The sequence below is a fragment of the Winslowiella sp. 2C04 genome, from assembly GCF_050037805.1.
Lineage (GTDB): Bacteria > Pseudomonadota > Gammaproteobacteria > Enterobacterales > Enterobacteriaceae > Erwinia > Erwinia toletana_A.
In genome coordinates, this window is sequence record NZ_CP188300.1 from 2,473,788 (window position 1) to 2,530,837 (window position 57,050).

The window sequence follows — 57,050 nt, forward strand, 5'->3', positions numbered from 1 at the left end:
TTTCATGTTTGGCGCCGACGTCAATGCCGCGCGTCGGTTCATCGAGCAGAATGACTTTCATCTCTTCCGACAGCCAGCGCCCCAGAATTGCCTTCTGCTGATTGCCGCCGGAGAGATTCATAATCAACTGATCGGCGGACGGCGTTTTGATATTCAGCGAGCGGATATGCTGCTCAGCGTTTTTTGTCTCCCATGCGCGGTCAATCAGACAACCGGCGGTGAGATTATGGCGACGTGCGCTGATATTGATATTATCGCGCACCGAATGAACCGGAATGATGCCGTCGGCTTTACGATCTTCCGGGCATAACATCATGCCAGCACGGATCGCGTCAGACGGTTCACTGATTCTCAGCGTTTCACCATCAAGACTGACCTCGCCCGATATCAGCCGGGTGGCACCAAACAGCCCTTTCATCAGCTCACTGCGCCCGGCGCCGACCAGACCAAATAAGCCGACAATTTCCCCGGCGCGCACGCTGAGTGAAATTGGCGTACGGACGCCTTTGGCATGCACCTGATTCAGTTGCAGACGCACTGCTCCGGTAGCCCGCGCCCGGTAGCCATAGATATCACCGATTTCGCGACCGACCATCGCCTGCACCAGCTGATCGTGATTGGTATTTGCCACATCAGTAAAGGTGCGCACATAGCGGCCATCTTTAAATACCGTAATTGCATCGCTGAGCGCGAAAATCTCCTCCATGCGGTGCGAAACATACAGCACCACCCGCCCCTGTTCGCGCAGATTGCGGATAACGAGAAACAGCTGTTCAATCTCGCGCGCCGACAGCGAACTGGTCGGCTCATCAAACGCAATAATTTTGGCGTTACGCGCCAGCGCTTTGGCAATTTCCACCATTTGCCACTGCCCCAGCGACAGATATTTCAGCGGCGTATCCGGGTCAATGTCCATACCCAGATTTTTCAGCTGTTGCCCGGCCTCATAGCGCAGCAACTTACGATTCACCCAGCCTGCACGCTGCGGCAGCTGACCGAGGTAGATATTTTCAGCAATGCTCATCTCCGGCACCAGATGCAGTTCCTGATAGATAATCGCGACCCCGGCATCAAGCGCTTCGGTGGTATGGCTGAAATTCACCGGCTGGCCTTTGATGCGAATTTCTCCGCTGTCAGGTTGATAACTGCCGCTGAGAATTTTCAGTAATGTCGATTTACCGGCGCCGTTTTCCCCCATTAGCGCGTGGACCTGCCCGGCATGACACTCGAAACCGATCTCCTGCAACGCTTTTACGCCGGGAAAGGTTTTGCTGATGCCATGAAACGACAGAAATGCGGGTTCAGTGTTCATGGGGTTCCCCCTGTAAAGAAAGCGGATAACAAAGGGCCTGACGGTCAGGCCCTGATGACAACAGTGGGATTACATCAGCCCTTTTTTCGCCAGTTCGGTTTTAAAGTTGTCACGGGTAATCAGCACCACATCGGTCACCTCAGTGAATTTCGCCGGCTCCACGCCTTTAGTGACCCACTCATACAGCATCTGGCTGCTCTTGTAGCCGTGCACATCCGGGCTTGGCAGCAGTGAACCGTAGAAGCCGGTCGCCGAACCTTTCGACAGCTCGCTGACCGCATCCACGCCGTTGATACCAATACCAATCACATTCGGCGCTTTAAAGCCCTGACCTTCGGTCGCACGCACCCCACCCAGCACGGTGTTATCGTTCATGCCAACGATTAACCAGTTTTTTACTTCCGGATGCTGCACCAGCAGCGAGTTACCGGCATCAAACGCGCCGGGAATATCATTGGATTTGGTTGGCACCTGATAAATCTGTTTTTCCGGGAAACCGGCCGCTTTCAGCGCCGCCATTGAACCGCCGGTGCGGCGACGGGCGGTATCCAGTTCATCAGCGGTAATGGCCATCACGCCGGTCTCTTTCACATCCCAGCCGCGTTTCTGCATCTCTTTGTACAGCTCGTCGCCCTGACGCTCGCCGATTTTGGTCGCCGCCATCATCACCAGCGGCACACTGTCCATCGGTTTGCCCTTTGCGGTAACAAACTGATCGTCCACCGCAATCACTTTCAGGTCATAACTGCGCGCCTTGGCAACGATTGCCGCGCCCAGTTTTGGATCCGGCGTACAGATAACAAACCCTTTCGCGCCACTGGCCGCCAGGCTGTCGATGGCATTAAGGGTTTTCTCGCCGTCCGGCACGGCAATTTTGATCACTTCAAAACCCAGGTCTTTACCGGCTTTATCGGCAAATTTCCATTCGGTCTGGAACCAGGGTTCCTCAGGCTGCTTTACCAGAAAGCCCAGTTTCATGGTCTCGGCGATAGCTGATTGTGACATAACGGCTGCCAGCCCAACGACGGCTAACGCTTTAGTGAATTTATGCATGATGCTCTCCGGCTCGATAATGTTTTTTGCATGAGGTAAGCGAAGCGGTGTAAACGCTACCAGTCACCTAATAAGTTCAGTCAGTAGCGTTAAATCAGCTAATTAGAACCGTAATTGACTGATAGCTGTACAACCGCAGGGCTAGTTGTAGCGGTAAAGCGAGCAATATTTGTAGAGCGCTATCACATCGTGAAATTACAGCAGAAATGTCCATACATTCAGCCAATTTAACCGTCTGTTAACTTTTGAGGTCAGTCACAGAAAGCCCCACGATGACAGGAAAGTGCATATATGCAGCCGCAGATGACTAACCGCTTTTGCGCCAGCTTCTTAGGGTAAACAGCAGCGATCGGCGATTAACAGGAGAGCCTTATGCGTGCTGGTGCCATTACAATTGGCTTGGATTTTGGAAGTGATTCGGTTCGCGCGCTGGCGGTAGATTGTCACAGCGGTGCCGAATTACAGAAACAGGTAGTCGCCTACGCGCGCTGGCAGGAGGGAAAATATTGCGATCCCAGCGCCAGCCGCTTTCGTCATCACCCGCAGGATTATATTGATGCGCTGGAGCAGGCGATTAGCGCAGTGGTCTCGCGCTTAAGCGAACAGCAGCGTGCCAGCGTGGTTGGCATTGGCGTTGACTCTACCGGCTCGACACCGGCACCGATTGACCGTCAGGGCCGGATACTGGCGCTGCGCCCGGAGTTTGCCGATAACCCGAACGCGATGTTTGTATTATGGAAAGATCATACGGCAATTGAAGAGGCCGAAGCCATCACTCAGCTATGCCGCAGCGGTGACTTCCCGGACTACTCGCGCTTTATCGGCGGCGTTTACTCCTCAGAGTGGTTCTGGGCGAAAATTTTACACGTCTCGCGCGAAGATGCGGCGGTACGCGAAGCCGCCGTCTCCTGGATAGAGCTGTGCGACTGGGTACCGGCGCTACTGAGTGGCACCACTGCCCCGCACGAAATTCGCCGTGGCCGTTGCGCGGCGGGCCATAAATCTCTGTGGCATCCACAGTGGCAAGGTTTACCCGCTGCCGATTTCCTCAATGCGCTCGATCCCCTGCTGACACGCGATCTCGACTTCCCGCTGTTTACTGAAACCTGGACTGCGGATGTCCCGGTCGGCACCCTGACCGCAGAATGGGCGGAGCGGTTTGGTTTATCCACCAGCGTCACGCTGTCCGGCGGCGCATTTGACTGCCATATGGGCGCGGTCGGTGCCGGTGCGCAGCCTTATACGCTGGTCAAAGTGATTGGTACTTCAACCTGCGACATCTTAATCGCTGATGCCGAACGCGTCGGCCAGCGCGATATCAAGGGAATTTGCGGCCAGGTTGATGGCAGCGTGATGCCGGGCATGATCGGTCTTGAGGCCGGTCAGTCGGCGTTTGGTGATATGTATGCCTGGTTCAGCCGCCTGCTGAGCTGGCCGCTGATTCAGGTCTCTGCTCAGCATCCACAGCTGAAAGCACAGATTGCCGGGATCCAGCAGGATCTGCTGCGTCAGCTGACCGATGCCTGGGTCGCCAATCCGCAGCTGGATCATCTGCCGGTGGTGCTGGACTGGTTTAATGGCCGTCGAACCCCGTTCGCCAACCAGCGGCTGAAAGGCGTGATTACCGATGTAAATTTGGGTACCGATGCACCGACGCTGTTTGGTGGATTTATCGCCGCTACCGCATTTGGCGCACGCGCAATTATGGAGTGCTTCGAACAGCAACAGATTCCGGTTGAACATATTCTGGCACTTGGCGGTATCGCCCGTAAATCACCGGCGATTATGCAGGTGTGCTGCGACGTAATGAATCGTCCACTGGATATCGTCGCCTCCGACGAATGCTGCGCGCTGGGCGCGGCGATTTTCGCCGCGGTCGCCGCCGGCGTTTACCGCGATATCCCGCAAGCGCAACAGCAGATGGCCAGCCCGGTAGCCGAAACCCTGCAACCGGATGCCGCGCGCGTGGCACGTTTTCAGCAACTTTATCAACGCTATCAACACTGGTGTGAGGCTGCTGAACCGCAGTATGCCCCGCGCACTTTATCCGTTAAGTAAGGAGTGGTTTTATGGAACAGCTAAACGCGCTCAGCGTGTGGTTTGTGATTGGCACGCAGCATCTCTACGGTGCCGAGACATTGCGCCAGGTTGAGCAGCATGCGCAGCAGGTGGTTGACGGGTTAAATCGCCAAGCCAGCTTACCGTTTACATTACAGCTGAAGCCACTGGTGAAAAGCCCTGATGAAGCGCTGGCACTGTGCCGTCAGGCCAATTATGACCAGAGTTGCCTTGGGATTATTACCTGGCTGCATACTTTTTCTCCGGCCAAAATGTGGATTGGCGGCCTGTCGATTCTGAATAAACCACTGATGCAGTTTCATACCCAGTTCAACGCGGAGATCCCGTGGAACAGCATGGACATGGACTTTATGAACCTGAATCAGACCGCGCACGGCGGTCGTGAGTTCGGCTTTATTGGCGCGCGGATGAATCTGCAACACAGTGTGATCGCCGGTCACTGGCAGGATCCGGTCAGCCAGCAGCGTATCGGTAAATGGATGCGCGGCGCGGCGGCAAAACAGGCCAGCCAGCAGCTTAAAGTGGCTCGTTTTGGTGACAACATGCGCGAAGTGGCGGTAACCGAAGGGGATAAAGTCGGTGCACAAATCCAGTTTGGCTATGCGGTTAATGGCTGGGGTGTCGGCGATCTGGTGGAAGTGATTAACCAGGTCAGCGAGGGCGATCTGAATGCACTGATTGACGAATATGAAAGCCAGTATGAATTTACCGCTGCCGCCGCGGTGAACGGTGAGAAGCGACAGAATGTGCTGGACGCCGCACGCATTGAACTGGGCTTAAAACGCTTTCTTGAAGCCGAGGGGTGCAAAGCGTTCACCACCAATTTCCAGACGCTGCACGGTATGACCCAGTTACCTGGGCTTGCGGTACAGCGTCTGATGGCACAAGGCTATGGTTTTGCCGGTGAAGGCGACTGGAAAACCGCCGCGCTGCTGCATATTTTCAAAGTAATGGCGCAAGGCCAGCCGGGCGGCACCTCGTTTATGGAAGACTATACCTACCACTTCTCGCCGGATAACGACCTGGTGCTCGGCTCGCATATGCTGGAAGTCTGCCCGTCGATTGCGCGTGAAGAGAAACCACTGGTCGATGTGCAGTTCCTTGGTATTGGTGACAAAGCCGATCCGGCACGCCTGATTTTCTCTGCCCCGGCCGGACGCGCAGTTAACGCCAGCGTGATTGATATCGGCGATCGATTCCGTCTGCTGGTTAACGTGGTGGAGGCTATTGAGCAACCGCAACCGTTGCCAAAATTACCGGTGGCACGCGCGATCTGGCGCGCCCAGCCATCACTGGCGACTGCCGCTGAAGCGTGGATCCTCGGTGGCGGTGCGCACCATACGGTATTCAGCCAGGCGCTTGATGTTGACGATATGCGCCTGTATGCCGAAATGCACGGTATTGAAATCGTGGTAATCGATAACGACACCACTCTTCCCTCATTTCGCGATGCGCTGCGCTGGAATGAGGCCTATTACCGCCTGAATCTGCGCTAACTTGCAAACAGGCTATCGGGGCGATTTTATCGCCCTTTTTTTACGCCAAATCCTCACTCATTGCCTTTCAGATTTGTTGAACAAGGTTAGATTCGGTAAAAGCCAGAAAGCGCGGTGGAAATCTAATTGATAGCATATAAATAATTTAAAATTTAATTATATTGAAAATAAGAAATTAAACTATTTTAACAACAACAGAATAATGCTATTTATTTTATCTCAGTTTATGCAGCACGCACTTTAAGAGCCGAATGGCCCCATTGGAGAAAGATGATCCCCAGACACGTTCTGGATTCAGCAAGGAATAGATTATGCAAACCGCCATGGTTATTAAATGGGCGCACCGAAGTTTCACCGCGATTCTTGTTATTATCATTACTGCAGTGGCAGTAAACTTCTGCCTCACCCACCAACCCTATAACGATCGGATATACCATAAGCAGCAGCTTACCAGCAGCCTTTGGCTGTATATCACGCAATATCAACATGCCGCTGCGACCGATACCGAGGTATATCGTTATTATCTTAACCACAATATTACTGGCGATCCGCTGGAAACGTTAACCAAAACGGCTCCATTTATGACAGCCGATCGGCCCGATGCCACGGTTAATGCTCTCGCTAATAAAGTAACCGTCAGAATAACCGGAAAGATTTACTCATTCAGTAACTCGGTATTTTTTTATGATGACAAGGTCGCGGTTATGCCGGTAGTCGACCTTTATGCCAGCGGCATCAATAACTGGCGTTAATCTGCCGTTTCCACCCAGGGCGAGGTTATCGCCCTGCTGATATTGCTGCGCGCAGCAACGATCAAGGCTCCTGACGAAGCCCTTTCGTTACCCGCCTCAGGACAATCTTTTTACCGGTGCATTCTGCTGACGATTCCACATCACCGTCAGCAGCCGTTGCAGCGCAATAAATCCAAACAGCAAAATCCCAATCGCGATTTTGGTCCACCATGAACTCAGGGTGCCGTCGAAGTTAATCCAGGTCTGAATCAGCCCCTGGATCAGGACGCCAAACAGCGTACCCAGCACCGTTCCCACGCCGCCGGACAACAGCGTACCGCCAATCACCACCGACGCAATGGCATCCAGTTCCACGCCCATTCCCGCCAGCGCATAGCCTGCCGAGGTATACAGCGAGAAGACAATCCCGGCCAGCGTTGCCAGCCCGGAAGACAACATATAGATCTTCACGGTAGTGGCGCGGGTGGAAATGCCCATCAGCTGGGCCGAGGTCACATTACCGCCGATAGCATACACCTGATTACCAAAACGCGTGCGGTGCGCCAGGATAATTCCCAGTACCACCACCAGCAGCATGATCAGCGCCAGCAGGCTTAACCGACCGCCGCCGGGTATCTTCCACGCCATACTGGATAAGGTACTATAAAGCGGATGATCGATGGGAATCGAACTTTCCGCCACCAGATAGCTACAGCCGCGCAGGAAAAACATGCCGGCGAGAGTGATAATAAACGCCGGGATTTTTAACGCATCAATCAGCCAGCCCATCATGGCGCCAAACGCCGAACCGGCCACCATAATAATCGCAAAGGCCAGCCAGGGTGACAAATTCAGATCGCCAATCGCGCGCGCCAGGAACACGCCGGTAAAGGCGATCACCGCACCGACCGACAGATCGATGCCGCCGGAAAGAATCACAAAAGTCATCCCGACGGCAATAATGCCGAGAAAGGCGTTGTCAGTGAGAATATTGCAAATCACCCGCGTGGAGGCAAAGCCGGGAAACTGGCTCAGACAGAACAGATAACCCGCGACAAACACCAGCAGCGTAATCATTAATGGCAAATGACGTTTAACCACGACCGCCTCCTCGTTTAAACAGCTGAATAAAGCGCGGCGACTGCAACAGCAGTACGCACATCACCACCACCGCTTTAACTACCTGATTCAGTTCCGGTGCAAAACCGGACAGCAAAATGCCGGTGTTCATCGCCTGGATAATCAGTGCGCCAATCAGTGACAGCACCAGGTTAAAACGTCCGCCCATCAGCGACGCACCGCCAATCACCACCGCCAGGATCGCGTCCAGTTCCAGCCATAATCCGGCGTTATTGGCATCCGCACCGCGAATATCCGCCGCAACAATCAGACCGGCCACCGCGGCACACAGTCCGCTGATGGCATAGGTCGACATCACCACCAGCCAGCCGTTAACGCCTGCGTTACGCGCCGCACGCAGGTTAATCCCCACCGCTTCAATAAATAATCCCAGCGCGGTTTTGCGGGTTAACAGCCAGATCAGCGCCGCGACCAGCAGCGTGATCCATACCGGCACCGGAAACAGCCAGAGCGTGCCGCTGCCGATACGCGCCAGCGCATCACTGTCAAAGGTCACAATCTGGCCTTCGGTAATTAACTGTGCGATACCGCGCCCGGCCACCATCAGTATCAGCGTGGCAACAAACGGCTGGATTTTCAGCAGTGCCACCAGCACGCCATTCCACAGGCCACACAGCAATCCGGCACCCAGCGTTGCCATAATTACCAGCCACAAGCTGTAACCGGCGACCGTCATGGTCGCCGCCGTGGCACCGGCAATCGCCATCACCGCTCCGACCGACAGATCAATTCCGCCGGTAGCGATGACCAGCGTCATACCAATAGCCAGCAGCGCGACCGGCGCCGCGCGGTTAAGAATATCAATCGGGCTACCGAACAGGCGGCCATCCTGTAAATGAATGGCGAAAAAGTTATTGGCCACCAGGCTGTCCACCAGCAAAACCAGCACTAATGCGGCTATCTGCGGCATTCCCGGCGGGAATTTACCTTTCAACATGCGCTTTTTCTCCGGAGATACCTGTGACTCAAGCATGCTGCGATCCTCCGTCAGCAATCGCCTTCACAATCGCCGCAACGGAAAGCTGCTCCAGTGGAATTTCCGCTACCTGCTGACGATCGCGCAGGATCAGAACCCGATCGGCATAACCCACCAGTTCTTCCAGCTCCGATGAAATCACCAGCAGCGCGAGGCCATCGGCGCAGAGTGATTCAATCAGGCGGATAATCTCGGCGTGGGCACCCACATCAATTCCGCGCGTCGGCTCGTCGAGAATCAGAAACTGCGGACGGGTGACCAGCCAGCGCGACAGCAGCACTTTCTGCTGGTTACCACCGGATAACAGCTCGACCGGCTGCTCTGCATGCGGCGTGCGGATACCGAGGCTTTTAATAAAACGCTCGGCAATCTGCTGCTGCTCGCGGCGCTTAATCGGCCGCAACCAGCCACGCTGGGCCTGTAACGCCAGAATGATATTCTCACGCACCGAGGCGGCACCGATAATACCGTCTGTTTTACGATCTTCCGGACAGAATCCCATCCCCAGCCGCGACGCCTGCGCCGGAGTGCGGATAGTGCGTTTTTTACCTTTAATCAGCGCCGTACCGCTGTCGGCACGGCGGATGCCAAACAGCAGTTCGGCGGTTTCAGTCCGCCCGGAACCCAGCAGCCCGGCCAGCCCGACCGCTTCCCCCGGCCTGACCCGCAGGCTGAACGGCTCAATGGTGCCCTTCTTACCATAATCTTTAAACTCCACCACCGGCTGGTTGCTGCGCAAAGTACTGCCGGCGCGCTGTAGTGCAGTTTCCAGCAGCTCGCGCCCCAGCATCAGTTTAATTAGCTCAATCTGCGGCAGGCTGTGGGTATCGCGAGTGGCGATAAACTGTCCGTTACGCAGCACGGTAATCCGATCGCTGACGCGGTATACCTGGTCAAGAAAGTGGGTAACAAAGATTAAGCTCATGCCCTGCGCTTTCAGCTGATTCATCAGCGTGAACAGCATCTCTACCTCGCTGGCGTCAAGGCTGGCGGTAGGTTCATCGAGGATCAGTACCTGCGCGGAGAGATCCACCGCGCGGCAAATGGCAATAATCTGCTGCATCGCCACCGAATACTGGCCGAGCGAGCGGGTAACATCCAGCTCAAAGCCGTACTCCCGCATCAGCCGGGTGGCGTTTCGCACCATCGTTTTACGATCGATCAGGCCGAAGCGTTTAGGCTCGCGACCGATAAATAAGTTGTCGGCCACCGACATATTGGGCAGCAGGTTAACTTCCTGATACACCGTACCAATGCCAATTTCCTGTGCCTGAGCGGTATTGCGGGGATTGATCGGCTGGCCATTCAGCGTCACGCTACCGGCATCACGCTGATAAACCCCGGTCAGCACTTTAATCATCGTCGACTTACCGGCCCCGTTCTCCCCCAGCAGCGCCATAATCTCACCGCGCCTGATGCTAAAAGAGACATTATCCAACGCCTTCACACCGGGGAAAAATTTGCTGACGCCGTGAATCGTTAACAGCGCTTCCTCTGTCTGCGTGGTCATAAACTTCGCCTCTCAGGATAAAAAAAACCGCCGGATCGCAAAGCCTGTCCCGCACTATTGCGGGGTGACTGTGGATCAAGCGGTGCTGTGCTTAGTAACCCATGCCTTTTTTCTTATCTAATTCGGTTTGTGCATCAGCGGGCAGGAACAGACGTGATTCGGTTTTGATAATTTTTGGTGGTTGAGTGCCATCTTTTTTGAATTTCTCCAGCGCATCAAACGCCGGGCCAGCCATATTTGGCGTCAGCTCGACGTTGGCATTGGCCTCGCCCGCCAGCATTGCCTTATAAATATCCGGCACGCCATCAATCGATCCGGTCAAAATATCTTTACCGGGTTTCAGTCCTGCCTCTTTAATCGCCTGAATGGCGCCGATGGCCATATCATCATTGTGCGCGTAGACCATGCAGATATTTTTGCCGTTATTTTCCGCCTTGATAAAGCTTTCCATCACCTCTTTACCCTTACTGCGGGTAAAGTCGCCGGACTGCGATCGGATTACTTTAATATTTGGTGAGCCGGCAATGGCTTCAGCAAAGCCTTTTTTACGATCGATGGCCACGCTGGCCCCGACGGTGCCCTGCAGCTCTACCACGTTGCAAGGTTTACCCGCGACCTCTTTGACCAGCCAGTCGCCTATCAGCTTTCCTTCCAGCACGTTATCGGCGGTGACCACTGCCATATACAGCGATTTGTCTTTAACCACGATGGCGCGATCCAGCAGGAATACCGGAATTTCTGCGTCTTTAGCTTCTTCCAGCACCGGCTCCCAGCCGGTCTGTACTACTGGCGCGATAAAAATTGCATCCACGCCCTGCGCAATAAACGAACGCACCGCTTTAATCTGATTCTCTTGTTTTTGCTGACCATCGGCGATTTTCAGCGTGATACCGCGTTTAGCGGCTTCGCTTTTCGCCACGCTGGTCTCAGCCGCGCGCCAGCCCGATTCTGAGCCAACCTGAGAAAATCCGACTGTCATATCGGCCGCCAGCGCTGAACCGGAGAGTGCGGCACTCACCATGGTGGTTAAGAGTAAACGCTTCCACATAATCTTTTTTCCTCTGATGGGAGATTGCTGTATGAGTACAAGGCCTCTAAAGCCTGGACTAATCAGGTGGAAACATTTTCGACATAGTTCACAAAATGCTACGAATTAAATGGGTTACGTAAATATCACCCGCTAACAACCGCCGATGATATGGAGTTTTTTCCTGCGGTTAATATCAGGCCAGTTAAATAACTGTAATAAAGATAACAGGTTATCTGCGCAGGGTTTGGAAGCGATTACAGCACCACGTAAAGTTCTGCCATTTTGTCGATGAGCGCCAGCATTTAAATAATTATCTGAACTGTGATTGTCCGCACACTGGCAGGATTACGCCAACTTTAACCGGTAACAGTAGAGTTAAATGGTTGAAGGTCAGAAACGAGCCTTTTACACGGCAGCATTTTCTTAAAATAGATAAAACCAGAATCCCCAGTAATAGCGGTAGCAGGACGCCACAGATAATAATGCTGTAAACGTTTCAGCGAGTAATAATTGCATTTAAAATTTATTTTTCATTTTAAAAAAAGCTAAGGGTAACAACATCTCCTACAGACAAATCTTAAAAGAAACCATTTTGTCAGCTGTAATTACGTATTAATCTGATTTTCTCTTTTTTTTAATGCTGGGGGTATAGACAGCGCTTCCCGTCTCCCTATACTTGATAACTCACTATCACCCTACCTGACCTGACGGCCACCATGACAGCACAAGACTACCTGCTGAAGTTTCGTAAAGTGAGTAATTTAGAGACGCTGGAAAAACTTTTCGATCACCTCAACTATTCGCTGAGCGATGATAAAGAACTACTGAATATGTACCGCGCTGCCGATCATCGCCGCGCTGAATTGGTATCAGGCGGACGCCTGTTTGATTTAGGCTGCGTGCCAAAATCTGTCTGGCGCTATGTGATATAAGCACCTGACTCACTGCACCGCGCATTTTTCTGTATAATCCCCCTCCAGTTTAATGATGACAGCCTTGCCTTTTGCCAGTGCTGTCATTGCTGTTTACTCTCTGTCAGGAAACCTATCATGACTGTGCAATCTTCTGCGCCACGTATCGGCGGCTGGCTTTTCGTGCCGCTGGCGTGGCTGATTATGACGCTGCTGACCAGCACGCTGGTGGTGGCTATGTATCTCAGCGCGTTTCTAAGCCCGGATATGCGCCAGGCGTTACTCAGTCAGGAACACGCTTTTACCCTGCAATGGACGCTGTCACTGGCCACCTCGCTGGTGGTGTGGGTCTACAGCGCCTGGGTCACCTGGATATTCTGCAAGCGTTCGCGACGTCTGCCGCGCCACTACATCATCTGGCTGCTGGTGACGGTACTGCTGGCGATTAAGACCTTTGCCTTCTCGCCGGTCACAGACGGTGCGGCAATTAAGACTTTGCTGATCGCGCTGTTAGCCGCCTCGCTGCTGGTGCCCTACTTCAAACGTTCTCAACGGGTTAAGACGACATTTATTGAGCCATAACCGCTGCTATAAACGTCAATAATTTAATCCTGAGTGCTATCAGATAATAACCCCAGGGTTGGTATGTTGTGATACCGCCGCTAATGCCCGATAATAAGCGGCTTTTATTTTTTTTCCCAGGCGTAACAATGACCGAATACCTGCTTCTTTTCGTTGGCACAGTGCTGGTGAACAACTTCGTATTAGTGAAGTTTCTCGGCCTCTGTCCCTTTATGGGCGTTTCCAAAAAACTGGAGACGGCAATTGGCATGGGACTCGCCACCACCTTTGTTATCACCCTCGCCTCAATTTGCGCGTGGGTGGTTAACCATCTGATTCTGGTTCCGCTGGATCTGGTTTACCTGCGCACGCTGGCCTACATCCTGGTGATTGCGGTCACCGTGCAGTTCACCGAAATGGTGGTGCGGAAAACCAGCCCGGCGCTCTATCGCCTGCTGGGCATCTTTTTGCCCCTGATCACCACCAACTGTGCGGTGCTGGCGGTGCCATTGCTGAGCGTCAACCTGAATCACACCTTTTTACAAGCGGCAATGTATGGCTTCAGTGCGTCAGTCGGCTTCTCGCTGGTGATGGTGCTGTTTGCTGCAATGCGTGAACGCCTGGTACTGGCCGATGTGCCGTTACCGTTTAAGGGCTCGTCAATTGCGCTGGTCACTGCTGGCCTGATGTCTCTGGCCTTTATGGGCTTCTCCGGTCTGGTGAAATTCTAATGTCAGCAATCTGGATAGCAATTATTGCGTTAAGCGCCCTCAGTCTGGTGTTCGGTGGCCTGCTGGGTTACGCCTCACGTCGTTTTAAAGTAGAAGCCGACCCGATTGTCGAGCAAATCGATGAAATCCTGCCGCAGAGTCAGTGCGGCCAGTGCGGTTATCCCGGCTGTCGCCCCTATGCGGAGGCGGTCGGTAACAACGGTGAAGCGATCAATAAATGCGCCCCGGGCGGCGAACAAACCATGCTTAAGCTGGCCGGTTTGCTTAACGTCGATCCGCAGCCGATTGACGGCGACATCGCGGCCAAAGAGCCGGTGCGCACCGTGGCATGGATTGACGAAGCTAACTGTATCGGCTGCACCAAATGTATCCAGGCCTGCCCGGTTGATGCCATCGTCGGCGCAACTCGTGCAATGCACACCGTACTGAGCGACGTGTGTACCGGCTGCGATCTCTGTGTTGCTCCCTGCCCGACCGACTGCATTGAAATGCGTCCGGTTGCGACCACCACTGCCAACTGGAAGTGGGATCTCAACACGATTCCTGTCAGGGTTATTCCCGTGGAAAGTCATGCGTAATCTGTTTAATTTCTTCAAGAAAGACAAAATTTGGGATTTCGACGGCGGCATTCATCCTCCGGAGATGAAAACCCAGTCGAACGGCACGCCGCTGCGTCAGATTCCGCTGCCAGAGCGGTTTATTATTCCGCTGAAACAGCATATTGGTCATGAAGGCGAAATCTGCGTCGCGCCAGGTGACGTGGTACTGCGCGGCCAGCCGCTGACCTTTGGTCGTGGCCGGATGCTGCCGGTACATGCACCAACCTCAGGTACGGTGGAAGCGATTGCACCGCATATGACCGCGCACCCTTCAGCACTGTCCGAAATGTGCATTTTTATCACTCCCGATGGTGAAGATCGCTGGATTGAACGGCAAACCGTCAGCGACTATCGCCAGCTGGAGCGTGCCGAACTGGTCAGCCGCATTCATCAGGCTGGCGTCGCGGGCCTTGGCGGCGCAGGATTCCCGACCGGAACCAAACTGCGCGGCGGGTTAAGCGGGGTTAATACCCTGATCATTAACGCCGCCGAATGCGAACCCTATATCACCGCCGATGACCGTCTGATGCAGGACTGTGCCGACGAGATCCTTGAAGGTAGCCGCATTCTGGCGTGGATTCTACAGGCAGAAAAAGTGCTGATCGGGGTGGAAGATAATAAACCCGAAGCGATTGCCGCGCTGAAACGCGCACTGGGCGACAGCACTGATTTACAGCTGCGGGTGATTCCGACCAAATACCCTTCTGGCGGTGCCAAACAGCTGACCAAAATACTTACCGGCCGCGAAGTGCCGCACGGTGGACGCTCATCGGATATCGGCGTGCTGATGCAAAACGTCGGGACGGCTTATGCGGTTAAACGCGCGATTATTGATGGCGAACCCCTGACCGAGCGCGTAGTAACCCTGACCGGTGAGTCAGTCGCACAGCCCTGTAATCTGTGGGGGCGTCTCGGCACGCCGGTCAGCCATCTGCTGCGCCAGGTTGGTTTTGCGCCAGCCGCCGGACAAATGGTGATTATGGGTGGCCCCTTAATGGGCTTTACCCTGCCCGCGCTTGACGTGCCGATGGTGAAAATCACCAACTGCATTCTGGCCCCTTCGGCCAGCGAGATGGGTAATAACGAAGCGGAGCAGTCCTGCATTCGCTGTAGCGCCTGTGCCGACGCCTGCCCGGCGAATTTGCTGCCACAGCAGCTTTACTGGTTTAGCCAGGGTGCCGATCACGAAAAAGCGCGCTCACATCATATTGATGACTGCATCGAATGCGGCGCCTGTGCCTATGTCTGCCCCAGTAATATTCCCCTGGTGCAGTATTATCGCCAGGAAAAAGCCGAGCTGCGCGCTATCGACCTCGAAGCGCAGCGTACTGCTCAGGCTAAAGCGCGTTTCGAGGCGCGTCAGGAACGTCTGGAGCGAGAGAAGCAAGCGCGTGAAGCCCGCCACGAGCAGGCGAAGCGTAAAGTCAGCGCCAGCGATCAGGGCGAAATCGCCGCCGCGCGGGATCGCCTGAAGGCGAAAAACAGCAGCGATAGTGAGACTACTGACATACCGCAAGCGCAACAGCCTGATAACACCATGGTGAACGCACAGCGTGAAGCGCGCATCGCGCAGGCGCGGGCGCATCAGGCAGAGAAGCAGTCAGAAACCGAGCCGTTGACCCGCCAGTCTGGCGATCCGCGTAAAGCGGCGGTAGAAGCAGCCATTGCCCGCGCTAAGGCGAAAAAGGCCGAAAAAGCCGCACAGTCAGAACCGATGGCTGAAGAGACAGAATCAGACGATCCCCGCAAAGCGGCAGTGGCGGCGGCCATCGCTCGCGTAAAAGCGCGCAAAAGCGCGCAGCAGCATGTTACGCAAGAGGACTAAATGGCTTTTCGTATTGCAAGTTCGCCTTATACTCATAACCGACGCAGCACCGGTACTATTATGCTACTGGTGTTGCTGGCAGCCATTCCGGGCATGTTCGCCCAGTGGTATTACTTTGGCTATGGCAACCTGATTCAGGTCGCGCTGGCTGCGATTACCGCCTGGTCAACTGAGGGAATTATCCTCAGGTTGCGCCAGCAGCCAATCGTCGCCAATCTCGCTGATCATTCCGCACTGTTGACCGCGTTGCTGCTCGGCATCAGTATTCCACCGCTTGCCCCGTGGTGGATGATTGTGCTGGGTACTGCCTTTGCGGTGGTGATTGCCAAACAACTGTATGGCGGCCTCGGTCAAAACCCGTTTAATCCGGCGATGATTGGATATGTGGTACTGCTGATCTCTTTCCCGGTGCAGATGACCAGCTGGCTACCGCCGGAGTCATTGCAGTCGGTCACGCCTGGCCTGATGGATTCGCTGAGTATGATTTTCAGCAACCATACTCTGGCGGGAGAAACCATGCAGCATCTGCAGGTGGGTGTCGACGGTATCAGTCAGGCGACGCCGCTGGATAACTTTAAAACCGGTTTACGCGCCGGCCACAGTGCCGAACAGCTGATGGCCCAGCCGATCTACACCGGCGTGCTGGCGGGCATTGGCTGGCAGTGGGTCAACATTGGCTTCTTGCTGGGGGGGCTGTTCCTGCTATGGACCAACAGCATTCGTTGGCAAATTCCGGTCAGTTTTCTGCTGTCGCTGGCCTTCTGTTCCACTCTCGGCTGGCTGATTTCGCCGGAAAGCCTGGCGTCACCGATGATCCACCTGTTTTCCGGTGCCACCATGCTGGGGGCGTTCTTTATTGCCACCGATCCGGTCACCGCCTCCACGACAAATAAAGGCCGGTTGCTGTTTGGTGCTTTAATTGGTCTGCTGGTGTGGCTGATCCGCAGCTTTGGCGGCTATCCTGATGGCGTGGCATTTGCGGTACTGCTGGCAAACATTACCGTGCCGCTTATTGATTACTATACTAAGCCGCGCGTTTACGGACATCGTAAAGAATGAGTATGCTCGATTCGATCAGAAAAAATGGTGTCACGCTGGCGCTGTTTGCCGCGGTCACCACAGGCGTCACCGCAGTAATTAACGCGGTGACCAAACCAACGATTGAACATCAGACTGCGGTACAGCAGAAACTGCTGTTGGATCAGGTGGTTCCGCCCGAGGTTTATGACAATGCCATTCAGCAGGAATGTTACGTTGTCACGGATAAAGCGCTGGGTAATAGCAAACCGCACCATCTTTACCTTGCGCGAATGAACGATAAACCGGTTGCGGTGGCGATTGAGAGCACCGCGCTGGACGGCTATTCCGGTGAGATTCAGCTGCTGGTCGGTGCCGATTTTTCTGGCAAAGTCTACGGTACCCGGGTCGTTGAGCATCATGAGACGCCGGGCCTTGGCGATAAAATCGAACTGCGCATCTCCGACTGGATTAACAGTTTTAATGGCAAGCAGATTTCTGGCCCCGACGATCGCCATTTTGCAGTGAAGAAAGATGGCGGTGATTTCGATCAGTTTACCGGCGCAACCATCACGCCACGAGCGGTGGTCAATGCGGTCAAACGCACCACCCTGTATGTAGAAACGCTGCCAGCGCAACTTTCATCGCTGCCCGCGTGTGGAGACAACAATGAGTGAAGCGAAAACTTTACTGGTAAACGGCCTGTGGAAGAATAACTCCGCGCTGGTCCAGCTGCTGGGCCTCTGCCCTCTGCTGGCGGTGACCTCTACCGCCACCAATGCGCTGGGTCTCGGTCTGGCAACCACCCTGGTGCTGACCTGCACCAATAGCGCGATCTCCGCTTCGCGGCGCTGGGTAAAACCGGAAATTCGTATTCCGATTTACGTCATGATCATTGCTGCGGTCGTGAGCTGTGTGCAGATGTTGATCAACGCCTACGCTTACGGCTTGTATCAGTCGCTGGGGATCTTTATCCCGCTGATCGTCACCAACTGTATTGTGGTGGGTCGTGCTGAAGCCGTAGCGTCAAAAAGCAGCGTACCGCTGTCAGCGCTCGACGGCTTTGCCACCGGGATGGGCGCAACCAGCGCGATGTTTGTGCTTGGTTCAATCCGTGAAATTATTGGTAATGGCACCATCTTTAATGGTGCTGACCAGCTGCTTGGCCCTTGGGCAAAAGCACTGCGTGTTGAAGTCGTCCACTTTGATTCACCGATGCTGCTGGCGATGCTGCCACCCGGCGCGTTTATTGGTCTTGGCATGATGCTGGCCGGTAAATATATGATCGACAAAAAGATGAAAGAGCGTGCTGCGGCACGTGCTGCTGAAAACCAGGCCGCACCTGAGGGCCATACCGGGAAAGCGATGTGAACAAGGAAAAACGTCATCAGATTCTGAGCCGTTTGCGTGATAACAATCCTCACCCTACTACCGAACTGGCATTCAGCTCCTCTTTTGAGTTGCTGATTGCCGTGCTGTTCTCTGCCCAGGCAACAGACGTCAGCGTCAATAAAGCCACGGCAAAACTCTATCCGGTGGCCAATACCCCGGCCGCCATGCTGGCGCTGGGCGTTGACGGCATCAAAGAGTATATAAAGACCATCGGTCTGTTTAACAGCAAAGCAGAGAATGTGATTAAGACCTGCCGCATTCTGCTGGAGCAGCATCAGGGCGAGGTGCCGGAAGATCGCGCCGCGCTGGAAGCGCTGCCGGGCGTCGGGCGCAAAACCGCCAACGTGGTGTTGAATACCGCTTTTGGCTGGCCAACCATTGCCGTGGATACCCATATTTTTCGCGTCAGTAATCGCACGCGATTTGCGCCAGGTAAGAATGTCGAGCAGGTGGAAGAGAAGCTGTTAAAAGTCGTGCCGGCAGAGTTTAAAGTGGATTGCCATCACTGGCTGATTCTGCACGGGCGTTATACCTGCGTGGCACGTAAACCGCGCTGCGGATCCTGCCTGATTGAAGATTTATGCGAGTATAATGAGAAGGTTGAGATTTAAGTTAGTTTCAGGCGATCAGTAAGGGCGGTGAGAACACCGCCCTTGATCACAATTTAGCGCTGTAACTGATAATAGTCTGCCGTTGAACGCGCTAATGGCGCTTTACCGCGAATCGCATCGGCAATTTTTTCCGCCAGCATCACGGTAGGCGCATTCAGGTTACCGGTGACAATCTGCGGCATAATTGACGCATCGACCACACGCAGCTGCTGCATCCCATGCACGCGCCCTTGTGCGTCGACCACCGCCATTTCATCGCTGCCCATCGCGCAGCTACCACAAGGGTGATAGGCGGTCTCAGCATGCTCGCGGATAAAGGCGTCGATCTGCTCGTCGCTCTGTACCTCGATACCCGGCTGAATTTCGTCGCCGCAATACTCAGCCAGCGCAGGCTGGCGCATAATTTCACGCGTCAGGCGAACCGCTGAACGGAACTCCTGCCAGTCACGCTCTTCCGACATATAGTTGAAGAAGATCGACGGCGCGTCATACGGATCTTTCGATTTCAGTTTGATCCGTCCACGGCTCATTGAGCGCATCGGACCAACGTGAGCCTGGAAGCCATGCTCTTTAACCGGGCTGCTGCCGTTATAGTTAATCGCCACCGGCAGAAAGTGGTATTGCAGATCTGGCCAGTCTGGCTGGTCGTCACTGCGAATAAAGCCACCAGCTTCAAACTGATTACTGGCGCCGATACCGGTGCCCTTAAACAGCCACTCGGCACCAATTGCCGGTTGATTCCACCATTTCAGCGACGGATAAAGGCTGACCGGCTGTTTGCAACGGAACTGCATATACACTTCCAGGTGGTCCTGCAAATTGCGGCCCACGCCCGGCAGCGGATGTACCACATCAATATCCAGCTCACGCAGCCACTCTTCCGGCCCAACGCCGGAACGTTGCAGGATCTGCGGAGACGCAATCGCACCAGCACACAGCAGCACCTCACGGGTGGCCTGCGCCTGATGTGACTGACCTTTCACCAGCCATTTCACGCCGCTGGCGGTTTTGCCGTCGAACAGGATGCGATCGGTCTGCGCATGAGTGACAATGGTCAGATTCGGACGCTGACGCGCCACGTCCAGATAACCGCGCGCGGTGCTGGAACGGCGACCATGTGGCGTAACGGTACGGTCCATCGGGCCAAAACCATCCTGACGATAGCCATTCAGATCGTCGGTTTCATAATGACCAGCCTCGGTTGCCGCATCGATAAACGCACGGTACAGCGGATTATTGCCGCTTTTCGGCGTAGTCACGCTCAGATAGCCTTCGCCACCGTGATAATCGTTTTCACCGATATCGCGTTTCTCCGCTTTGCGGAAATAAGGCAGGCAGTTGAGATATGACCAGTCATCAAAACCGGTCTTTTTCGCCCAGTTATCGTAATCCATCGCGTTGCCACGGATGTAACACATCCCGTTAATCAGCGATGAGCCGCCCAGACCTTTACCCCGACCACACTCCATACGACGATTGTCCATATGAGGTTCCGGATCGGTTTCAAATGCCCAGTTATAACGCTTGCCCTGCAAAGGATACGCCAAAGCGGCTGGCATTTGGGTACGGAAATCCAGGCGATGATCGCGGCCGCCTGCCTCCAGTAAAAGTACCGATACGTCAGCATCCTCAGTTAATCGGGTCGCCAGTACATTGCCTGCGGAACCCGCGCCAATAATGATATAGTCAAATTTCTGCATTAAACCTCCAGCTTAACCCGCCATACTGCAGTCAGTCGCGCTGCATAAAACAGGGCGGGTATCAAATCCAGTGCCGACAACATCCGCTGTCGGCCAGAAAAACAGTATTAAAACAGGATTAAAACGCCGATGGGTACTCACCCATCTCAATCAGAATCGATTTGGTCCGCGTATAGTGTTGCAGCGTCTCCAGACCGTTTTCACGTCCCAGACCAGACTGCTTGTAGCCGCCGACCGGCATTGGAGCCGGTGATTCACCCCAGGTGTTAACCCAGCAGATACCCGCTTCCAGCTGATGAATCACCCGATGCGCACGATCAAGTGAACGGGTAAACAGTCCTGCTGCCAGCCCCAGCTCGGTATGATTCGCGCGTTCAATCACTTCCTGCTCGTCATCAAACACCAGAATGCTCATTACCGGGCCAAAAATCTCTTCACGCACGATACGCATCTCATCGTGACAATCGGTAAATACCGTTGGCTCGACGTAGTAACCTTTTGCCAGTGGGCCATGCGTTACACGGTGACCACCGGTCAGCAAGCGTGCGCCCTCTTCTTTGCCCAACTTGAGATAAGAGACCACTTTCTCGCAGTGCTCTTCACTGACCAACGGACCGAAGTTAACCTCAGGGTCGCGCGGGTCACCGCTTTTGATGTTCTCAATTTTTTGCAGCAGGCGACGTTCAAACGCATTCAGCAGCGAACGATGCACAAATACCCGCGTGCCGTTAGTACAAACCTGGCCGCTGCTGTAGAAGTTCGCCATCATTGCGCCATCTACTGCACGCTCAAGATCGGCATCGTCAAAAACGATCAGCGGTGACTTGCCGCCCAACTCCATCGTGACCTCTTTGAGGTTAGAGAGTGCCGCATCCGCCACCACGCGTTTACCGGTTTCTACCTGACCAGTGAAGGATACTTTAGCGATATCCGGATGCTGGCTCAGCGCTTTACCCACTTCGCCCGCGCCCTGCACCACGTTAAATACGCCATCCGGCAGACCCGCTTCGCTGAAGATTTTTGCCAGTTCCAGCGCGCTGAGTGGCGTCACTTCGCTCGGTTTAAAGATCATCGCATTGCCGGCAGCCAGCGCCGGAGCGCTTTTCCACAGCGCGATTTGGATCGGATAGTTCCAGGCCCCGATACCCGCACAAACACCCAGCGGCTCACGACGAGTATAGACCAGCGCACTGTCGCGCAGCGGAATCTGTTCGCCCTGTATCGCGGGTGCCAGACCGGCGTAGTACTCCAGTACATCAGCCCCGGTGACAATATCTACCGCTGCGGTTTCGCTAATCGGTTTACCGGTATCGGCGGTTTCCAGCTCTGCCAGCTGCTGATTGCGCTCACGTAACAGCGCTACGGCTTTCAGCAGGACGCGGCTGCGTTCAACCGGAGTATAGCTGCGCCAGATGCGCTGGCCTGCCAGTGATGAGGCAACGGCACGATCGACGTCCTGACGAGTGGCGGCAGTGATTTCTGCGATAACTTCACCATTAGCCGGATTGACGCTGGTGAATACCTCACCCTGGCCTGCTTCTTCACGACCATTGATATATAAACCACGACGGTTGAGTTCTGCCATAACTCCTCCTTTACTGAGGGATTTAGCGAGCTGGCCTGTTCAGCCAGAGCGCAAGATTCTGGTAACACAGTTCACGGGCCTCTTCCAGACCGTGGGCCATCGGTTGTGGTGCCAGCGTCATACGCAGCCAGAGACCATCAACTAACGCTGCCAGGCTACTACCGGCCTGACGTGCCTGTTCGCGCGGTAACACGCGAGCAAACTGTGCGGTGATATTGGAGTGCAGCCGGCGATCGTTGACGCGCTGCAAACGCTGTAAATTTTTCTGATGCAGACTGTTGGTCCAGAACACCAGCCAGGTTTTCAGCACCGGTGCCGCTACCTGCGTTAAATCGAAGTTGCCGTCGATAATCGCCCGGATCTGCGCCTGCGGCGTATCCTCAGCCTGAAAACGATGACGCTCTACCGCAAGGTAAAGATCGGTCAGAATCTGCCGCATGCAGGCATCCAGCAGGCCGTTCTTGTCGCCAAAGTAATGGCTGACAATGCCGGTCGATACGCCGGCCTCTTTCGCGATAACCGCAATGCTGGCTTCTGCCAGTCCGACGCGGTCAATAACCGTCAATGTTGCGTTAATCAGCTGTGCCTGACGGATGGCTTTCATTCCAACTTTTGGCATCGTTTCATCGGTTCCGACTATTGAATAAGGTTAATACTAGCCTTTTTATATTGAACGTTCAATCAATAAAAACCAGTTTTAATAACAATCGGGCAACAAAGCCATGTTACTTATAGGGATAAATAGCCTGAAAACCGCCTGTTAATGCCAATACTATTAGCTTGTTTCGCTGGCTAAAATATTGTTTTAATTCGTGATCTACATCACATATAAAGACGCCAGTCTCAATTCTTCAGCTAAAAATGCAGCAACTCGAATAAAAAATCAGCAAATCAGGCATTAACAGTTTTTTAATCCATAAAAATTAACTATAACCGCCGTAAATTTTGCACTGGCGTCTTACCGAGCTTTATATCACTTTTGCACAAAATCACCCGACACTCCAGAGTAATATTTCTGCCTAATTACCACTACCGACATTTAACACCGTTTAACAGCCATTATTACCTTAATTAACACTACAATCATCAGGTGTACCAGAAGATGAAAAAAGGCTTGCCTGATGCCGCAGGATCAGCGAAATTAACCGCCGTTTTTCACTTCTTATAACAACGCACCGAATACACTGCCGGTATTACGCGTGCTTAATTCCCGATGCGAAATTGGCATCTATCCAGAGGTACAAGTGTCAACTGCAAACAAACACACTGATGAGGTTAGCCTCAATGCGTTCAAACAGCCAAAATCGTTCTATCTGATTTTTTCGATCGAATTATGGGAACGTTTTGGTTACTACGGCCTGCAAGCCATCATGGCGGTTTACCTGGTCAAAATGCTGGGGATGTCCGAAGCCGACTCCATTACCCTGTTCTCTTCGTTCAGTGCACTGGTGTATGGTCTGGTTGCGGTCGGCGGCTGGCTGGGTGATAAAGTGCTGGGTACTAAGCGCGTTATCGTGCTGGGTATTCTGGTGCTGGCGACCGGTTATGGTCTGGTTGCCTGGTCAGGACACGATCAAAGTATGGTCTATATCGGCATGGCGACCATCGCCGTCGGTAACGGTCTGTTTAAAGCTAACCCTTCTTCGCTGCTGTCAACCTGCTACGCCAAAGATGATCCGCGCCTCGACGGTGCTTTCACCATGTATTACATGGCGATTAATATCGGTTCGTTGTTCTCCATTATGGCAACGCCATGGCTGGCAGCGAATTACGGCTGGAGCGTGGCCTTCTCGCTGTCATTTGTCGGTATGCTGATTACGCTGGTTAACTTCCTGTTCTGCCGTCGCTGGGTAAAAGATCACGGCTCTAAGCCAGATTTCGCGCCGGTCAATATCAGTAAACTGCTGATGACCCTTGTCGGTATTCTGGTCGTGGTTACCATTGCGACCTGGCTGCTGCACAATCAGGAGATTGCACGTATTACTTTAGGCTGTATTGTGCTGGGTATCGTGCTGCTGTTTGGTAAAGAAGCTTTCGCGATGAAGGGCGCGGCACGCCGTAAGATGATCGTTGCTTTCCTGCTGATGCTGGAAGCGGTAGTGTTCTTTGTGCTTTATAGCCAGATGCCAACCTCACTCAACTTCTTTGCTATCCGTAACGTTGAGCACAGCCTGATGGGCATTACTTTCCAGCCTGAGCAGTATCAGGCGCTGAACCCGTTCTGGATTATGGTCGGCAGCCCGATTCTGGCGGCTATTTACAATAAGATGGGTGATCGTCTGCCAATGCCGCACAAGTTTGCCTTTGGTATGGTGCTCTGCTCTGCTGCGTTTCTGGTTCTGCCGCTCGGCACCAAATTCGCCAGCGATCTCGGTATTGTTTCAGTAAGCTGGCTGATTCTCAGCTACGCGCTGCAAAGTATTGGTGAGCTGATGATCTCTGGTCTGGGACTGGCAATGGTCGCTCAGCTGGTGCCACAGCGTCTGATGGGCTTTATTATGGGCGCATGGTTCCTCACCACCGCTGGCGCGGCAATTATTGCCGGTAAGATCGCCAACCTGATGGCGGTGCCGGAGAACGTTACCGACCCGCTGCAGTCGCTGCACGTCTATGGTGATGTATTCCTGCAAATTGGTATTGCGACCGGCGTCATTGCGGTGCTGATGCTGCTGACCGCCCCGCTGCTTAACCGTATGACTCAGGGTGACGCGTAGCCCTGAGCTGCGTTTCATCACCAACCGCCTGCATGCAGGCGGTTTTTTTTTGCCTTTTCACCGTCGCTGTCACGTTGTGATAGCGCACCCGCAATGATATTTCTGAGGTTGTTTCACTGCTGACTTCACCCGCGCTGATGATATGACTGAGCTTCTTTAGTCAGCCAGAGTGTATTTATGAACAGCTTTATTTTGGGATTTAACGGGGAACGTCAGGACCCGGTCAGTGAAAATTATCATCCGGGAAAGGGATACCGTGCGTACAACCCCGCGTTGCTGCGGTTTAACTGTCCCGACAGTTACAGTCCGTTTGGTGCAGGGGGGATTAATCCGTATGGCTGGTGTGCAGGCGATCCGATCAATCGTGCCGATCCAGACGGTCACAGCAGCTGGCAAAGCTGGCTGGGTATTGGAATGGGCATCGCCGGACTGGCGCTGGCGCTGTTTACCGGCGGTAGTTCGATAATCGCCGCAGGCAGCGTGATATCCGCCATTGAATCGTCTTCTGCCGGCGCATTGCTGGTCGGGGGAGCCGGTATGCTGTCAGATGTGACCGCCATCGCCAGCGGCGTGCTGGAGACAAAAAATCCTCTGACTTCACAGATCCTGAGCTGGGTTTCGTTAGCGGCTGGCGTAATCGGTCTGGCACACGGCCTCAGCTCCACTGCGCAGAGCAGCGCCCGGTTGACCAGAACAACCACCCTCGGCTGGGAGACCATCCAACACATCAACGTCTTCGGATACGCTAATCTGGAGTTTGCCGAGGAGCAGGATAACTTTATGAATTATCTGTTTGAGGATATCCACCGTGGTCGTCTGAAGCCCAGACTGACTGTCGTTGCGCATGGTCATTTTGAACGCGGGACCGCGCGTATTCTGCTGGATAATGTCGCAGACATGGTTTACGACGGTACCGATTTCGCCAATCAACTGCGCGCAAGTGGCTATGATTTTAATCATTACTCTTCGATAAGAGCCGTAATGTGTCATTCCGCAGAAGGCGGATGGAACAGCTTTGCCGCACAGATAGCCTATGTCAGCGGACTCCCTGTCACCGGCTATCTCGGTGAGGTCTCGGTTGAGACCGAAGGTATCGATGATATTATGCAGAACGCCTATCTTGATACATTTCAGAGGACAGGCGATGTGATTGCATCATTACAGGCAGCCGATCGTGAAACCGTAGCCGAACTGAATGTATTCAGAACCAATTTTACTACCCAAGGCACCGGAGCATTTTATATTCTCAAAAATGACCCGTTATATAATTATAATCCGGTCACCTATTTTCCAGATGGCAGGCGGATGTACCGAAATTATTGATGGCTGTCACCATCGCGCAGATCATCACTGACAACCGGCGTTTCCGGCACTAAGATGATGAGATCCTTTTTCTCTGAGCTTCAGGAGCATCAAATGAAACTGTTCAGTAAACCCGGCGCCTGTTCACTCTCGCCACATATTGTGCTGCGTGAGTGCGGCCTCGACTTCACCCAGGTTAATGTCGATCTGGCCAGCAAGAAAACCGAAAGCGGTGAAGATTATCTGCAAATCAATGCCAAAGGACAGGTTCCGGCGCTGCTGCTGGATGATGGCGGCCTGCTGACCGAAGGGGTTGCTATCGTCCAGTATCTGGCGGATCTGAAAGCCGATCGCCAGCTGTTGGCCCCGTCCGGTAGCCTGACGCGTTACCACACGATTGAATGGCTGAATTATATCGCCACTGAACTGCATAAAGGCTTTAGCCCGTTATTTAACCCGGCGACGCCGGAAGAGTACAAACAGCTGACGCGCAGCCAGCTGGAGAAGAAGTTTCAATACGTCAACAGTCAGCTGCAGGAGAAACAGTGGCTGATGGGTCTTCGCTTTACCGTCGCCGATGCCTATCTGTTTACCGTTACTCGCTGGGCGCGCGCGCTGAAACTGAATCTTGACGGTCTTGATGCGTTAAATGACTGGATGGAACGGGTGGCTGAGCGCCCTGCTGTCGCTGCGGCTTTAAAAGCTGAAGGACTGGTCTGACGCCACATCAGTAGCATAAAAGGGGAAAGTTCTGGTCAGCTTTACCCCTTTTAAATTTTCTTTAAGCGAATAAACTGGCACTAACTTTGCTTTTTAATCTTACTTAAAGGTGCCGGTATGTCAGTAAAATTAATTGCCGTCGATATGGATGGAACCTTTCTCAGTGACAACAAAAGTTATAACCGGGCGCGCTTTAACCTTCAGTACCAGCAAATGCAGCGCCAGGGGATTAAGTTTGTCGTCGCCAGCGGAAACCAGTTTTATCAGCTGACCCGCTTTTTCCCTGAAATTGCCAGCGAGATTACCTTTGTTGCCGAGAATGGCGCATACGTATTCAGTGAAAATAAACCGCTGTTCTGTGGTCATATCCCCTTTACTGATGTGCGTCATATAATGGCTGAACTGGCGCAAATGGAGCAGGTATACACGGTAGTTTGCGGCGAGCAAGGTGCCTGGCTGCACCATACAGCGCCAGATTCCGTGGCCGCGCTGATGTCGCGTCATTATTATCGCCTGCAGCGCTACCATGACGTGGCAGAGCTGCCGGACGATATCTTTAAATTTGCCCTGACGCTGGACGATTCCCTGATACCACAACTCTCTGCGCATCTGGGCACCGTGCTCAACGGCAGCGTCACGCCTGTCACCAGCGGGTTTGGGTTTGTTGACCTGATTATTCCTGGCGTTCATAAAGCTAACGGCCTGAAGATCCTGCAACAGCACTGGGATATTGATGATGCGGCAATGCTGGCATTCGGCGACAGCGCCAATGACAAGGAAATGCTGACGATGGCCGGATATAGTTTCAGTATGGCTAATGCCAGTGAAGAGATTAAACAGGTGGCACGCTATCAGGCCGGGCATAATAATGAGGAAGCGGTGCTGGATATCATTGATCAGGCACTGGAAGGTTGTGCCCCTTTTTACTGAGCAGATTAAGGAAAACGCCGTCCAGCCGGTTTCCACCGGAAACTGACTGAATGGCGTATTCCAGTTACATATTTTCTACTTTACTGACGCTGACGTTATTCGCTGGCGCGTTAACATGAAATTTCTCCAGTACCAGATGCTGGATTTTTTCCAGTGAAACCCCGGCGGTTTCCGGCAGGTAACGGAAGGTGAAGAAATACATCCCCAGTGAGAATACCGCAAACAGCAGCAGCGGAAAGCCGCCGTGAAATATCTCCAGCAGCCACGGATTGCTGTTCATAATCGGGAAAGTGGTACTGATAATAAAGTTAGCCACTGACATCATACAGATCGAGATACCGACGCAGACCGCACGAATCTCAGTCGGAAACAGCTCGCCCAGTACTGTCCAGACAATTTGCCCCCAGGTGATGCCGAAGAAAATCATATAAGCGAACAGGCCAATCACCGCCAGCATACCCGGCAAATGATAGTAGAAAGCCACAAATGAATAGGTAAGAAACACGCAGGAAGCAATTGCGCCCATTAACAGCAGCTTGCGACGCCCTACTCTATCAATCAACGACATACCGATTAACACCCCGACGAACTGACAGACAGAAAGCCAGAAGGTCTGCAGCAGCGCCGATCCAGCGTCAGGAAAGACATTTTTCAGCAGCGAGGGACCAAAATACTGAATCACGTTAATCCCGCTGATTTGGTTGCCTACGGCCAGACCAATGCCGACAATCAGTAACGGAACGGTGGTTTTATTTAATCTGAAGCGGGTAGTATGAGTCTGCGCGGCATTCTGTGGTAACGACGATTTTATTTCGTTGAATACCGTCTGCGCATGTTTACCATTGGAAATTTTAGTCAGGGTATCCAGTGCGGATTTATCACGCCCTTTCAGCACGTTCCAGCGAGGTGACTCCGGAATAAAAATCACAAACAGAATAAATAATGCGCAGGGAACCAGCGCAGTCGCCAGAATATAGCGCCAGCCGATATCCACCATCGCCTCCGGCAGCATCGACTGATGAATATAGTAGTTAGTCAGCAGCACTACTGACTGGCCTCCGACGCAACAAACAGAATAGAGCGCAGTGGTTCTGCCGCGAAACTTTGAAGGTGACAGTTCAGCGAGATAGATCGGCGAAATCACCGACGCCAGACCAATCGCCAGCCCACCAAGCATGCGCGCAGCCACAAATACGGTAAAATTGTGTGCTACCGCAGTGCCTGCAACCGAGAGAGTAAAAATCAGTGCCGTAATGGCCAGCGATTTTTTACGCCCCAGTTTGTCACTGAGTTTCGGTGCCAGAAAACAGCCGACCAGACTTCCCAGCAGAATATTGGACACTGCCCAACCGGTTTCTGCCGGAGAGAGTCGGAAATGCTCACTGAGCGGTTCGATTGCTCCGGATATAATCGAAGAGTCGTAGCCCAACAACAGTCCGCCAAATGCCGCGACCGTACAGCAGAGCATAACGTACTTCATGTTATAACGCGTTTGCCTGGTTTCCATCGTTCTCGCCCTTATCGCTGCGTTACGCAGGTTCTTATCAATGACAGATTTGCTTGCAGATGGCGTCATTCAGATGCGCCATCATCATTGAAATATATTTTCTAATTACAAAAATATCGAACCATTCATTCTGTTTATGTGGGCGAGTTAAAACTTTTTTTTCAACCGGGTGTAAGCGAGAAACCTCTTCTCCTGGTCAGAAGAAATCAGTATACAGAGGAAATGAAGGAGACAAATGCATCACTGAAATTTGAAGAAAATCAGTAAGTCAGACTGGAGCATCCTAAATAACCGTGGCTGTGATGCCGCATCGAATGATACGGCATCAACTCAGGCAAGCTAGTTCTTCTGACGTACCAGCGCCGCCAGCGCGGCAATTTGTTGGGTCAGATGCTGCCGTGTACTTTCATCGGTAATTTCGCCCGATTCAGCATTAATTCGCGCCGCGGCCTGGCCGATCATAATTTCTGGTTTATTCAGTACCTGCGCATCCAGGAACACCATCACCTGGCGCAGATGGTACTGGGCGCGCGCGCCGCCAATCATGCCCGGCGACGCAGTCTGAATCGCCACCGGCTTTCCGGCAAAAGGCGTTTCTGGCAAGCGTGAAATCCAGTCCAGCGCATTTTTCAGCGCGCCCGGAATCGAATAGTTATATTCCGGCATCACGATAATCACGCCGTCTGACTGAGCAATTGCCTGCCCCATCGCCTGCACCGCCGGAGGAAATCCGCTTGCCTGAATATCGGCATCGTAGTGTGGCAGCTCACTGATTGAACCAAGCGCACTGATCTCCACCCCTTCAGGTGCCAGTGCCGGCAGATTATTCGCCACTACGGCATTTAATGAGGCTTTACGTAAGCTTCCCAGTAACGTCACAAACTTCACAGTACGCACTTCAGACATAGGCTTCTCCTAATCAACATTGATTGTTTGAAAAAAATAATGTTCCAGTTAACAGCCAGCTGCAAGTTTTATCCAGCAACAATCTGGATTCTCTGTTGGATATGCCCCCATTGTTGCAACAGTGAAACAATACCGTTAGTGGGTTTATTTCGATTAACATTCGACCGCCCAGCGTTTTTTTGCGCACACGTCTGTCCGACTAACACGATTATCATTTAACGGTAATCAAATCGTCATCCCGGCTGTTTACTGTCGCGAAAAAGCCTCCGGAGAGATAACCGTGTTCACACTCGAAACCGTCCTCGACGATCTTTATCCGCAGCGCAAAACGCCGGGCTGGCAAAAAAAGGTGCTGCGGATCCTGCTGCATGAAAAAGAGTTTCAGCAATTTAACCAGCATCATCGCCACCTGAAAGGGCTGGATAGGGTGGAACAGGTACTGGAGTATCTCGATATCCGCTGTGAACTGAGCGAGCGCGATCTGGAGCAGATCCCCAGCCAGGGTCCGGTGGTTATCGTGGCCAATCATCCACTCGGCACGCTGGATGGGCTGGCACTGCTGCATGCAGTGTCGCAGGTGCGGCGCGATGTTAAAATTGTCACTAATCGCCTGCTGAACTGTCTTGAATCACTGCGCAGTCTGATGGTGCCGGTGGACAACATGGGCAATCGCACCAACCGCCAGCAGTTAGCACTGATGCAGGAGCAACTTGAGAATCACGGGGTGCTAATCTTTTTTCCGGCCGGTGAAGTGTCGCGCTTTGGCAGTAAAGGCGTCAGGGACGGAAAATGGCGCCACGGCTTTATTCGCCTCGCCGCACGATTCCGGGCACCGATTGTGCCGGTTCACATCAGCGGGCGTAACAGTATGCTGTTTTATGCCACCTCGATTATTTATCAACCGCTGTCGATGTTGCTGCTGGTGCGCGAAATGTTTAAGCATCGCGGGGCTCGGCTTAAACTTAAAATTGGCGCATGCATTCCCTTTGCCAGCTGGCATGACGGTCATACGCCAGCAAAGCAGCTGGCTAAGCGTTTCCGACGTCATCTTTATCGCATTGCCCGGAACAAATCCGCACTGTTTCAGACCGAACCGGCGATTGCTCGTGCGGAGGATCGCGCGGTGCTGAAGCGCGCGCTGGCAGAATGTGAAGTGCTTGGGCACCTTGCCGATGGCAAAGTGATCTATCTTTACCGTCGCAACGGTGAAGACTATGTGCCCATTCTGCGTGAACTGGGGCGGCTGCGTGAAATTGCCTTTCGCGCGGTGGGTGAAGGCAGCGGCAAACGACGCGATCTGGATGACTATGACGACGACTATTATCATCTGATTCTGTGGGATCAACAGGCGCTGGATATTGTCGGTGCTTACCGTTTTCTCCCGACCGCTGATCAGCTGGCGCGCAAAGGCGTGAATGGCATCTACAGCCAGAGCTTGTTTCATTACGACAACCAGATGAACCCGGTGCTGTTGCAGGGCATTGAGCTGGGGCGCAGTTTTATTCAGCCGGCATACTGGGGCAAACGCGGCCTGGATTATTTGTGGCTGGGAATAGGCGCTTATCTGGCGAAATATCCGCAATATCGCTATCTGTTTGGGCCGGTATCGATCTCCGGCGGGATGCCGATAGCGGCTCGCGATCTGCTGGTGGCCTTTTACCGTCTCTACTTCGCGCCAACGATGCCGCTGGCGACCTCACGCCGTCCGTGGCCAGCCTCGCTCCCTGCGGTGCTGGCGCAGTTTACCGGTGACAATTACGCGGAAGATTTAAAGCGCCTGAAGCAACTGCTGAATAATCTGGGTACTGCGATTCCGCCGCTGTATAAACAGTATTCTGAGCTGTGCGAACCGGGTGGCGTGCAGTTTATTGATTTCGGCAGCGACCCGGCTTTCAACCACTGTGTTGACGGGCTGGTGCTGGTGGACCTGACCCAGCTTAAAGCCTCGCGCTATCAGCGCTATATCGCCGTTCACCTTGCGGCGTCGCAGGAACGGCTAACGCATGGCGCAAGTGTTCCGTCAGTGTCAGATCGGCTGTCGTGAAACATGTTCCGCTGCGGCCTGATTAGCCAGAGTCACCGCCTCAGCTAAAGAGTGCTGCCGCAATAAGGCTGCGGCTAAAACCCCCATAAAACAGTCACCTGCACCGTGAGTACTGACCAGCACCACCTTCTCTGCCGCCAGCGACTGGCAACTCTGCCCCTGCTCGCACCAGGCGACGCCATATTCTCCGGCTGTCACCACCACCGCCGGAAACTGACGGCTTAATGACTCCGCGGCCAGACAGGCACTTGCTAAGTCAGCCACTTTCAACCCGCTAAGATCGCGTGCCTCAACCGCATTGACCACCAGCAAATCCACCGCTGCGCGCATTTCGACACTGATTTCACGGGCCGGTGCCGCATTCAGGCACACCGTAACGCCGCGCAGTTTCGCTTGCGCAGCGGCACTGACATTCACACTTTCAGGTACTTCATTCTGCAATAACAGCATGACACTATTTTGCCATGCGCTGTCTACGGTAAACTGTGCCGGATCGATAGCGTTATTGGCATTGGATACCACCACGGCGCCATAATCATTTTCCGCATCGAGAATTGCCACACTCATGCCTGAAGGCACCGAATCCAGCACCGCAACCCGCTGCGTATTAACGCCAGCGTGATTAAGTTGCGAAAGTAAAAATTTTCCCTGGTCATCGTCGCCCACTGCACCGATAAAGCTCACCTCTGCACCCGCTCGGGCGGCAGACAAAGCCTGATTGCCGCCTTTACCGCCAAATTTATATGCGCAGTCAGTACCCATCACGGTTTCGCCTTTTTCAGGGCGATGGTGTGCCTGGAGCATAATGTCGTAATGGAGACTACCAGTGACTACTATTTTACCCATGCTAATATTCTCTTAAATTCTGGACCGCCTGCTGAGTTTTAATCAGATTCCTTTCTGCTTTATTAAGATCCTTTTTCGCAATAGCCACAAACAATGCGTCCAGTATATTCAGCTGTGCAATGCGTGACGCTGCGTTTTCCCCCAGCAAATGAGAGCCCTGCGAAGTTGAAGTGAGCACCACATGCGCATCGCGCGCAATGGGCGACTCGGAGTAATTAGTAATAGCAATAACCCGGGCACCGTTACGCGCCGCCAGTTTAATCGGCTCATTAACGGCGCGTGTGGCACCGGAATGACTGATTGCAATTACCACATCATCGTCCGATAAAATCGCTGCTGACATCAGCATAATATGTGCATCATCGTATGCTGTGGTTTTAATTCCAATTTTAAGCAGTTTATGCGACAGGTCGCGCGTCACTGCGGCAGAGCCACCCACCGCATATAAGTCGATATGTCGTGCTTTAAAAAGAATATCAGCAGCGCGATTGAATTCAGAAACATCGAGAATAGACAGCGTTTCTTCAATTGCCTGAATCGATGTTCGGAAAACTTTTGACAGTAATTGTTCCGATGAGTCACCAGGTTCTATTTCCGCATGCAGTCCTGCCACTTCAGAGTAATTATAGTAAACCAGACTGCTTCTGAAATCCCGAAAGCCCGAGAAGTTAAGCTTTTTGGCTATTTTTACTATCATGGCATCAGAAACATTATTTTCCTGAGCAATTTCTTTCAACGTTGTCTGCTCGGATAAATCGGTTCTGGCTGTAATCGACTCCACGACTTTTCTTTCCAGTGGCGTCAACATTGGCAAACGCATACGAATTTGAGCACCTATTGCTTTCGGATCCTGATTCATTACTTGCCTCGAGTCGCTCTGTCAATCAACATGGCTATGATAATTATTAGGCCAGTAGCAAGCAATTGATAAAACGCCTGAATATTCAGAAGCGTCAGGCCGTTACGCAGCGATCCGAGAATAATTGCGCCAACAATGGTGCCAATCACACTGCCTTTGCCACCCATTAATGAGGCGCCACCAATCGCCGCCGCCGCAATCGCATCCAGCTCCCATAAATTTCCCATCGTCGGCTCAGCCGCGCCGAGACGACCGATTAAAATCAGCGACGCCAGCGAGGCTAATACACCCGAGATAACAAACACCGTCACTTTGGTTCTTTTTACCGGCACGCCAGCCACCCGGGCGGCTTCCTCATTACCGCCTACCGCCAGAATGTACTCACCAAGCGGGGTTTTATTCATAATGACCCACAGCGTAACTGCCACCACCACCACAATCACAATCGGCGTGGGAATCCCCAGCACGGTACTGTTGATTAAACTGCGAAACTCCATCGGAATGCCGAAGATGGGATTGCCGCCGGTAAAAATTAACGACAGCGCGCGAAACAGCGACAGGCCACCAAGGGTAACGATAAACGGTTGCAGTCCGGCATAAGCCACTAACGTGCCGCTGAAAATACCGCACATCGCGCCGACTCCCAGCGTCGCCATAATCGCCAGCGGCACCGGCACGCCGGAAACCATCAGGGTAGCGCCTAATACCGCAGATAACGCCGCTGTCGGCCCGACCGAGAGATCAATACCACCGGAAATAATCACCAGCGTCATTCCCAGCGCAATAATGGCATTAATCGAAGACTGTTGCAGAATATTAAGCAGATTAGGCAGGGTAAAAAATACCGGTGACAGCATCGAAAAAGTGAAAAGAATAATCAGTAGCCCAATCACCGTTCCTGCATCACGCAGATTAAATTTAAACAGCGCAGAAGGATGTCCTGCAGGCTGAGTTTTACCTTGTGTCATCATAACGAGTGCCTTAATGATAAATGTAGGTTGCAGAGCAAGTTATTTATTTACGATCGCTAATCGCATAACGGGCGATGTTTTCTTCTGTTATCTCATCACCTTTAAGCTCAGTAGTAATCTTACCTTCGCGCATCACCAGTACGCGGTCTGATATACGGATAATTTCCGGCATTTCAGACGAGACCACCACGATAGCTTTTCCCTGCCGGGCTAACTTTTCAATTAAATTATAAATTTCAGACTTGGCACCAATATCGATACCCCTGGTGGGTTCATCAAAAAGAAACACCTTGGTGTCCGCCACTACCCAGCGGCCAATAATCACCTTCTGCTGATTGCCACCACTTAATGTGCCGATGGGCTTTTCAATATTCAGGGGCCGCAGATTCAGATCGGTCATAACGTCCAGCGCCACCTGATTCAGTTTATTTTTTTTCAGCAGGCCGCTGCGGGTAAAATTGCCCAATGATGGTAGCGCGACGTTCATTTTTACCGCCCGCTCTTTAATAATGCCCTCTTTTTTACGGTCTTCCGGAACCAGCCCGATGCCGGCGCGGATCGCCGAACGTACATTAAGATTGTTCACTGCCTTGCCATCAACAATCACTCTACCACTGGTTTTGCTGTCGATACCGGCAATCAGTTTCAGCAGTTCAGTCCGCCCCGCCCCCACCAGCCCGGCGATACCCAGCACTTCCCCTGCCTTGACGCTAAAGCTGGCAGGCAACACGGTCTGACCACGCTCAAGGCCTTCAACCCGCAGCAGCTCCTTATCACCGACAAACGACTGATGCTGGATCTTTTCAATCTTACGCCCAACCATTTTGGTGACAATGGTCTCCTCCGTCTCATCACGGATATTAACCACCCCCACCTGTTTGCCATCGCGCATAATGGTGGCGCGGTCACAGACTTTAAATATCTCATCCATTTTGTGTGAGACGTAAATCAATGACACATTCATGGATTTCAGATCGGCGATTAACTCCGCAAGCCGTTCAAACTCTGTTGGCGTCAGGCTGGAAGTAGGCTCATCCATGGCGATGATTTTTGCCTCATCCAGCAACGCCCGAGCAATTTCGACAATCTGCTGTTGCGAAACCTTCAGGTTTTTAATCGGCTCATCAGGATTAATCGACGGATCAAGACGCCTGAGAATCGCCACCGCCTTCTTATACTGCGCTTTACGATCGACAAACAGGCCGCGAAAGCGAGTTAATGGCCGACCAAGAAACATATTCTGCGCGACGGAGAGTTCCGGAACGTGCTGTAACTCCTGATGAATCATGGCAATGCCAGCATGTCGCGCCGAAAGCGGATTTTTCATCTGCACCAGTTGCCCGTCGACCCTGATTTCCCCCTCATCAGAGGCGCGCACGCCGGAGAGAATATTGAGCAAAGTTGATTTCCCCGCGCCGTTTTCACCAATTAACGCGTGTACTTCGCCATGCCTGACCGAAAAATCCACGCCCTGCACCGCGGCGATATTGCCATAGGTTTTGCTGATGCCGCGCATCGTCAAACAATCGTGTTCCATACAGCCTCCGTCACTTTACTTACTGCTGTAACAGCAGCTGGCGCAGTTTCTCATTATCTTTAGTCGAGAATGCCTCTGCGTTTTCTTTAGTGATCAGCGCCTGAGGTGTAGAGATCACGCGTGATAATTTCTGCCCATTTACCAGACGAACCATCACTTCCATTGCCACTTCACCAGTCAGAACCGGGAAGCTGTCGACGGTACCGGTCAGTTCACCGCGCTTGATGGAAGCATAGGCATCAGAAATACCGTCGGTGCCAAACACCGCTACCTGCTTGCTTTTACCCAGTGAATTCACCGCCTCCACGACGCCGAGCGCCATGCCGTCATTGTTGGCGTAGAAGCCAATTAAATCCGGGTGCTGCTGTAAAATAGTTGCCGCCGCGTTATAGGCATTTTCACGGCTCCAGTTTGCCGGCACGCTGGCAACAACCTGAAACTTCCCGTTGGCTTCAAGGGTTTCTTTAAAGCCTTTGGTACGCTGCGCCGCTGCATAAACGCCAGGCTGGCCTTCGATTACCGCCACTTTTCCGCCCTGAGGTTTATGCTTAATAAACCAGTTAGCCACCCGGACGCCGTTATCTTTCTGCACATTACCAACGTAGTAAGCCGCATTGGGCATTACCGCGTCATTGACGTTCACCACCGGGATACCTTTACTTTTGGCAGTCTCATACGCCGGCTGTAAATTGGCGTCGGTCTGCGGTGAAACCAGCAGGCCATTAAATCCCTGAGCGATCAATGTCTCAGCGATGGATAATTGTCCGAGCTGATCGTCTTCATTGGCGGCGGCCTGGTAAGCCACGGTAAAGCCATGTTTATCGGCAAAGGCTTTATAGCCGTCGCCAAGTGAACGCCAGTATTCATTGGTCAGGGTTTTCGATACGCCGCCAATTTTCAGTTTACCGTCCGCTGCAGGCAGTGGTCCGTATTTGGTCGCCAGTTCGGTCCACTCGGTACGATCCTTTTCGGTATCAGACTGCAGTGGAGTTAAATCGGCGGCAAAAACGCTGGTGCAAAACAAGCCTGAGGCGAGTACAGAAAGTAATGTTTTTTTCATTTTCAGACCTTCTTCTTTTTTATTATTGCCATAGCTGAGCCAGCGATGGCACGGGGACTATCTGGCCAGCATAATGTCATTAACAATTTGCTGGGAGGTAACCGCGTCCTGACGACTGATGGCCTCCGCCAGCGGCTGATTGTTATTCAGTTTTTCGCAAAGCTTCAGTAAACGGGTGACGGTGGCGATATTGGTTTCCGCTTCACGCACCGGATCGAGACCGCTGGCGTCCGGGAAAGTATCGAAATAATAAGCGCCCTGATAACCATCACGCTGCATCTGCCAGAGGAACTCCAGCGTGGCGCGCGGGTTAACCGAAGCCGCCATCAGGCCATCATCGCGTTTGCCCCAGCCGTCATTAAGATCCAGACCCAGCAGCCGCGAACGGCGCGCCACCATCGCGGCGGCATAAGCCGGGATCTCATTGGCGTACAGCACATGGGCAAAATCGAGCGTAATGCCAAGATTGGGGCAACCGGCTTCTTCTACCGCAATCAAACAGGTGGTGACATTCGGGAAAATACTGAATGCACGTGGCTCGTTAGGTTTGTATTCGATGCTGACATCAACATCCGGGGCATATTCGGCCACTTCCCGGACCGCGCTGACCGCATCCTCCCAGATTTTTTTGTAATCTGCCTGGAAGCAGTAATCAAAACCATCCTGCCCCATCCACAATGTCATCAGGCTGGCACCGAATTCACGTCCGGCATCGATCCCGCGTTTAGTCAGCTCAATCGCCTTACGACGAATTTTTGGATCGGGGTTGGTGAATGCACCGATTTTAAATTCCGCCGCATCCCAGCGCATCTGCATACCGTTGACCGCCAGCCCTGACTGCTCGATTTTCTGACGCATGACGTTAACATCATCGGTGATGTGCTGAGGATAGTTCAGATCCAGATGGGTTAAACCTTTAACCGTGGCGGCGCGCTCGATCATTTGCAGAACTGAGGGCTTACCTTGCAGATCCGGCCAGTAAAGTGGCGCACCGGAGGCAAATGAGTTCAGACGTGTGGCAAATTTAAGCTCTGACATGGGGTGTCCTTGATGATATCGATTGTGATGTACTTTCCAACTTCACATACATCCGTAAAGTTGTTTACAAATATCATTGGTGCTGGTCACCCGCAATAGTCAACGCTGACTTTCTAACCGATTTGAGATGTCATTCACGAAATTGTCGGGCAAAAATCACCGATGACCTGAGCGCATTCCGTTTGACGCTATCTTTTGCCTGGCAGAATGTGGCAGTATACATTTCATATATGTTTCGTATAGGTGACGTATGGGAATCGTAAAAATCTCTGATTTGATGCACGAGAATTTGCGCATCGCCAGCAATGCTATGAGCCGGTCGATTAACGCTCAGGCTGAGCACTGGATGAAAATCGGCATGCTGGCGGAGCTTTGCCCGCAGCTGTCGCATGACCAACTGGCTCGTGCGCTGGTTAAGGCGGAATTACAGGGCGATACCGATATCGCCAGCCTGCTTAAATCGTTTGAAAAGCATGAGGAAGCACAATGAAACAGGTCAAGCTGCACTCGCAGCAAGAAATTGAACTGGCGCGCGCGGCCGGGCAGGCAGCCGCACAAGTGCTGGAAATGATCACCCCGTATGTCCGCGCTGGCGTGACTACCGATGAACTTGATCGCCTGTGCCATGATTATCTGGTTCATCAGCTGAATGTCATTCCTGCCAATATTGGCTATCACGGCTATACGCGCACCGTCTGCACGTCAGTAAATCATGTGGTTTGCCACGGCATTCCATCGGATAAAAAGCTGAAAAACGGCGATATAGTTAATATCGATGTGGCGATCGTTAAAGAAGGTTGGTATGGCGATACCAGCAGAATGTACTTTGTCGGTGAGCCGTCAGTACGCGCACGACGGCTGGTGGATGTCACTTATCAGTCGATGGTGGCCGGTATTAAGGTTGTGCGTCCGGGCGCCACGCTGGGTGATATCGGCGCGGCCATCCAGCGCGTAGCTGAAGGTGCCGGATTTTCGGTGGTCAGGGAGTATTGTGGTCATGGTGTGGGTGAAGAGTATCACACTGCCCCACAGGTGCTGCATTACGGTATCGCCGGTGAAGGGATGGTGCTGGAGCCGGGGATGATTTTTACCATTGAACCGATGATCAATGTTGGCAAAGCCGCCACCAGTGTACTTTCCGACGGCTGGACAGTGGTCACTAAGGATCGCTCGCTCTCTGCCCAGTGGGAACACACCATTGCGGTCACTGATTCAGGTTATGATTTGCTGACGCCGTGGCCGGAAGGCACCGGTGATTACGAAGCGATATAGAGGTCTACGGGCGGCATCATCGTCGCCCGTAAATAAAGCAGATTTACAGCTTCACCGCCGCAAAATGGTGCTGAGGCTTAGCAATTCCTTCCTGTGCCGCCACCAGCTGCAGCTCATATTCACCCATTTCATGGGTTTTAATCATCACTTCATACACCGCGGCGGTGACGTGTTCCAGCGCCTGTTGCAGCGGCTGGCCGTGCAACAGATTAACCAATAACAGCCCGCTGGTCAGATCGCCGACACCGACCGGTTGACGCACGCCAAAATCCACCAGCGGACGGCTGATATGGAAGGCTTCCCCGGCGGTGATCAGCAGCATTTCGAAGCGATCGCTGCGCAATCCGGCACGCGCCAGATGCTTAACCAGTACCACCTTCGGCCCCAGTGCGATCAGCTCACGCGCGGCCGCTACTGCTTCATCCACACTGGCCACGCTTTTCCCGCTGAGCATTTCCAGCTCCAGCAGGTTTGGCGCAATAATGTCGCTGGCAGGCAGTGCCGCTTTGCAGTGAAATTCGGCGACGCCGGGAGCCACAATGCAGCCTTTTTCCGGATGACCCATCACCGGATCACAAAAATACCAGGCGTCAGGATTTGCCGCTTTTACCTGCTGAACAATCTTTAATATATGTTCGCCCTGTTCAGCCGAACCGAGGTAACCACTCAGCACCGCATCACAGGTTTTCAGGCGATCGATTTCAGCGATACCTTTGGCGATATCGGTCAGATGTGAGGCCGGCATCACTGAGCCGGTCCAGTGACCGTATTGAGTGTGGTTAGAGAACTGCACGGTATTGAGCGGCCAAACGTTTGCGCCCATGCGACGCATCGGAAATTCTGACGCACTGTTGCCAGCATGACCAAAAACCACATGCGACTGGATAGAAAGGATATTTTTCATTATCGGGGGACCTGCACAGCCTTGCCAAATTAAGTGCCGGCATCACCGGCACTTGAGGATCGATATTATTTTATTTCCAGCACACCAGGCAGTAGTGCTTTTTGCCGCGACGCAGCAGGGTAAAACGCCCAAACAGTTTGTCGCTGTCGCTGAAGCGGTATTCCGCATCAGACTGCTTCTCACCGTTCACCGTTACCGCATTAGAACCGATCATTGTGCGCGCCTGACCGCGGGATGGCACCAGCTCAGCATTAACCAACGCCTGTTGCAGATCGTCTTCTGCCGCCAGTTCAATTGTCGGCATGCCGTCTTGCGCCAGCTGTTCAAAATCTGCTTCGGTCATTTCGGTCATCGCACCGGAGAACAGGCTCTGGGTAATGCGTTTTGCCGCTGCCAGACCCGCTTCGCCATGAACCAGCTTCGTCACCACTTCCGCCAGCACGTACTGAGCACGTGGTGCTTTACCGCTGTTTTTGTCTTCTTCTTCCAGCGCATTGATCTCGTCAAGGCTAAGGAAGGTGAAGAATTTCAGGAAGCGATAGACATCGGCATCGGCGGTGTTGATCCAGAACTGATAGAATTTGTACGGGCTGGTCTTTTTCGCGTCCAGCCACACTGCGCCACCTTCGGTTTTACCGAATTTGGTGCCATCAGCTTTGGTGATCAACGGCACCGTCAGGCCAAATACCTGGTTCTGATGCAGACGACGCGTCAGATCGATACCGGAAGTGATATTGCCCCACTGATCGGAACCGCCAATCTGTAATGCCACGCCGTAGCGCTCATTCAGGCAGGCAAAGTCATAGCCCTGCAGCAGATTGTAGGAAAACTCAGTGAAAGAGATCCCCTGGTCATCGCGATTCAGACGCTGCTTCACCGCTTCTTTATTAATCATCTGATTAACTGAGAAGTGCTTACCAATATCGCGCAGGAACGTCAGCACGTTCATGCCGCCAAACCAGTCGTAGTTATTGGCGGCAATGGCGCTGTTGTCACCGCAGTTAAAATCGAGGAACGGTGCCACCTGATGACGAATTTTATCAACCCATTCATTAACGGTGTCGGCGGTATTCAGTTTACGTTCGGCTGCTTTGAAGCTTGGGTCGCCAATCAGTCCGGTTGCGCCACCTACCAGGGCAACAGGTTTATGTCCGGCGTCCTGAAAGCGTTTCAGGCAAAGCAAAGGCACCAGATGCCCCAAATGCAAGCTGTCGGCGGTCGGATCGAAGCCGCAATACAGTGCGATTGGCCCTTGCGCCAGTCGTGCTGCTAACGCGTCCTCATCCGTTACCTGGGCGACAAGCCCCCGCTCTTGCAATTGTTTAATCAGGTTACTGCTGGCCATCAAAGACTCCATGTAGAAACGACTGCACCTGGGCTGGTACACAGCTTTCCGCCTGGATGCGGAAGAAAAATTACGGCCTATAGAATAAAGCGCTGAAGGATTCAGTACCAGCGCTTAAAGGGATTTTTCAGTAATTCAGGGCGCCAGTCGGTCGATTTTCCAGCCTTCGCCGTCGCGCTGATAGAGGAAGCGATCGTGCAGCCGGTGTTCTCCTCCCTGCCAGAACTCCATCGTATCGATTTTGATGCGGAATCCACCCCAAAAACTCGGCAACGGGATCTGCCCCTGCTGGAACTTCTGCTTCAGCTCAAGGAATTTACCTTCCAGCACGCCACGCGCGGAAATCCGGCTCGACTGTTTTGATACCCACGCGCCGATCTGGCTGTCGCGCGGTCGGCTGTGGAAATACTTCATGACTTCCAGCGCCGACAGTTTCTCCACGCTGCCCAGCACCATCACCTGACGTTCCAGCATGTGCCATGGAAACAGCAGGCTGATGCGTGGGTTATTTTCAAGGTGATGCGCTTTACGACTGCCGAGATTGGTGTAGAACACCATTCCCTGTTTATCGTAGTGTTTCAGCAGCACAATGCGCTGATAAGGTTGGCCGTGTTCATCAACGGTAGCCACGCTCATCGCGGTGGGATCGGGCAGCTGGGCGTCACATGCCTGGCGCAGCCAGTGCTCAAACAGATCGAGCGGTTCTTCGGGAAGATCCTTACGGCGCAGGCCACCACGCGTATATTCACGACGCAGATGGGCAATCTGTTGCAGGTTATCGCTATCGGTCATAACAAAGGCTTCTGGAAAATAAAAAGGGTGAAGCCATTGTGCGCCTCACCCCGATGAACTTCAACGACTTAACTTCCTGATTGCAGCTTACAATCATCGATAATAATTTTATCGTTACGCTCGATAAAAGCCCCGTCGCCCTTCGACCAGAAGACGTAGTTGCCGTCACTGTAGCGCGCGCCGGAAGCGGCAACCTGCTGCTTCAGGGTCAGCGGCTTACCATCCAAAATCAGGCTGACCTGCTCTTGGCTGTTGTCTACCTTAACCGTCAGCGGCAGGGTGCCGCAGGTATAGCGCAGGGTTTCAACCTGTTGTTGCTCAGAATGCGACATCAGACCACAGCCCGATAAGGTGAATAAAGCGGCTACCATCAGGGTGTTTTTCATCAATAACTCCTTTTCAACCACAACTGCTAATTAGTGTGAACCATCGGGATAATTAGCCGGGAAAATGGCACCCAGCACGCTGGCACTACGGGCACCGGTCACGGAGGGCAGATTCCCCGGCAGACCAGATAAGGTGCGATAAGCCAGCCAGGCAAATGCCAGCCCTTCCATATCATCCCCGCTGATTCCCAGTTCGTCGGTGCTGAGCACTTCCGTTCCCGCCAGCTGCCCCGCGAGACGCGCCATCAGCAGCGGGTTGCGCCCGCCGCCGCCGCAAACGATCAGTCGTTCGCAGCCGCCGCTCAGCAGCACCTGTTCAGCAATGGTGACGGCGGTCAGCTCTGTCAACGTCGCCTGCACATCTTGCGCCGCCAGCGCCGGAAAAGCACTCAGCTGTTTCTCAATCCATCCGAGGTTAAAATATTCGCGTCCGGTACTTTTCGGTGCCGGCAGCGCAAACCAGGGATCGGCCAGCATCGATTGCAACAGCGGTACGATCACTTTGCCGCTGCTGGCCCACTCACCATCTTTATCATAGGCTTTGCCGCGCTGACGCCAGATCCACACGTCCATCAGCATATTACCCGGACCCGTATCATAACCACGCACCGGCTTACCGGGTATCAACAGCGATAAATTAGCGATACCGCCAATATTAAGCACCATGCGACGTTCGCTGGTGTGCATCAGCAGCGCCTGGTGAAACGCAGGCACCAGCGGCGCGCCCTGCCCGCCCAGCGCCATATCGCGCCGGCGAAAATCGCCGACCACGGTAATGCCAGTGGCGGCAGCAATCTGATTATTATCGCCAATCTGCTGGCTGTTAGGCGCCTCACCCAGCGGTTCGTGCCAGACGGTCTGGCCATGACAACCGATGGCAGTAATATCTGACGCTTCCAGCCCCTGCTGCTTCATCATGGTCAGCACCGCTTCGGCGAACAGCCGCCCGAGTCGCGTATCCAGCTGGCCCAGTTGCGATAAGGTCAGGCTCTGGCCCTGGCAAATCGCCAGCACTTGCTGGCGCAGCTCAGGCGGGAACGGATGGACATAACTGGCCTGCTGCGCCACCATGCGCTCGTCAATTGCCGCCAGCACCACATCAACACCATCGAGGCTGGTGCCGGACATCACTCCAATATAACGTCCTGATTTCATTTCATTGCCTTAATATCGCGCCCGGAAAGAGCCTTTACTTCAGCCTGGCAAAAATAGTCGTGTAATACTATGATTAATTGCCGTTTTTTGAAGCAACTAACGGTTTTTTCTGAATGCCCGTCAAGTTGGCATGGTTATTGAGATTTCGTTTAATCTTGCATGGGTATGCTGCACTTGTCAGTTTTTTTGACTAAAATCCGCAACAAGCCAGACTTGTGCCATATAATATGGTTAGCGATGGTTACACCTTTTGCGTAGCCAATAAGTAATTGAGGAGCATCACAATGATCAAGCGTATGTTTGTAGTGGCACTGACCGGCATTACACTGGCAGGCTGTACTAATTCCAGCAGCCTCTCCGGCGACGTTTACAGTGCATCTGAAGCCAAACAGGTTCAGAGCGTCACTTACGGCACGCTGGTTTCCGTTCGTCCAGTCCAGATTCAGGGCGGTGACGATAACAACGTCATTGGCGCGATCGGCGGTGCGGTGCTTGGTGGCTTCCTTGGTAACACCATTGGCGGCGGCAGCGGACGCAGCCTGGCAACTGCAGGTGGTGCGGTACTGGGCGGCGTAGCTGGCCAGGGCGTGCAGGGTTCGATGAATAAAACCGCTGGCGTTGAGCTGGAAGTGCGTAAAGATGATGGTAATACCATCCTGGTGGTGCAGAAACAGGGTTCAACCCGCTTCTCGGTTGGTCAGCGCGTCATGCTGGCATCCAACGGCAGGCAGGTTACCGTTTCCCCACGTTAATCTATACAAAAAAACCGGCGCCAGACGCCGGTTTTTTCTAACGTTTACTCGGTTTTATTGTGCAACTCGAGAATGTTTTTCTCCAGTCGCGCAATCAGCGTAACCAGCTGGCTTATCTCCTGCATAGAGATACCCGAAAGAATATCATCGCGTGTCGCATCAATCACGTGCTCCACTTCACAGATGATAGGTTCAGCTTCTTTCGTCAGCTTAATACGCTTGGCACGACGATCGTTGGCGCAAGTACAACGGGTAATCAGCCCTTTCTCCTCCAGCTGGTCCAGCGTTCTTACCAGCGAAGGTTGCTCAATACCAATTGCCTTGGCCAGCTGAATCTGAGACTGATCCGGTGGCAACTGATGAATATTATGCAGTGTGACCCAATGTGTTTGAGTCAGCTCCAACGGTTTCAACCGTTGATCAATCAGAGCGCGCCATATGCGCACTAATCGTGCCAGGTCCGTTCCTAGTGGCGTATCCATTTCATCTCCTTATAATTAGCTTGCTAGCTATCAAGCCTGATTCTAGACTATTCTGCGAGTTTACAGGACAAAATACAAATCCAGGGCAAACACAAAATGGAAAGCGTATTTTAATTTCGGGTTACCTCGCATACCCGCAATGAAGGATGACGAAACGTGTCGACAATGCTACTGAGTTCCACAGCTCCCCTCACTGACCTGGTTTTTGGTGCCTCGCTGTTTTTTCCGCCCATTTTTAAAGCGGTACTGTTGGGTTTCCTTATCTGGTTATTACTCCACCCTCTGATTCGAGGCTGGCTCTATTCCGGCGAAATCTGGCATCCGACGTTAATGGATCTGTCGCTGTTTGTGCTGTGTGTGAGTGCATCATTATGGTTGTCTGGACGCTGGTGATTAGATGAAACTGAATAGCTTAAAGTATTTCTCAACGGTGATTGTTTTCGCTGCCGCACTGTGCGCCGGTTGGTGGCTGTGGAATTACTATATGCAATCGCCATGGACGCGAGATGGCAAAGTGCGCGCCGAACTGGTTGATATTACGCCACAGGTGTCAGGACGCATAGATAAACTACTGGTGAAGGATAATCAGTGGGTAAAAAAAGGCAGCCTGCTGTTTACCCTTGACGACGAACCCTGGCGCATCGCGCTGCTCAATGCAGAAGCACAGCTAAGCAAAGCGCAGGCGGACTTGCAAAAAGCCCAGCATGAAGCCAGTCGCCGACGTAGCCTGCCGCGCAATGTGATTTCAGCTGAGGATATGGATGCGGCTAACTTAACCGCCAATGCAGCGGCGGCCAGCGCAAAAGCCGCGCAAGCCACGCTTGAACAGGCACAGTGGAACCTGCAGCAAACCCAGGTTTATGCGCCGACCGATGGCTGGATCACTAATCTCAATCTGCGTCCGGGCAATTACGCCACCAGCGGCACACCGGTGTTTGCACTGGTCGACAGCCACTCATTTTATATTATCGGTTACTTTGAAGAGACCAAACTGCGCCATATCCGCCCCGGCGCTGAAGCCGATATTGTGCTTTACAGCAACGATCAGCGACTGAAAGGCCGGGTCGAGAGCATTGGACGGGCGATTTACGATCAGAGCATTGAAAGCGACAGCGGGCTGGTGCCGGATATTAAACCCAACGTTCCTTGGGTGCGGCTGGCGCAGCGAGTACCGGTGCGTATTGCGATTAGCGATATTCCGGATAATTTGCCGCTGGTCGCCGGTACTACCGCCACCGTCTCCATTCAGCCCTGATCGATGATGAACCTCAGCTGGCTGGAATGGAAGCAACTGCCGTGGATTAAGGCCACCGGTGGACAGTGGCGCTATGCATTACGCAACGCGCTGGCGATGTGTCTGGCGTTGAGCATTGCTTACGCGCTGGACCTTGATGAACCCTACTGGGCGATGACCTCCGCAGCAGTGGTCAGCTTTCCGACCGTTGGTGGCGTCATCAGTAAAAGTCTTGGCCGCATTGCCGGAAGCTTACTGGGTGCCAGCGCGGCGCTGCTGATTGCCGGTCATACGCTCAACGAACCCTGGTTGTTTACTCTGGCGATTGCCAGCTGGCTGGCGCTCTGCACCTGGATTGCCAATCACTTTCAGAACAATGTGGCCTATGCGTTCTCGCTGGCGGGTTATACCGCGGCGATCATCGCCTTCAGCACGGTCAATATCACCGATATCGGCGATCTTTGGGAGATAACGCAGGCACGCGTCTGTGAGGTGATTTCCGGCATTTTGTGCGGTGGCCTGATGATGATGATCCTGCCCAGCACCTCAGATGGCGATGCATTAATCACCTCGCTGAAAACCATGCACGCCCGGCTGCTGGATCACGCTGCACTGATGCTACAGCCGGAAATCACCGATACCATGCGCACCGCCCATGAAAATGTTATCAGCCAGATTCTCACCATGAATCTGCTGCGCATTCAGGCATTCTGGAGCCATTATCGCTTTCGCCGACAAAATAACCTGCTGAACTATGTGCTGCACCAGCAGTTGCGGCTCACCAGCGTGATCTCCAGCCTGCGGCGAATGTTGCTTAACTGGCCCAATCCGCCGGAAGTGCTGTTCAGCGCGCTGCATCAATTGCTCAGCGAACTGGCACGCAGCGATTGCGATAAATATCGGCTGGCGCAAATTTTGCAGAGTGCAGCGCCAGATACTGACAGCGACTACCGCCATCGCGCCTTCTGGCATCGTCTGCGCTACTTCTGCTGGATGTATCTTAACGTCAGCCGCTGGTTGCGTCAGTTTGAACGAGCTGATGCCGAAACGCGCTTCTCACCGCCGCCGGTGCCGTTACTGGCGCGCTATACCGACAGCGCAGAAGCCAGCTGGAGCGCACTGCGTACCTTCAGCGTTATCGTGCTGGGCTGTACCTTCTGGATTAATACCCAGTGGGATGCAGGCAGTGCAGCACTGACGCTGACCGCTATCAGCTGCGTGCTCTACTCCTCAGCGCCCTCGCCGACCGGCAGCATTTCACTGCTGCTGAAAACCCTGCTGCTGCTTTCAGTGTTCAGCTTTCTGGTTAAATTTGGTCTGATGATTCAAATCAGCCAGCTATGGCAATTTCTGATCTTTCTGCTGCCGCTGTTAATTACCCTGCAACTGTTTAAGCTGCAACAACAGAAGCGCGCCGCGCTGTGGGGCCAGTTTATCGTGTTTATGGGGTCGTTTCTGGCGGTAACGAATCCGCCGGTATATGACTATCAGGATTTTCTCAACGATAATATCGCCAAGGTTTGCGGCGTGCTGCTGGCCTGGCTGGCGTTTCAGATTTTGCGCCCCAGCTCTGACAAACGCAAAAGTCGCCGCCACATCCGTGCGCTGCGGCGTGAGTTTCTCGATCAGCTTGGTCGTCATCCGCGACTGAGCGAAAGCCGGTTTGAATCGCAGATTTACCACCGTATCAGCCAGCTGAATACCAGCCGCGATCAGCCTGCGCGCGTCTGGCTGCTGCGTTGGGGCGTTGTGCTGCTCAACTGCTCGCATATCGTCTGGCAGCTGCGTGACTGGCAAAGCGACTCTGCTTCACTGGCGACCATGCGTGACGCCAGCCTGCGTGGGCTGCACCGTATTATCAGCGAGCGCGGCGTTCACCACCGCTATCTGGATGAAACGCTGACAGAACTCCAGCAGATGATTGATGCCTTGCAGGCGCAACACCGTGAGGATGCCGACGAACTGGCGGGCATTATCTGGCGGCTGTGGTGCTCATTGTCACAGTTGAAGCAGGCGCTGCCAGCAAGCACGGTTGAGTAAGGCTAACCTTTACAGGCTGACTATTGTCAGCCGTAAGGATTATTTATCGTCAAAGAAATCTGAAGGAAGTTGACCGGGCGGCATATTGATCACGCCGTCGTTATCCGCTCCTTCATTTTTCATCCCTGTCACTTTTGAAACGTCGAAATCACCACCGATGAACAGGCCGGCCCCTCATCATGGAACCGGTGCATATCGTCGATAAACGCATTCTGGTAACAAAGGGTTTTCTCCGGATTAGGATGTCGGGGGCAAACTGGACTGCATGCATTTTCTGATGCGTTACCCAGCGTCCTCCCACCCGTCGCTGATGAATATGCTAATCACAGATGTGGTCATTGCGGGCCTGACATTGGTATTTTCAGCCGTTGTCACAGGTACAGACGAATGACTAAATGCTGTTTATGGGCGGCGAAAACGCCGCCCTGGCAAAAAACGTTAGTTGATTACGCCGCAGGCAAAGCGGTCACCGCCGCCGCCCAGCGGTTTTGGATGATCGGAGTGGTTATCACCGCCGACATGCACCATCAGCGCCTTACCGGAGATCTCAGACAGTTTCTTGATGCGCGGAGCCAGTACCGGATAGGTGGCTTTACCGTCCGCGGTAACAAACAGCGCCGGTAAGTCACCTAAGTGCCCGTCCTGATAAGGCCCGAGATGTTTTCCACTGTTACCGGGGTCAAGATGCCCGCCTGCCGCACCTGCAGCCACTGCTTTCCCGTCGGTAGTGGCCGGTTCACAGCTGCCTTTAGCATGCACATGGAAACCGTGAACGCCCGCCTTCAGTGAATGCAAATCGGGTTTAAACTCCAGCCCGTAAGGCGTCTCGCTAATCGTGACCTGACCTATCGACTTGCCAATGCCCTGGGTGCTGACATCGTGCAGTTCAACCTTCTCGCTGGCTGCCTGGGCAAATCCCGAGACCAACAGTGCCAGTGCTGCCAAACCGTAACTTTTCATTTTCGCTCCTTTGAATTGATCACGCACTTGCTAAGCCTGGACCCTTTTCAGCAGAACGGGCAACAAAAAGCCACGATTTGCGTTTCTTTACGGCACGTCGTAACCCAGCGCCGCTTTGCGAATGCGGAACCATTGCTGGCGTGTCAGTTCGATTTCACTGGCGCGCAGCGCAGCACGTACCCGCTCAATTTTACCGGAGCCGATAATTGGCAGTGGCTGTGAAGGTAAACGCATCACCCAGGCATACACCAGCTGTTCAATATTATCTGCGCCAGTCTCCGCCATCACTGCCGCCAGCTCATTACGCAGTGGCTGGAATTCTGCATCGCTGAACAAACGGCCGCCACCCAGGCACGACCACGCCATCGGTTTAATTCGCAGCTGCTGACACTGATCGAGTGATCCATCGAGAATCGCTGGCTGATGCAACGGTGAGATTTCCAGCTGATTGGTCGCCAGAGTAAACGGCAGGCGTGACTGTAACAGTGCAAACTGTGCCGGCGTAAAGTTGGAGACGCCAAAGTGTTTCACTTTGCCGCTCTGATGCAACGAGAGAAACGCTGCGGCGATTTCATCGGCATCCATCAGCGGATCGGGGCGATGAATCAGCAGCAAATCAAGGTAATCAGTTGAGAAATGACGCAAAGAATTTTCGGCACTGCGGATAATATGGGCGCTGTCAGTAATATAGTGACCAAGGCGGTTTTCAGGCTTCGCCGTCGTGGCGATACCACATTTAGTTACCAGCTCCAGCCGCTGTCGCAGTGATGGAGCCAACCGCAATGCCTGACCAAATGCGGCTTCGCACTGATAGTCACCGTAGATATCGGCATGGTCGGTCGTGGTGATGCCCAGCTCCAGATGCTGTTCAATAAAACTCACCCGTTGCTGCGGCGTCATGCCCCATTCCATCAGCCGCCAGTAACCCATAATCAGCCGGGAAAACTCCGGCCCTTGTGGTGCAATTTGCAGACGTTTAAGCATTGCGATTCTCCCCGTGGCCAGACGGCCATCTAACTGAATTTGCGCAACAGTATAGCCGGTTCGGCAGGAAAAAAACGCGAGTTAAAACAGTGAAGGCTGCTCTGGATCGTGAGGAACTTCGCTTTTCGCACCACGCTGGCGACGCAGCAGGCGCTGACGGCACAAGCGTAACACCTCATGCTTTTGTGCATCGCTGAATTTCATCCAGTTAAAGCGCTCGTCGCGGCTGCGCAGGCAGCCACGGCAGTAGCCGCGTTCATCTGACTGACATATGCCCCGGCACGGACTGGGAACCGGGAAAAACTCAAGTTGCTCGGCCACCTGAACTCCTGGTTAACACTGTTATTCTTTATTGAAGATCGCTTAGCGGTTATCTGCAAGCGGCACGGTATCAATTCGCCGGAAATAGTCACCTAATGCCTGTAATGCCTGTCGGGTTTTCTCGGGTAACACCCGTTCCAGCGTTAACGCGGTCAGCCTGATCGATGCCGGACGCCACTCTGGCAGCAGCAGCATCAGCTCGCCACTGCGCAGCTTGTCCTGAATCTCAAACAGCGGTTGCAGTGAAATACCCTGGCCTGCGAGGGTAAAGGCGCGCACCACATGCATACTGTCACTCAATACCTGCCCTTCGGCGAGCCGTAATTTAACCGGCGGCAGCCTGAGGTGATGCAGCTCGATAGACCTGGCGTTAACCGTACCGCCAGAATGAATACCGCTAATCCAGCGATGTTGTACCAAATCCTCTGGCCGTTCCGGTACGCCGTGTATTGAGAGATAGCGCGGCGTAGCGCAGATAACCAGCGGCCAGTTCACCAGCTGATGAGCGATAACACGGGAATCGCTTAACTGGCGATTGACCCGCAATGCAATATCAATGCGGTGTTCAATCATATCCAGCACATTGTCAGTGGCGATAATCCGCAGCTGAAGTCCGGGATGCTGCTGCAATAACGGCGTCAGCGCTTCACACAGTGGCTGGCCGCCGATGCCCACCGTCGAAGAGATGCGCAGTTCTCCACTCAGCGTATCGCGCCTCTCTGCCAGCCGCTGCTCTGCGTCGCGGGCGCTGTTTAGCATCGCTTCGCAACCGGGAAAAAAAGCGGCGCCAGCATCGGTCAGGGTCAATTTGCGTGTGGATCGGTGCAGTAACGGCACGCCGACCGAACCTTCCAGCTGACGTAAATGCTGACTGACCGCAGAGGCTGAGATCCCCAATCGCCGACCGGCCGCGGCCAGCGAACCTTCAATCACTACGGTGGCAAATACCGCCATTCGGTTAAGATTTTCCATTATTCGTAAGTTTTACTTCATTATAAAAGTGGAAATATGCCACTTATCAATACTATTGTTAAGCAGTAAAGTTTAATCACGCAATTCAAACTTACATGTGGACAGCATGAAAATTTTAGTTATCGGCGCAACAGGTTTTGTCGGTCAGGAAGTGGTAAAGGAAGCGCTGGCGCGCGGCCATCAGGTGACCGCCATCTCCCGTTCGGGTAAAAATTTACCGCAGGATACGCATCTAACGCTGGCAAGCGGCGATATTCACAATAGCGAATGGCTTAGCGGCGTGCTGCGCGGTCAGGATGCGGTTATCAGCGCCTATAATCCGGGCTGGTCTGAAAGCGATTTGTTTGAGAAGTTTACCGAGGGCAGCACGCAAATTCTGGCAGCGGTGCGGGCTGCACAGGTAAAACGCTTACTGGTGGTCGGTGGCGCGGGTAGCCTGCAGGTGGCTCCGGGCGTTGAACTGGTTGATACCGAGGCGTTTCCAGCCGAAATTAAACCCGGCGCACTGGGTGCACGTGCCCTGCGTAATACCCTGCAAAGCAGCGGCACGGACCTCGACTGGACCTATCTGTCACCGGCGGCAATGCTGGAGCCGGGTGAACGCACCGGCCAGTTCCGCGTCGGCAGCACCGAACTGCTGATGTCTGGCGACCATCCTGCCTCCATCAGCGCTGCAGATCTGGCAGTCGCAATTGTCGATGAAATTGAACATCCTCAGCACTTGCAAAAGCAGTTTACCGTTGCTTACTAAATAATGCCGGCCCGCACGCTGCGGGCCGCTAAAGCTATAGTTGCATTGAGATTTTCACCAGATTTTACGCTAAGCTGGCCACAATATTCTCTCGCTGCCAGATGCTATGAAAATCCTGAATAAGTTACGTTGTAACGAATACGCGTTTAATTTGTTGGCAGCGTTGTGGTTTGCGCTGATTCTTAACGGGCTGTTTCTGGTGCGGGCCTGGGAAAGTATTCCCTTCGTCTCATGGCACGATTACCTGTTCGCCGCCACCCTACCACTGGTGCTGTTCTGCGCCTGGACGCTGATTTTCAACCTGCTGGCTTTGCCATGGATCCGTAAACCGTTATTGATTGCTTTAATGCTGGTCAGCGCGGCCGCCAACTATTTTATGTTCAGTTTTGCCACGGTAATCGATACCGATATGGTGCAGAACGTATTTGAAACCGATCTGCAGGAAGCAGCGGCACTGTTGACCCCGCGCTATCTGGTATGGATGGCGTTAATGGGTGTGATTCCTTCACTGTTGCTGGCTCTGGTAACCATCCGCCAGCCCAGCCCGTGGTGGTTTTCACTGGCGCTGCGCGGGTTGAGCAGTATCGTTTCGCTGCTGATTATCTTGCTGATCGCGGCGCTGTTTTATAAAGATTACGCTTCGATTATCCGCAACAATAAAGGGCTGGTTAAAATGATCACGCCCGCTAATGTGATCAGCGGCAGCGGCCACTACATCCACGACCGCTGGTTAGCCGGAGATCGCTCGCTGGTGCGCATCGGCGAGGATGCGAGGAAAGGGCCGCAGATTCGCGCAGAGCAGAAAAAGACCCTGGTGATACTGGTACTGGGTGAAACGGCCCGTGCCGAAAACTTCTCGCTCGGCGGTTATGCGCGTGAAACCAATCCTCAGCTAAAGCAACGGGATGTAATCTGGTATGCGAACGCCCGTTCCTGTGGCACCGAAACCGCCATCTCAGTGCCGTGCATGTTTTCCAATATGCCGCGTGTCGATTACGATGCCAGCCTGGCACACCATCAGGAAGGCCTGCTGGATGTGATGGCCCATGCCGGCATCAATATTCTCTGGCGAGAGAACGATGGCGGCTGTAAAGGCGCCTGCGATCGCGTGCCGCATACCGATATGACCCAGTGGCACCTTCCTGAACTGTGCCGCGGCGGCTACTGTCTCGACGATGCGCTGCTGCACCGGCTTGATCACTATATCGATAGCGTGAAAGACGATTCAGTGATTGTGTTACACCAGATGGGCAGTCATGGTCCGGCTTATTACCTGCGTTATCCGCCACAACTGCGTAAATTTACCCCTGACTGTGATAACAGCCAGATTCAGGATTGTGATTCGCAGGCGCTGATAAATACCTATGACAACACCCTTTTATATACTGATGCGCTGCTCGGTCAGACTATTGATCTGCTGAAATCCTACAGTGACAAATTTAACGTGGCGTTGGTCTATCTCTCCGATCACGGCGAATCGCTGGGGGAACACGGTATGTATCTGCACGGCGCGCCGTATGTGTTTGCGCCAGATCAGCAGACGCACATTCCCTTTCTGCTGTGGCTGTCACCGGGCTATCGCCAGGCCTTTAATATTGATCGGTCATGTTTACAACAGCATGCTGCGACAGATCAGATTTCGCAGGATAACCTTTTCCATACCCTGCTCGGCATGATGAATGTGCAAAGCAGTGAGTATCAGGCGGATCTCGATTTGCTGAAAAACTGTCGCGCCGAAAACCAGGGGTTGCATTAGACCGATTGGTCTATTAACCTGTGTCGATGAACAAACATACCCGAAACGATACCTGCGAACATCTGCTTGCCACTGGTGAGCAGCTTTGCCTGCAACGTGGCTTTACCGGCATGGGGCTGAGCGAACTGCTCAGCGTCGCCGAAGTGCCTAAGGGATCGTTTTATCACTATTTCCGCTCGAAGGAAGTGTTTGGTGTAGCAATGCTGGAGCGCTATTTCGCCCAGTATCACTCAGAAGTACGCCAGTTTATGGAGGCTGAACAGGGCAATGCTCGCCAGCGCATCCTTGATTACTACCGTACCGCTTATCAGCACTTTTGCCACGACAGCGACTTTGCGGCTTGCCTGTCAGTGAAACTTTCCGCGGAAGTCTGTGATCTCTCGGAACCGATGCGCATCGCACTGGAACGAGGTTCGCGAGAAATTATTGCAGCACTGGCCAGTACGCTTCAGCGTGCGGTAGAGGCTGGCGAAGTACGTATCGCCACCAGCGCCACGGTCTGTGCTGAAATGCTCTATATGTTATGGCTCGGTGCCAGTTTACAGTGCAAAATCCGTCGTGACAGCGCACCGTTAAGCTGGGCTTACGATCAAATTGAACGTATGCTACCCGCAGCCTGATAAAAAAAAACACATTTACTAGTCGACCGGTCTAATACAGGAGTCTGCATGGAAATCACCAAACTGTTTACCCCACTGAAAGTGGGCGCCATTACGGTACCAAACCGCATTTTCATGGCACCACTGACGCGCCTGCGCAGTATTGAGCCGGGTGATATCCCTACTCCTCTGATGGGCGAGTACTATCGCCAGCGTGCCAGCGCCGGTTTAATCATTACCGAAGCCACCCAGATTTCCTTCCAGGCGAAAGGCTATGCCGGTGCGCCAGGACTGCATACCGCAGAGCAAATCGCGGCATGGAAAGCAATTAACGCCGGTATTCACGCTGAAGGTGGCCACAGTGCGGTACAGCTGTGGCACACCGGCCGTATTTCACACGCCAGCCTGCAACCCGGTCAGCAAGCACCGGTCGCCCCTTCTGCCATCTCTGCTCAGACGCGTACCTCGCTGCGTGACGCGCAGGGGAATGCAATTCGTGAAGAGACTTCAACCCCGCGTGCGCTGGAAAAAGACGAAATCGCCGCCATTGTGAATGATTTCCGCCAGTCGGCGATTAACGCCCGCGAAGCCGATTTCGACCTGCTCGAGCTGCACTCTGCCCATGGCTATCTGATCCATCAATTCCTGTCACCGGCCTCCAACCAGCGCAGTGACGAATATGGCGGCAGTATTGAAAACCGCACCCGTTTCGCACTGGAAGTGGTTGATGCAGCCATTGACGGCTGGGCCGCAGATCGCATCGGTATCCGTATTTCTCCGCTCGGTCCGTTTAACGGCCTCGATAACGGTGAAGATCAGGAAGAAGCCGCGCTGTACTACATTGGCGAGCTGGCAAAACGTAACCTTGCCTACCTGCATATCTCTGAACCAGACTGGGCAGGCGGTAAGCCTTACGCTGAGTCATTCCGCCAGGCGATTCGCGCTATCTATCCAGGCGTGATTATCGGTGCCGGTGCTTATACCGCTGAGAAAGGCGAAGAGCTGATTGAAAAAGGTCTGATTGATGCGGTGGCGTTTGGCCGTGTTTATATCGCTAACCCGGATTTGGTTGAGCGCCTGCACAAAAAAGCGCCACTTAACCCACAAAGACCAGAAAGTTTCTACGGCGGCAGTGCCGAAGGCTACACTGATTACCCGACCCTGTAAGACACCTGCCGCCGTCTTCAGGCTGCGGCTAAACGTTAACAGGCTGGTTAATCAACGCTATACTTAGCACGATTTTTCAGTCATCCGCGACATGATGACAAACATAACCTGCCAGCGGTTAGTCTGGCAGGCCATTTAAAGAGGATATTATGCGCTTACTTCACACCATGCTGCGCGTTGGCGATCTGCAACGTTCCATCGACTTCTACACCAAAGTGTTTGGTATGCGTCTGCTGCGCACCAGCGAAAATACCGAATACAAATATAGCCTGGCGTTTGTTGGCTACACCGAAGAGAGCGAAGGTGCGGTCATTGAGCTGACTTACAACTGGGGCGTGGATAGCTATGACCTCGGTAACGCTTATGGCCATATCGCGCTGGGCGTTGACGATGTCGCCGCAACCTGCGAGCGCATTCGTAAAGATGGCGGCAACGTCACCCGTGAAGCTGGCCCGGTTAAAGGCGGCAGCACCATTATTGCCTTC

56 protein-coding genes (2 of these 56 cut by a window edge) are annotated in these 57,050 nt (G+C 53.3%); 28 read left to right on the top strand and 28 right to left on the bottom strand.

Annotation, left to right across the window (positions count from 1 at the left end):
- Positions 1 to 1,312: the 5' portion of an L-arabinose ABC transporter ATP-binding protein AraG gene (gene araG, locus ACP3TC_RS10990; RefSeq protein ID WP_313857416.1), read on the bottom strand. It extends 209 nt beyond the left edge of the window; the window shows 1,312 of its 1,521 coding nt (coding positions 1-1,312); its start codon is at positions 1,310 to 1,312; its stop codon lies off the left edge, out of view.
- A 69-nt stretch (positions 1,313 to 1,381) separates the two neighbouring features.
- On the bottom strand, positions 1,382 to 2,365 hold the full coding sequence (locus ACP3TC_RS10995) for an arabinose ABC transporter substrate-binding protein (RefSeq protein ID WP_313857415.1): 984 nt from the start codon (positions 2,363 to 2,365) through the stop codon (positions 1,382 to 1,384).
- A 372-nt stretch (positions 2,366 to 2,737) separates the two neighbouring features.
- Between ACP3TC_RS10995 and ACP3TC_RS11000 the strand changes: the two genes are divergently transcribed.
- The 3 genes from ACP3TC_RS11000 (at position 2,738) to ACP3TC_RS11010 (ending at position 6,692) form a co-directional block, all read left to right on the top strand.
- Positions 2,738 to 4,423 carry a ribulokinase gene (locus tag ACP3TC_RS11000; RefSeq protein WP_426818225.1) on the top strand — a complete coding sequence of 562 codons (1,686 nt, stop codon included), beginning with the start codon at positions 2,738 to 2,740 and terminating at the stop codon, positions 4,421 to 4,423.
- Between the two features lie 11 nt (positions 4,424 to 4,434).
- Positions 4,435 to 5,940: an L-arabinose isomerase gene (araA, locus tag ACP3TC_RS11005; RefSeq protein WP_426816451.1), complete on the top strand. Its 1,506-nt coding sequence runs from the start codon at positions 4,435 to 4,437 to the stop codon at positions 5,938 to 5,940.
- 311 nt (positions 5,941 to 6,251) lie between these two features.
- A complete protein-coding gene (locus ACP3TC_RS11010) occupies positions 6,252 to 6,692 on the top strand; it encodes a hypothetical protein (RefSeq protein WP_426816452.1) in 441 nt (146 codons plus the stop codon).
- Between the two features lie 96 nt (positions 6,693 to 6,788).
- Here ACP3TC_RS11010 and yjfF read toward each other — a convergent pair whose 3' ends face one another.
- The 4 genes from yjfF to ytfQ all read right to left on the bottom strand — a co-directional run bounded on the left by yjfF (position 6,789) and on the right by ytfQ (position 11,345).
- Positions 6,789 to 7,772 (bottom strand): galactofuranose ABC transporter, permease protein YjfF, encoded by a 984-nt coding sequence (gene yjfF / locus ACP3TC_RS11015; protein WP_426816453.1) that lies wholly within the window; start codon positions 7,770 to 7,772, stop codon positions 6,789 to 6,791.
- Entirely contained in the window at positions 7,765 to 8,784 is a 1,020-nt protein-coding gene (ytfT, locus tag ACP3TC_RS11020) for a galactofuranose ABC transporter, ATP-binding protein YtfT (protein ID WP_313857407.1), read from the bottom strand. Before ytfT ends, yjfF begins: the two co-directional genes overlap by 8 nt.
- Positions 8,777 to 10,297, bottom strand: coding sequence for a galactofuranose ABC transporter, ATP-binding protein YtfR (gene ytfR, locus ACP3TC_RS11025; RefSeq protein ID WP_313857406.1), 1,521 nt, complete (start codon positions 10,295 to 10,297; stop codon positions 8,777 to 8,779). The genes ytfT and ytfR overlap by 8 nt, the downstream gene beginning before the upstream one ends.
- Positions 10,298 to 10,388: 91 nt before the next feature.
- The gene (gene ytfQ / locus ACP3TC_RS11030; RefSeq protein ID WP_426816454.1) at positions 10,389 to 11,345 is read right to left on the bottom strand and encodes a galactofuranose ABC transporter, galactofuranose-binding protein YtfQ; all 957 of its coding nucleotides are present in this window, start codon (positions 11,343 to 11,345) and stop codon (positions 10,389 to 10,391) included.
- Positions 11,346 to 12,043: 698 nt separating this feature from the next.
- Between ytfQ and ydgT the strand changes: the two genes are divergently transcribed.
- The 9 genes from ydgT (at position 12,044) to nth (ending at position 18,974) form a co-directional block, all read left to right on the top strand.
- On the top strand, positions 12,044 to 12,259 hold the full coding sequence (gene ydgT / locus ACP3TC_RS11035) for a transcription modulator YdgT (RefSeq protein WP_313857403.1): 216 nt from the start codon (positions 12,044 to 12,046) through the stop codon (positions 12,257 to 12,259).
- Positions 12,260 to 12,376: 117 nt separating this feature from the next.
- Entirely contained in the window at positions 12,377 to 12,820 is a 444-nt protein-coding gene (locus ACP3TC_RS11040) for a DUF2569 domain-containing protein (protein WP_313857402.1), read from the top strand.
- A 128-nt stretch (positions 12,821 to 12,948) separates the two neighbouring features.
- Positions 12,949 to 13,530, top strand: coding sequence for an electron transport complex subunit RsxA (rsxA, locus tag ACP3TC_RS11045; protein ID WP_052898623.1), 582 nt, complete (start codon positions 12,949 to 12,951; stop codon positions 13,528 to 13,530).
- The gene (rsxB, locus tag ACP3TC_RS11050) at positions 13,530 to 14,108 is read left to right on the top strand and encodes an electron transport complex subunit RsxB (RefSeq protein WP_313857401.1); all 579 of its coding nucleotides are present in this window, start codon (positions 13,530 to 13,532) and stop codon (positions 14,106 to 14,108) included. The genes rsxA and rsxB overlap by 1 nt, the downstream gene beginning before the upstream one ends.
- Complete coding sequence (gene rsxC / locus ACP3TC_RS11055; protein ID WP_426816455.1) at positions 14,101 to 15,954, top strand: electron transport complex subunit RsxC; 1,854 nt, start codon at positions 14,101 to 14,103, stop codon at positions 15,952 to 15,954. The genes rsxB and rsxC overlap by 8 nt, the downstream gene beginning before the upstream one ends.
- Positions 15,955 to 17,013, top strand: a complete 1,059-nt coding sequence (rsxD, locus tag ACP3TC_RS11060; RefSeq protein WP_313857398.1) for an electron transport complex subunit RsxD — start codon at positions 15,955 to 15,957, stop codon at positions 17,011 to 17,013.
- 2 nt (positions 17,014 to 17,015) lie between these two features.
- Positions 17,016 to 17,648, top strand: a complete 633-nt coding sequence (gene rsxG, locus ACP3TC_RS11065; RefSeq protein ID WP_426816456.1) for an electron transport complex subunit RsxG — start codon at positions 17,016 to 17,018, stop codon at positions 17,646 to 17,648.
- Positions 17,641 to 18,342, top strand: coding sequence for an electron transport complex subunit E (locus tag ACP3TC_RS11070; RefSeq protein WP_313857397.1), 702 nt, complete (start codon positions 17,641 to 17,643; stop codon positions 18,340 to 18,342). The genes rsxG and ACP3TC_RS11070 overlap by 8 nt, the downstream gene beginning before the upstream one ends.
- Positions 18,339 to 18,974 (top strand): endonuclease III, encoded by a 636-nt coding sequence (nth, locus tag ACP3TC_RS11075; protein ID WP_426816457.1) that lies wholly within the window; start codon positions 18,339 to 18,341, stop codon positions 18,972 to 18,974. Before ACP3TC_RS11070 ends, nth begins: the two co-directional genes overlap by 4 nt.
- Positions 18,975 to 19,027: 53 nt before the next feature.
- Here nth and betA read toward each other — a convergent pair whose 3' ends face one another.
- From betA to betI, 3 genes are all read right to left on the bottom strand, one after another.
- Positions 19,028 to 20,674, bottom strand: a complete 1,647-nt coding sequence (gene betA, locus ACP3TC_RS11080; RefSeq protein ID WP_313857395.1) for a choline dehydrogenase — start codon at positions 20,672 to 20,674, stop codon at positions 19,028 to 19,030.
- Positions 20,675 to 20,792: 118 nt separating this feature from the next.
- A complete protein-coding gene (betB, locus tag ACP3TC_RS11085; RefSeq protein ID WP_313857394.1) occupies positions 20,793 to 22,259 on the bottom strand; it encodes a betaine-aldehyde dehydrogenase in 1,467 nt (488 codons plus the stop codon).
- Positions 22,260 to 22,281: 22 nt separating this feature from the next.
- On the bottom strand, positions 22,282 to 22,878 hold the full coding sequence (gene betI, locus ACP3TC_RS11090) for a transcriptional regulator BetI (RefSeq protein ID WP_313857393.1): 597 nt from the start codon (positions 22,876 to 22,878) through the stop codon (positions 22,282 to 22,284).
- A gap of 625 nt (positions 22,879 to 23,503) precedes the next feature.
- On the opposite strand from betI, the gene dtpA reads away from it, so the two are divergent.
- From dtpA to ACP3TC_RS11110, 4 genes are all read left to right on the top strand, one after another.
- A complete protein-coding gene (dtpA, locus tag ACP3TC_RS11095) occupies positions 23,504 to 24,973 on the top strand; it encodes a dipeptide/tripeptide permease DtpA (protein ID WP_313857392.1) in 1,470 nt (489 codons plus the stop codon).
- 177 nt (positions 24,974 to 25,150) lie between these two features.
- The gene (locus ACP3TC_RS11100; RefSeq protein ID WP_426816458.1) at positions 25,151 to 26,296 is read left to right on the top strand and encodes an RHS repeat-associated core domain-containing protein; all 1,146 of its coding nucleotides are present in this window, start codon (positions 25,151 to 25,153) and stop codon (positions 26,294 to 26,296) included.
- 93 nt (positions 26,297 to 26,389) lie between these two features.
- A complete protein-coding gene (gene gstA / locus ACP3TC_RS11105) occupies positions 26,390 to 26,995 on the top strand; it encodes a glutathione transferase GstA (protein ID WP_313857390.1) in 606 nt (201 codons plus the stop codon).
- A 117-nt stretch (positions 26,996 to 27,112) separates the two neighbouring features.
- Entirely contained in the window at positions 27,113 to 27,925 is an 813-nt protein-coding gene (locus ACP3TC_RS11110; RefSeq protein ID WP_426816459.1) for a Cof-type HAD-IIB family hydrolase, read from the top strand.
- 64 nt (positions 27,926 to 27,989) lie between these two features.
- Here ACP3TC_RS11110 and ACP3TC_RS11115 read toward each other — a convergent pair whose 3' ends face one another.
- Positions 27,990 to 29,501 (bottom strand): sugar porter family MFS transporter, encoded by a 1,512-nt coding sequence (locus ACP3TC_RS11115; protein ID WP_313857387.1) that lies wholly within the window; start codon positions 29,499 to 29,501, stop codon positions 27,990 to 27,992.
- Positions 29,502 to 29,771: 270 nt separating this feature from the next.
- The gene (locus ACP3TC_RS11120; protein ID WP_313857386.1) at positions 29,772 to 30,338 is read right to left on the bottom strand and encodes an NADPH-dependent FMN reductase; all 567 of its coding nucleotides are present in this window, start codon (positions 30,336 to 30,338) and stop codon (positions 29,772 to 29,774) included.
- Positions 30,339 to 30,618: 280 nt separating this feature from the next.
- Here ACP3TC_RS11120 and ACP3TC_RS11125 point away from each other — a divergent pair, with 280 nt between their 5' ends.
- On the top strand, positions 30,619 to 32,382 hold the full coding sequence (locus ACP3TC_RS11125) for a lysophospholipid acyltransferase family protein (RefSeq protein WP_426816460.1): 1,764 nt from the start codon (positions 30,619 to 30,621) through the stop codon (positions 32,380 to 32,382).
- On the opposite strand, the gene ACP3TC_RS11130 is transcribed toward ACP3TC_RS11125, so the two are convergent.
- From ACP3TC_RS11130 to ACP3TC_RS11155, 6 genes are read right to left on the bottom strand one after another with little or no spacing between them, the layout of a single operon-like run.
- Entirely contained in the window at positions 32,365 to 33,228 is an 864-nt protein-coding gene (locus ACP3TC_RS11130) for a ribokinase (protein ID WP_426816461.1), read from the bottom strand. The genes ACP3TC_RS11125 and ACP3TC_RS11130 overlap by 18 nt on opposite strands.
- Before the next feature lies 1 nt (position 33,229).
- Positions 33,230 to 34,087: a MurR/RpiR family transcriptional regulator gene (locus tag ACP3TC_RS11135; RefSeq protein WP_313857383.1), complete on the bottom strand. Its 858-nt coding sequence runs from the start codon at positions 34,085 to 34,087 to the stop codon at positions 33,230 to 33,232.
- Positions 34,087 to 35,058, bottom strand: coding sequence for an ABC transporter permease (locus tag ACP3TC_RS11140; protein WP_313857382.1), 972 nt, complete (start codon positions 35,056 to 35,058; stop codon positions 34,087 to 34,089). The genes ACP3TC_RS11135 and ACP3TC_RS11140 overlap by 1 nt, the downstream gene beginning before the upstream one ends.
- A 43-nt stretch (positions 35,059 to 35,101) precedes the next feature.
- Positions 35,102 to 36,595 carry a sugar ABC transporter ATP-binding protein gene (locus ACP3TC_RS11145; protein ID WP_313857380.1) on the bottom strand — a complete coding sequence of 498 codons (1,494 nt, stop codon included), beginning with the start codon at positions 36,593 to 36,595 and terminating at the stop codon, positions 35,102 to 35,104.
- A 19-nt stretch (positions 36,596 to 36,614) separates the two neighbouring features.
- Complete coding sequence (locus ACP3TC_RS11150; RefSeq protein ID WP_313857379.1) at positions 36,615 to 37,655, bottom strand: sugar ABC transporter substrate-binding protein; 1,041 nt, start codon at positions 37,653 to 37,655, stop codon at positions 36,615 to 36,617.
- A gap of 57 nt (positions 37,656 to 37,712) precedes the next feature.
- A complete protein-coding gene (locus tag ACP3TC_RS11155; RefSeq protein ID WP_313857377.1) occupies positions 37,713 to 38,693 on the bottom strand; it encodes a TIM barrel protein in 981 nt (326 codons plus the stop codon).
- A gap of 250 nt (positions 38,694 to 38,943) precedes the next feature.
- On the opposite strand from ACP3TC_RS11155, the gene ACP3TC_RS11160 reads away from it, so the two are divergent.
- Positions 38,944 to 39,183, top strand: a complete 240-nt coding sequence (locus tag ACP3TC_RS11160; protein WP_313857375.1) for a ParD-like family protein — start codon at positions 38,944 to 38,946, stop codon at positions 39,181 to 39,183.
- Positions 39,180 to 39,965, top strand: a complete 786-nt coding sequence (map, locus tag ACP3TC_RS11165) for a type I methionyl aminopeptidase (protein ID WP_313857374.1) — start codon at positions 39,180 to 39,182, stop codon at positions 39,963 to 39,965. The genes ACP3TC_RS11160 and map overlap by 4 nt, the downstream gene beginning before the upstream one ends.
- A gap of 43 nt (positions 39,966 to 40,008) precedes the next feature.
- Here the strand turns inward: map and pdxY are convergent, their stop codons facing one another.
- The 5 genes from pdxY to anmK all read right to left on the bottom strand — a co-directional run bounded on the left by pdxY (position 40,009) and on the right by anmK (position 44,547).
- Positions 40,009 to 40,869, bottom strand: coding sequence for a pyridoxal kinase PdxY (pdxY, locus tag ACP3TC_RS11170; protein WP_313857372.1), 861 nt, complete (start codon positions 40,867 to 40,869; stop codon positions 40,009 to 40,011).
- Between the two features lie 70 nt (positions 40,870 to 40,939).
- The gene (gene tyrS, locus ACP3TC_RS11175; RefSeq protein ID WP_426816462.1) at positions 40,940 to 42,214 is read right to left on the bottom strand and encodes a tyrosine--tRNA ligase; all 1,275 of its coding nucleotides are present in this window, start codon (positions 42,212 to 42,214) and stop codon (positions 40,940 to 40,942) included.
- Positions 42,215 to 42,349: 135 nt separating this feature from the next.
- Complete coding sequence (gene pdxH / locus ACP3TC_RS11180; protein WP_426816463.1) at positions 42,350 to 43,006, bottom strand: pyridoxamine 5'-phosphate oxidase; 657 nt, start codon at positions 43,004 to 43,006, stop codon at positions 42,350 to 42,352.
- A gap of 68 nt (positions 43,007 to 43,074) precedes the next feature.
- Positions 43,075 to 43,392, bottom strand: coding sequence for an MliC family protein (locus tag ACP3TC_RS11185; protein WP_426816464.1), 318 nt, complete (start codon positions 43,390 to 43,392; stop codon positions 43,075 to 43,077).
- Between the two features lie 30 nt (positions 43,393 to 43,422).
- On the bottom strand, positions 43,423 to 44,547 hold the full coding sequence (anmK, locus tag ACP3TC_RS11190) for an anhydro-N-acetylmuramic acid kinase (RefSeq protein WP_313857368.1): 1,125 nt from the start codon (positions 44,545 to 44,547) through the stop codon (positions 43,423 to 43,425).
- Between the two features lie 284 nt (positions 44,548 to 44,831).
- Here anmK and slyB point away from each other — a divergent pair, with 284 nt between their 5' ends.
- Entirely contained in the window at positions 44,832 to 45,299 is a 468-nt protein-coding gene (gene slyB / locus ACP3TC_RS11195; RefSeq protein ID WP_313857367.1) for an outer membrane lipoprotein SlyB, read from the top strand.
- A 44-nt stretch (positions 45,300 to 45,343) separates the two neighbouring features.
- On the opposite strand, the gene slyA is transcribed toward slyB, so the two are convergent.
- Positions 45,344 to 45,781: a transcriptional regulator SlyA gene (slyA, locus tag ACP3TC_RS11200; RefSeq protein ID WP_313857364.1), complete on the bottom strand. Its 438-nt coding sequence runs from the start codon at positions 45,779 to 45,781 to the stop codon at positions 45,344 to 45,346.
- Between the two features lie 165 nt (positions 45,782 to 45,946).
- On the opposite strand from slyA, the gene ACP3TC_RS11205 reads away from it, so the two are divergent.
- From ACP3TC_RS11205 to ACP3TC_RS11215, 3 genes are read left to right on the top strand one after another with little or no spacing between them, the layout of a single operon-like run.
- Positions 45,947 to 46,174, top strand: coding sequence for a DUF1656 domain-containing protein (locus ACP3TC_RS11205; protein ID WP_313857708.1), 228 nt, complete (start codon positions 45,947 to 45,949; stop codon positions 46,172 to 46,174).
- A gap of 4 nt (positions 46,175 to 46,178) precedes the next feature.
- Positions 46,179 to 47,036: an efflux RND transporter periplasmic adaptor subunit gene (locus tag ACP3TC_RS11210; RefSeq protein WP_426816465.1), complete on the top strand. Its 858-nt coding sequence runs from the start codon at positions 46,179 to 46,181 to the stop codon at positions 47,034 to 47,036.
- Between the two features lie 6 nt (positions 47,037 to 47,042).
- Positions 47,043 to 49,055, top strand: coding sequence for an FUSC family protein (locus ACP3TC_RS11215; protein ID WP_426818268.1), 2,013 nt, complete (start codon positions 47,043 to 47,045; stop codon positions 49,053 to 49,055).
- Between the two features lie 128 nt (positions 49,056 to 49,183).
- On the opposite strand, the gene ACP3TC_RS11220 is transcribed toward ACP3TC_RS11215, so the two are convergent.
- From ACP3TC_RS11220 to ACP3TC_RS11240, 5 genes are all read right to left on the bottom strand, one after another.
- Complete coding sequence (locus ACP3TC_RS11220; RefSeq protein ID WP_426818269.1) at positions 49,184 to 49,249, bottom strand: hypothetical protein; 66 nt, start codon at positions 49,247 to 49,249, stop codon at positions 49,184 to 49,186.
- Positions 49,250 to 49,493: 244 nt separating this feature from the next.
- Positions 49,494 to 50,015 (bottom strand): superoxide dismutase [Cu-Zn] SodC, encoded by a 522-nt coding sequence (gene sodC, locus ACP3TC_RS11225; protein WP_426816466.1) that lies wholly within the window; start codon positions 50,013 to 50,015, stop codon positions 49,494 to 49,496.
- An 87-nt stretch (positions 50,016 to 50,102) separates the two neighbouring features.
- A complete protein-coding gene (locus ACP3TC_RS11230) occupies positions 50,103 to 50,999 on the bottom strand; it encodes an aldo/keto reductase (RefSeq protein ID WP_426816467.1) in 897 nt (298 codons plus the stop codon).
- 81 nt (positions 51,000 to 51,080) lie between these two features.
- Positions 51,081 to 51,320 (bottom strand): DUF1289 domain-containing protein, encoded by a 240-nt coding sequence (locus tag ACP3TC_RS11235; protein WP_313857360.1) that lies wholly within the window; start codon positions 51,318 to 51,320, stop codon positions 51,081 to 51,083.
- Positions 51,321 to 51,362: 42 nt separating this feature from the next.
- Positions 51,363 to 52,292 (bottom strand): LysR substrate-binding domain-containing protein, encoded by a 930-nt coding sequence (locus ACP3TC_RS11240; protein ID WP_426816468.1) that lies wholly within the window; start codon positions 52,290 to 52,292, stop codon positions 51,363 to 51,365.
- A gap of 106 nt (positions 52,293 to 52,398) precedes the next feature.
- On the opposite strand from ACP3TC_RS11240, the gene ACP3TC_RS11245 reads away from it, so the two are divergent.
- The 5 genes from ACP3TC_RS11245 to gloA form a co-directional block, all read left to right on the top strand.
- Positions 52,399 to 53,043: an NAD(P)-dependent oxidoreductase gene (locus ACP3TC_RS11245; protein ID WP_426816469.1), complete on the top strand. Its 645-nt coding sequence runs from the start codon at positions 52,399 to 52,401 to the stop codon at positions 53,041 to 53,043.
- A 106-nt stretch (positions 53,044 to 53,149) separates the two neighbouring features.
- Positions 53,150 to 54,799, top strand: coding sequence for a phosphoethanolamine transferase EptA (gene eptA / locus ACP3TC_RS11250; protein WP_426816470.1), 1,650 nt, complete (start codon positions 53,150 to 53,152; stop codon positions 54,797 to 54,799).
- A 26-nt stretch (positions 54,800 to 54,825) separates the two neighbouring features.
- Complete coding sequence (locus ACP3TC_RS11255; protein WP_426816471.1) at positions 54,826 to 55,419, top strand: TetR/AcrR family transcriptional regulator; 594 nt, start codon at positions 54,826 to 54,828, stop codon at positions 55,417 to 55,419.
- A gap of 48 nt (positions 55,420 to 55,467) precedes the next feature.
- Positions 55,468 to 56,565 (top strand): alkene reductase, encoded by a 1,098-nt coding sequence (locus ACP3TC_RS11260; RefSeq protein ID WP_313857354.1) that lies wholly within the window; start codon positions 55,468 to 55,470, stop codon positions 56,563 to 56,565.
- Between the two features lie 149 nt (positions 56,566 to 56,714).
- Positions 56,715 to 57,050, top strand: partial view of a lactoylglutathione lyase gene (gene gloA, locus ACP3TC_RS11265; protein WP_313857352.1) — the 5' portion only. 72 nt of this gene lie beyond the right edge of the window; only the first 336 of its 408 coding nucleotides appear in the window; it begins with the start codon at positions 56,715 to 56,717; its stop codon lies off the right edge, out of view.

Excerpts from the sequence above, each read along its gene's own strand:
- rsxA (WP_052898623.1), top strand. The coding sequence starts at position 12,949 with ATGACCGAATACCTGCTTCTTTTCGTTGGCACAGTGCTGGTGAACAAC.
- tyrS (WP_426816462.1), bottom strand. The coding sequence starts at position 42,214 with ATGGCCAGCAGTAACCTGATTAAACAATTGCAAGAGCGGGGGCTTGTC.
- betA (WP_313857395.1), bottom strand. The coding sequence starts at position 20,674 with ATGCAGAAATTTGACTATATCATTATTGGCGCGGGTTCCGCAGGCAAT.
- ACP3TC_RS11010 (WP_426816452.1), top strand. The coding sequence starts at position 6,252 with ATGCAAACCGCCATGGTTATTAAATGGGCGCACCGAAGTTTCACCGCG.
- ACP3TC_RS11120 (WP_313857386.1), bottom strand. The coding sequence starts at position 30,338 with ATGTCTGAAGTGCGTACTGTGAAGTTTGTGACGTTACTGGGAAGCTTA.
- rsxD (WP_313857398.1), top strand. The coding sequence starts at position 15,955 with ATGGCTTTTCGTATTGCAAGTTCGCCTTATACTCATAACCGACGCAGC.
- rsxC (WP_426816455.1), top strand. The coding sequence starts at position 14,101 with ATGCGTAATCTGTTTAATTTCTTCAAGAAAGACAAAATTTGGGATTTC.
- ACP3TC_RS11110 (WP_426816459.1), top strand. The coding sequence starts at position 27,113 with ATGTCAGTAAAATTAATTGCCGTCGATATGGATGGAACCTTTCTCAGT.
- eptA (WP_426816470.1), top strand. The coding sequence starts at position 53,150 with ATGAAAATCCTGAATAAGTTACGTTGTAACGAATACGCGTTTAATTTG.
- ACP3TC_RS11140 (WP_313857382.1), bottom strand. The coding sequence starts at position 35,058 with ATGATGACACAAGGTAAAACTCAGCCTGCAGGACATCCTTCTGCGCTG.
- ACP3TC_RS11135 (WP_313857383.1), bottom strand. The coding sequence starts at position 34,087 with ATGAATCAGGATCCGAAAGCAATAGGTGCTCAAATTCGTATGCGTTTG.
- ACP3TC_RS11215 (WP_426818268.1), top strand. The coding sequence starts at position 47,043 with ATGAACCTCAGCTGGCTGGAATGGAAGCAACTGCCGTGGATTAAGGCC.
- gstA (WP_313857390.1), top strand. The coding sequence starts at position 26,390 with ATGAAACTGTTCAGTAAACCCGGCGCCTGTTCACTCTCGCCACATATT.
- pdxH (WP_426816463.1), bottom strand. The coding sequence starts at position 43,006 with ATGACCGATAGCGATAACCTGCAACAGATTGCCCATCTGCGTCGTGAA.
- ACP3TC_RS11000 (WP_426818225.1), top strand. The coding sequence starts at position 2,738 with ATGCGTGCTGGTGCCATTACAATTGGCTTGGATTTTGGAAGTGATTCG.
- rsxB (WP_313857401.1), top strand. The coding sequence starts at position 13,530 with ATGTCAGCAATCTGGATAGCAATTATTGCGTTAAGCGCCCTCAGTCTG.
- ACP3TC_RS11145 (WP_313857380.1), bottom strand. The coding sequence starts at position 36,595 with ATGGAACACGATTGTTTGACGATGCGCGGCATCAGCAAAACCTATGGC.
- ACP3TC_RS11245 (WP_426816469.1), top strand. The coding sequence starts at position 52,399 with ATGAAAATTTTAGTTATCGGCGCAACAGGTTTTGTCGGTCAGGAAGTG.
- betI (WP_313857393.1), bottom strand. The coding sequence starts at position 22,878 with ATGCCAAAAGTTGGAATGAAAGCCATCCGTCAGGCACAGCTGATTAAC.
- ACP3TC_RS11255 (WP_426816471.1), top strand. The coding sequence starts at position 54,826 with ATGAACAAACATACCCGAAACGATACCTGCGAACATCTGCTTGCCACT.
- ACP3TC_RS11160 (WP_313857375.1), top strand. The coding sequence starts at position 38,944 with ATGGGAATCGTAAAAATCTCTGATTTGATGCACGAGAATTTGCGCATC.
- ACP3TC_RS11205 (WP_313857708.1), top strand. The coding sequence starts at position 45,947 with ATGCTACTGAGTTCCACAGCTCCCCTCACTGACCTGGTTTTTGGTGCC.
- map (WP_313857374.1), top strand. The coding sequence starts at position 39,180 with ATGAAACAGGTCAAGCTGCACTCGCAGCAAGAAATTGAACTGGCGCGC.
- araA (WP_426816451.1), top strand. The coding sequence starts at position 4,435 with ATGGAACAGCTAAACGCGCTCAGCGTGTGGTTTGTGATTGGCACGCAG.
- pdxY (WP_313857372.1), bottom strand. The coding sequence starts at position 40,869 with ATGAAAAATATCCTTTCTATCCAGTCGCATGTGGTTTTTGGTCATGCT.
- ACP3TC_RS11150 (WP_313857379.1), bottom strand. The coding sequence starts at position 37,655 with ATGAAAAAAACATTACTTTCTGTACTCGCCTCAGGCTTGTTTTGCACC.
- slyB (WP_313857367.1), top strand. The coding sequence starts at position 44,832 with ATGATCAAGCGTATGTTTGTAGTGGCACTGACCGGCATTACACTGGCA.
- ytfQ (WP_426816454.1), bottom strand. The coding sequence starts at position 11,345 with ATGTGGAAGCGTTTACTCTTAACCACCATGGTGAGTGCCGCACTCTCC.
- ACP3TC_RS11240 (WP_426816468.1), bottom strand. The coding sequence starts at position 52,292 with ATGGAAAATCTTAACCGAATGGCGGTATTTGCCACCGTAGTGATTGAA.
- ytfR (WP_313857406.1), bottom strand. The coding sequence starts at position 10,297 with ATGACCACGCAGACAGAGGAAGCGCTGTTAACGATTCACGGCGTCAGC.
- ydgT (WP_313857403.1), top strand. The coding sequence starts at position 12,044 with ATGACAGCACAAGACTACCTGCTGAAGTTTCGTAAAGTGAGTAATTTA.
- betB (WP_313857394.1), bottom strand. The coding sequence starts at position 22,259 with ATGGCAGAACTCAACCGTCGTGGTTTATATATCAATGGTCGTGAAGAA.
- ACP3TC_RS10995 (WP_313857415.1), bottom strand. The coding sequence starts at position 2,365 with ATGCATAAATTCACTAAAGCGTTAGCCGTCGTTGGGCTGGCAGCCGTT.
- ACP3TC_RS11115 (WP_313857387.1), bottom strand. The coding sequence starts at position 29,501 with ATGACGCCATCTGCAAGCAAATCTGTCATTGATAAGAACCTGCGTAAC.
- ACP3TC_RS11070 (WP_313857397.1), top strand. The coding sequence starts at position 17,641 with ATGAGTGAAGCGAAAACTTTACTGGTAAACGGCCTGTGGAAGAATAAC.
- ACP3TC_RS11230 (WP_426816467.1), bottom strand. The coding sequence starts at position 50,999 with ATGCTTAAACGTCTGCAAATTGCACCACAAGGGCCGGAGTTTTCCCGG.
- slyA (WP_313857364.1), bottom strand. The coding sequence starts at position 45,781 with ATGGATACGCCACTAGGAACGGACCTGGCACGATTAGTGCGCATATGG.
- ACP3TC_RS11155 (WP_313857377.1), bottom strand. The coding sequence starts at position 38,693 with ATGTCAGAGCTTAAATTTGCCACACGTCTGAACTCATTTGCCTCCGGT.
- ACP3TC_RS11260 (WP_313857354.1), top strand. The coding sequence starts at position 55,468 with ATGGAAATCACCAAACTGTTTACCCCACTGAAAGTGGGCGCCATTACG.
- ACP3TC_RS11100 (WP_426816458.1), top strand. The coding sequence starts at position 25,151 with ATGAACAGCTTTATTTTGGGATTTAACGGGGAACGTCAGGACCCGGTC.
- ytfT (WP_313857407.1), bottom strand. The coding sequence starts at position 8,784 with ATGCTTGAGTCACAGGTATCTCCGGAGAAAAAGCGCATGTTGAAAGGT.
- ACP3TC_RS11040 (WP_313857402.1), top strand. The coding sequence starts at position 12,377 with ATGACTGTGCAATCTTCTGCGCCACGTATCGGCGGCTGGCTTTTCGTG.
- sodC (WP_426816466.1), bottom strand. The coding sequence starts at position 50,015 with ATGAAAAGTTACGGTTTGGCAGCACTGGCACTGTTGGTCTCGGGATTT.
- ACP3TC_RS11210 (WP_426816465.1), top strand. The coding sequence starts at position 46,179 with ATGAAACTGAATAGCTTAAAGTATTTCTCAACGGTGATTGTTTTCGCT.
- rsxG (WP_426816456.1), top strand. The coding sequence starts at position 17,016 with ATGCTCGATTCGATCAGAAAAAATGGTGTCACGCTGGCGCTGTTTGCC.
- anmK (WP_313857368.1), bottom strand. The coding sequence starts at position 44,547 with ATGAAATCAGGACGTTATATTGGAGTGATGTCCGGCACCAGCCTCGAT.
- ACP3TC_RS11185 (WP_426816464.1), bottom strand. The coding sequence starts at position 43,392 with ATGAAAAACACCCTGATGGTAGCCGCTTTATTCACCTTATCGGGCTGT.
- ACP3TC_RS11130 (WP_426816461.1), bottom strand. The coding sequence starts at position 33,228 with ATGGGTAAAATAGTAGTCACTGGTAGTCTCCATTACGACATTATGCTC.